Raw genomic sequence first — 55,727 nt, 5'->3', positions numbered from 1 at the left:
TGCGCCAGAAGGGCCGTCAGCGTGCGGACCTCCGAACGCTGCCGCCGCAGCGCCGGCACGGCGACGGCAGCGGTGTCCCCGGCGTCCGCCAGGGTCTCCTCCACCATGGAGGTGAGCGCGGCGTCGGCGCCCAGTTCGAGGAACACGCTCACGCCCTCGGCGGCGAGGGAGCGCACCACGTCGTGGAAACGGACCGGCTCCCGCACCTGCCGCGCCCAGTAGTCCGGCTCCGCCCAGTCGGCCGCTCCGAGGAGCGTGCCCGTCACACTGGAGACCACCGGCACGGCCGGCTCGCCGAACGACAGCCGCCCGGCGACCTGCCGCAGCTCCTCGACCACCGGATCCATCAGCGGGGAGTGGAACGCGTGGCTCACCGGCAGCCGCCGGGTCCTGCGTCCCAGCTCGGTGAAGTGCGCCGCGATCGAGGCGACCACCGTCTCGTCGCCCGACACCACCACCGATCCGGGGCCGTTGACCGCCGCGATGCCGGCCACCGCCTCATGACCGGCCAGCAGGGGCAGAACCTCCTCCCCGGTCGCCGCCACCGACACCATCGCGCCGCCCTCGGGCAGCTCCTGCATGAGCCGCCCTCGGGCGGTGACCAGTTCACAGGCGTCGGGCAGGGACAACATCCCCGACACGTGGACGGCGGTCAACTCGCCCACCGAGTGCCCGGACAGCAGCCGCGGACGCACGCCCCACTCCTGAAGCAGCCGGAACAGCGCCACCCCGAGCGCGAACGTCGCCGACTGGGTGTACAGCGTCCTGTCCAGCAGCCGCGCCTCGGCACTGTCCGGGGCGGCGAACAGCAGCGCCCGCAGCGGCCGGTCCAGCCTGGTGTCCAGCTCCTCGCACACCTCGTCCAGGGCCCGCGCGAACGCCGGGAACGCCTCGTACAACTCCCGTCCCATACCGGGCCGTTGCGCGCCCTGCCCGGTGAACAGCAAGGCGCTGCGCACCTCGTCGGCGACTCCGCTCACCAGCCCGGCCGGGCTGCCGCCCGCCGCCAGCTCGGCCAGCTGCTCCAGCAGGCCGGCGCGGTCCTCGGCCGGCAGCACCGCACGGTGCTCGAACGCGGTGCGTGTGGTCGCCAGCGCGCACGCCACCTCATCCAGCCGCAGTTCGGGCCGGTCCAGCAGATGCGCGGACAGCCGTGCCGCCTGCGCCGGCAGCGCCTCGGGGGTGGCCGCCGACAACAGCACCGGCACCACCGGCAGCGCGGCGGCCGCGGTGCCGTCCGTGTCCTCGTCCGGCGCCTGCTCCGGGGCGAGGCCGGCCGGTTCCGGTTCCGGTTCCTCCAGGATGACGTGCGCGTTGGTGCCGCTGATCCCGAACGAGGACACCCCGGCCCGCCGGGGGCGGTCGGCGCGTGGCCACGGGCGGTTCTCGGTCAGCAGCTCCACCGCGCCCGCGGACCAGTCCACCTCGGGCGTGGGACGGTCGACGTGCAGCGTCCGGGGCAGCTGCTCGTGCCGCATCGCCAGGATCATCTTGATGACACCGGCGGCACCGGCGGCGGCCTGCGTGTGGCCGATGTTGGACTTGACCGAGCCCAGCCGCAGCGGGCGGTCGGCGGGGCGGTCCTGGCCGTAGGTGGCCAGCAGGGCCTGCGCCTCGATCGGGTCGCCCAGGGTCGTGCCCGTGCCGTGCGCCTCCACCACGTCGACGTCCGCCGGACCGAGCCGGGCGGAGGCCAGGGCCTGCCGGATCACCCGCTGCTGCGAAGGGCCGTTGGGGGAGGTGAGACCGTTGGACGCGCCGTCCTGGTTCACCGCGCTGCCCCGCACCACGGCCAGGACCTGGTGACCCTTGCGGCGGGCGTCCGAGAGCCGTTCGACGACGAGCAGCGCGGAGCCCTCGCCCCAGCCGACGCCGTCGGCGGCGGCGGCGAACGACTTGCACCTGCCGTCGCGCGCGAGGCCACGCTGCCGGGAGTTCTCCACGAACGTGGCGGGAGTGGACATGATGGTCGCGCCGCCCGCCAGCGCCAGATCGCACTCCTCGTCGCGCAGCGCCTGTACCGCGAGGTGCAGGGCGACCAGCGACGACGAGCAGGCGGTGTCGAGGGTGACGGCAGGCCCCTCCAGGCCGAGGAAGTACGAGATCCGCCCCGAGGCCACGCTGGCGGCCGTGCCCGTGCTCAGATAGCCCTCGACCTCGTCGGGCAGCGTGCCCGAACCGGTGGCGTAGTCGTGGTACATCAGACCGGTGAACACGCCGGTGCGCGAGCCGGCCAGGGACCGGGGGTCCAGCCCGGAGTTCTCCAGAGCTTCCCACGCCGTCTCCAGCAGCAGCCGCTGCTGCGGATCCATGGCCAGGGCCTCGCGCGGAGAGACACCGAAGAACCCGGCGTCGAACTCGGTGGCCCCGGCGAGGAACCCGCCCTCGACGGCATAGGAGGTGCCGGAGTGGTCGGGATCGGGGTGGTAGAGCGTACTCAGGTCCCAGCCCCGGTCCGCCGGCATGCCGGAGATGGCGTCCTCGCCGCGCGCCAGGAGCCCCCAGAGCTCGTCGGGAGAGCCGACGTCACCGGGCAGTCGGCAGGCCATTCCGACGATGGCGATGGGCTCGGCGCCGTCTGCCTCAAGTTTCCTGATCCGCCGATGGGCCTGCCGCAGATCGGCTGCCATCTTCTTGAGGTAATCAACCAGCTGCGCTTCGTTCGTCACCTGAACCCGCCCGAGAGATTGGCATACCGCGCCCTTCGGCGCCGAAGGTATGCACTGGTCGCCCCTAGCCGCGTCCCCGTAGCCACCCCAGAAGCCGGGGCATGGTGAATGGGGAGACGGTAGGGGTTGGCGGTAGGGGGCACGCCATGCATAGCATGCAACGAATTCTCGTGTGCCATCCAGAATTGGAGCGTGTGCCGCAATGAGTGTTTCCGAGCAGGAATCCGCGCCGTCCGGAGAGCAGGAATTCGTCAAACCGCCGGCGCCGGAGAAGATGCGCGACCTGGATTTCCTGCTCGGTGACTTCCGGGCGGAGTGGACGAACTTCACCGCCGACCCGCCCACCAAGGGGATCGCTTCCTGGAACACGGCGTCGACCTTCAACGGGCACGCCTACGAGATGACGCAGCGGGTGACGGAGCATGACCTCACCGGCCGCTTCGTCGTTCAGTGGGTCGAGTCGGACTCGGCATTCTCCGGCTACTACTACGACGACTGGGGAAACCGCACGCTCCTCACCTCCGAGGGCTGGCAGGACGGCCATCTCACTTTCCTCGGTGAATGCATCGGCTTCGGGAAGTCCTTCCTGCTCAGGGAGCGCTACGAAATCGTCGACGAGAATCATTACGTCAAATGCGGTTTCGTCAAGTTCGAGGAGATCGGCGACTGGATTCCCGCCGACGAAGTGCACTGCTACCGCGACTAGGTTCTGACAATGCGGCGCACGGACCGGTGCTCGGGCTGTGCGAATCCCGGGAAAGGCGAACCATGACCTCTCTGTCGGAAGCGGTTCGGGCGGGCGCGCCCCCGCAGGAGCTCGAGCGCCTGGAACTGCCGGCGGAGTACACCGCCGCGTATCTGCGTGCCGAGGACGCGGAGATGTTCCAGGGCGTGGCCGACAAGGACATCCGCAAGTCACTGCGGGTGGGCCGGGTGCCGATGCCCGAACTGGCGCCGGACGAGGTGCTGGTGGCCGTGATGGCCAGCGCGGTCAACTACAACACCGTGTGGTCGGCGATGTTCGAGCCGCTGCCCACCTTCCGCTTCCTGAAGCAGTTCGCCGCTCAGGGGGGATGGGCCGCGCGGCACGACCTGCCCTACCACGTGCTCGGCTCCGACGGCGCCGGTGTGATCGTGCGCACCGGATCCGGGGTACGGCACTGGAAGACCGGCGACCACGTGGTGGTCAGCTGCGTCCAGGTCGACGACCAGGAAGCGGCCACCCAGGCCGACGGGATGCTCGGTGCCGAGCAGCGCATCTGGGGCTTCGAGACCAACTTCGGCGGCCTGGCCCACTACGCGGTGGTCCGGGCCAGCCAGCTGATACCCAAGGCCGGGCACCTCACCTGGGAGGAGGCGGCCGGCAATCCGCTGTGCGCGGGCACCGCGTACCGGATGCTGGTCAGCGACCGGGGCGCCCGGCTCAAGCAGGGCGACGTCGTACTGATCTGGGGCGCGGCCGGCGGCCTCGGCGCCTACGCCGTGCAACTGGTCAAGAACGGCGGCGGCATCCCGGTCGGTGTGGTGAGCTCGCCGGCCAAGGCCGAGGCGGCGCGGCGGCTCGGCTGTGACGTGGTGATCGACCGTCAGGAGATCGGCCTCGACGACCGGACGGCGGACGACCCCGCGGCGGTGATCGAGGCGGGCAAGCGGCTCGGCCGCATCATCCGCCGGGAGGTGGGGGAGGACCCGCACATCGTCTTCGAGCACGTGGGCCGCGCCACCTTCCCGATCTCCGTGTTCGTGGTCCGCCGCGGCGGCACGGTGGTGACCTGCGGCTCCAGCACCGGCTATCAGCACGGGTACGACAACCGGTACCTGTGGATGAAACTGAAGCGAATCATCGGCAGCCACGCCGCGAACCTTCAGGAGCAGTGCGAGCTGAATCGGCTGGTGTCCCTCGGCCGGATCGTGCCGACCCTCTCCGCGGTCTACCCCCTCACGGAGATCGCCGAGGCCGCCCGCTCCGTCCAGGCCAACCGTCACATCGGCAAGGTCGGCGTCCTCTGCCTGGCAGACGGTCCCGGCCAGGGCGTCACCGACCCCGAACTGCGCGCTCGCGTGGGCGAGGAGCGCCTCAACCTCCTGCGCGACCTCACCACCCCGACCCCCTGACACCGCCGACGGATCCCACCGCCGCCCGGTGACCTCCTGACAGGGAGCCACGGGGCGGCCCGTCGGCGACCCCGGCCCGCTCCACCCCGTACGGCCGGACTCCCGTCCCACCGGACCGGTCCCGCCGGCGCTGTAGCCCCGATTCCTGCCCCACCCCAACCAGCACGGCCGAGGCGGGTCACCGGTCGCTCGGCGACGGAGCCGAGTGCTGTCCCGGCCGCCGGCCGGGCTCGGTCCGAAGGAGATGTGAGATGAGCACTGCGACGGCTGCCTCCGTGACGTCAGGGACGCACGCGGAGCCCGACCCGGCGGCGGAGCCCGCCGTGACGGAAGAGACCACGGCGGCCCTGGCGATCCGGCGCGTAGGCGTCGTCGGATGCGGAGTGATGGGCGCCGGGCTGGCCGAGGTGTGCGCCCGCGCCGGGCGTGACGTGCTGGTCGCGGCGTCCGGAGCGGAGGGGCTCGCGCGCGGCCGCGACCGGCTGGAACGCTCCCTCGCCGCCGGCGTCCGCCGGGGCAAGGTCACCGAGGCGGACCGCGACGCGGCCTTGGCCCGGGTCTCCTTCACCACCGACCTCGCCGCCCTGCGCGACCGTCAGCTGGTTCTGGAGGCGGCCCCCGAGGACGAGCCCACCAAGCTGCGCCTCTTCCGTGCCCTGGACGACATCGTGGAGGACAGGGCGGCGATCCTCGCCTCCAACACCTCAGCCCTGTCGATCATGCGCCTGGCCCGTGCCACCAGCCGCCCCGGCCAGGTCCTGGGCCTGCACTTCTTCAACCCGGCCCCCGTGCTGCCCCTGGTGGAGGTCGTCGGTTCGCTGCTCACCCACGACCGCACCCGCCGCATCGCCGCGGAGTTCGCCGGCGCGGTGCTCGGCAAACAGGTCGTGCAGGCCGCCGACCGCTCCGGCTTCGTGGTGAACGCCCTGCTCATCCCCTACCTGCTGGCAGCCGTGAGGATGTACGAGTCGGGCTTCGCCGCCGCCGAGGACATCGACAAGGCCATGATGCTGGGGTGCTCCCACCCCATGGGCCCACTGGCGCTCGCGGACCTCATCGGCCTGGACACCGTCGCGGCCATCGGCACGGCCTTGTACGAGGAGTCCAAGGAGCCCACGCACGCCGTGCCGCCGCTGCTGTCCCGGATGGTCGACGGCGGCCTTCTCGGCCGCAAGTCCGGCCAGGGCTTCTACACGTACTGAGTCTGCTGATCCGCGATGTGGTCCCGGATTGACCTTGACCCGGGTCGGACGGCTATACCACTCTCGTCTCTGAATGTCACTTGCGCATGCCGTCCTGCGACCCGTCCGTGTGACGGTCGGCACCCTTCCGGGTAAAGACTGCATCAAATAGTTTGTGATACGGTTCACGAGTACCCCGGATTCATGCGGGTGGCCCGGTTCGCCCGGCCGCCCTGGTGAGGTGTGCCTCGTCGCTCGGGATACTGTCGTCCATCGACGACCCGCACCATTCCCGCCCAGACTTCGCCGGAGGAGCTGCCCTCATGCAGTCCAACGACGTCCGAACGCTCCTGTACTGCTCGCTGCCCACCGTTGCCGCGGGCGTGGTGGGAGTCGCAGTCAGTGCCGCCGTTGCCGGCGGCAAGGGTGCGCTCGGTGCCGCCTCCGGCGCTCTTCTCGTCGTGCTGTTCATGACCAGCGGCCTCGTGGTGCTGCAACGGACGGCACGTTCGCTCCCCCACCTTTTCCAGGTGATGGGGCTGCTGGTCTATACCACGCAGATCCTGCTGTTGATGGTCGTTCTGACCGCCCTGCGGAGTACGTCCGCCTTCAACCCGAAGTGCTTCGCCTTCACTCTGCTCGCCGCCACGTTGGTGTGGATCGCGGCGCAGGTGCGTTCGCACATGAAGGCCAAGGTTCTCTACGTGGAGCCGGACTCCGCCCGGACGCCGTCGTGACCCGTAGGGCTGGTGTAAAGAGGCTTCCGCTCATTTGCTATGGTCTCGCCACAACTGCGGCAGAGCTGGCGCGGGCGGCAGCCGTCCCTGTGACGCCTCACGGCTCAGAGCCCAGTCGCCGCCCCCAAATCCGCAAGTCCAGTCCAGTGCCGTCCCGCGGTCGCACACCGCGCCGACACATCGAGGTTGCCGTACCCATGCGCCACGCTGAAGGAGCTCGCGGTGAGTGACGCCAAGATGCTCGCCTTCGAGACTGATTGTCATATTTTCGAAGGGTGCGGTTTCCCGACCCCCGGCCTGCACTCCTTTCTCTTCGAGCCGCTGTTCACGGTAGGCGGGATCGAGATCAACAAGCCGATGCTGCTGACCGCGCTGAGCACGGTCATCGTCGTCGGATTCTTCTGGGCCGCGTTCCGCAACCCCAAGCTGGTCCCGGGCAAGCTCCAGATGATCGGCGAAGCCGGCTACGACTTCGTCCGCCGCGGCGTCGTCTACGAGACGATCGGCAAGCGCGAGGGCGAGAAGTACGTCCCGCTCATGGTCTCGCTGTTCTTCTTCATCTGGATCATGAACATCTGGTCGATCGTCCCGATCGCCCAGTTCCCGGCCACCGCGATCATCGCCTTCCCGGCCGGTCTCGCCGCCCTCGTCTACATCCTGTGGATGACTCTGACGTTCAAGCGGCACGGCTTCATCGGCGGATTCAAGAACCTCACCGCGTATGACCCGTCCATCGGGCCGGTCTTCCCGATGGTCATGCTGTTCGAGTTCCTGTCGAACGTGTTCATCCGGCCGTTCACGCACGCGGTGCGACTCTTCGCCAACATGTTCGCCGGGCACGTCCTGCTGTTGATCTTCACCATCGGTGCCTGGTATCTGCTGAACGGCATCGGCATCGCGTACTCGGCCGTGTCGTTCCTGATGGTGCTCGTGATGACGGTCTTCGAGATCTTCATCCAGGCGCTCCAGGCCTACGTCTTCATCCTCCTGTCCTGCAGCTACATCCAGGGCGCGCTCGCCGAGCACCACTGAGCGCCACGAACCACTTCCCCCCCGTACGTCCGGTGGCCAACCCCCACCGGCCTGTTGAACAAGAAGGAAGAAACGGCATGTCCGCTCTCCAGACCCTCGCCGCGACCAACATCCAGGGCAACTTCGCCGCGATCGGCTACGGCCTGGCCGCCATCGGCCCGGGCATCGGTGTGGGTGTCATCTTCGGTAACGGTACGCAGGCCCTCGCCCGGCAGCCCGAGGCCGCCGGTCTGATCCGCCAGAACCAGATCCTCGGCTTCGTGCTCTGTGAGGCTCTGGCCCTGATCGGTCTGGTCATGGGCTTCGTCTACCCGGTTCCTTCCTGATCCGGTCCTGCCCGACGCGAAACTTGGACGGAAGGAACTGATGTGATCTCGCCCCTGGTACAGCTGGCGGCCGAGGAAGAGGCCCAGAACCCTCTCATCCCGGAGATCCCCGAGCTCGTCATCGGCCTGATCGCCTTCGCGATCGTCTTTTTCATCCTGGGCAAGAAGCTCCTTCCGAACATCAACAAGGTTCTGGAGCAGCGTCGCGAGGCCATCGAGGGTGGAATCGAGAAGGCCGAGGCTGCGCGGACCGAGGCCCAGAGCGTGCTTGAGCAGTACAAGGCGCAGCTCGCCGAGGCCCGGCACGAGGCCGCGCGCCTGCGCCAGGAGGCGCAGGAGCAGGGTGCCACGCTCATCGCCGAGATGCGGGCCGAGGGCCAGCGTCAGCGCGAGGAGATCGTCGCCGCCGGTCACTCGCAGATCGAGGCCGACCGCAAGGCCGCCGCTTCGGCGCTGCGCCAGGACGTCGGCAAGCTCGCCACCGACCTGGCCGGCAAGCTCGTCGGGGAGTCCCTCGAGGACCACGCCCGCCAGAGCCGCGTGATCGACCGGTTCCTCGACGAGCTCGAGGAGAAGGCCGAGGCCGGGCGATGAACGGAGCGAGCCGCGAGGCCCTGGCAGCCGCACGTGAGCGTCTCGACGCGCTGACGGACTCGACGTCCGTGAACGCGGGGTCGCTCGCCGACGAGCTGGCCGCCGTCACCGCGCTGCTCGACCGCGAGGTGTCGCTGCGTCGGGTCCTCACCGACCCGGCGCAGGCCGCTGAGGCGAAGGCCGAGCTGGCCCAGCGCCTGCTCGGCACCCAGGTCAGCGGCACGGCCGCCGACCTGGTGGCCGGCATGGTGCGCTCCCGCTGGTCGCAGTCGCGCGACCTGGTGGACGCGCTGGAGGTGCTGGCCGACATCGCCGACCTGACGGCCGCCCAGCAGGCCGGCAAGCTCGACGACGTCGAGGACGAGCTGTTCCGGTTCGGCCGGATCGTCTCCGGCAGCATGGAGCTGCGGGCCGCGCTGACCGACCGCAAGGCCACCACCTCGGCCAAGAGCGAGCTGCTGCGCAGCCTGCTCGGCGGCCGGGCGCAGTCGGCCACCGAGCGTCTGGTCACGCGCCTTGTGACCGCGCCGCGGGGACGTAGCCTGGAGTCGGGACTCGAGTCCCTGTCCAAGCTCGCCGCCGAGCGCCGGGACCGCATGGTGGCCATCGTCACCTCGGCGGTGCCGCTGAGCGACTCGCAGAAGCAGCGCCTGGGCGCCGCCCTCGCGAAGCTCTACGGCCGCACGATGCACCTCAACCTGGACGTGGACCCCGAGGTCCTCGGCGGAATCCGGGTGCAGGTCGGCGACGAGGTCATCAACGGCTCCCTGGCGGACCGCATCGAGGACGCCAGCCGCCGGCTCGCCGGCTGAGCAGCAACTCAATAGGCACAACGTACTTACGACGGCCCTGGTTGGGCCGTGCAGAAGAATCCTGGGGGTCGCCCCCAGACCCCCAAAGTGAAACTTCGGGCCCAACAAGGAGAGCAGGGAACCCAGATGGCGGAGCTCACGATCCGGCCGGAGGAGATCCGGGACGCGCTGGAGAACTTCGTCCAGGCGTACAAGCCGGACGCGGCCTCGCGCGAGGAGGTCGGTACGGTCACCTTCGCCGGTGACGGTATCGCGAAGGTCGAGGGTCTGCCCTCGGTCATGGCCAACGAGCTGCTGAAGTTCGAGGACGGCAGCCTCGGTCTCGCCCTCAACCTCGAGGAGCGCGAGATCGGCTGCGTCGTCCTCGGCGAGTTCAGCGGCATCGAGGAGGGTCAGCCGGTCTCCCGTACCGGTGAGGTTCTCTCCGTCGCGGTGGGCGAGGGCTACCTCGGCCGCGTGGTGGACCCCCTCGGCAACCCGATCGACGGCCTCGGCGAGATCGAGACCGAAGACCGTCGCGCCCTGGAGCTGCAGGCCCCCGGCGTCATGGTCCGCAAGTCGGTGCACGAGCCGATGGAGACGGGCTACAAGGCCGTCGACGCGATGACCCCGATCGGCCGTGGCCAGCGTCAGCTGATCATCGGTGACCGCCAGACCGGCAAGACCGCCCTGGCTGTCGACACCATCATCAACCAGCGCGACAACTGGCGCTCGGGCGACCCGAACAAGCAGGTCCGCTGCATCTACGTCGCCATCGGTCAGAAGGGCTCCACGATCGCCGGTGTGCGCGGCGCTCTGGAGGAGGCCGGCGCGCTGGAGTACACGACCATCGTCGCCGCCCCGGCGTCCGACCCGGCCGGCTTCAAGTACCTGGCGCCGTACACCGGTTCGGCCATCGGCCAGCACTGGATGTACCAGGGCAAGCACGTCCTGATCATCTTCGACGACCTGTCGAAGCAGGCCGACGCCTACCGTGCCGTGTCGCTGCTGCTGCGCCGCCCGCCGGGCCGTGAGGCCTACCCGGGTGACGTCTTCTACCTGCACTCCCGTCTGCTGGAGCGCTGCGCCAAGCTCTCCGACGAGATGGGTGCCGGCTCGATGACCGGTCTGCCGATCGTCGAGACGAAGGCCAACGACGTCTCGGCGTTCATCCCGACCAACGTCATCTCCATCACCGACGGCCAGTGCTTCCTGGAGTCGGACCTGTTCAACGCCGGTCAGCGCCCCGCGCTGAACGTCGGTATCTCCGTCTCCCGCGTCGGTGGTTCCGCCCAGCACAAGGCGATGAAGCAGGTCTCCGGCCGTCTGCGCGTGGACCTCGCCCAGTTCCGTGAGCTGGAGGCATTCGCCGCCTTCGGTTCCGACCTGGACGCCGCGTCCAAGGCGCAGCTCGAGCGTGGTCAGCGCATGGTCGAGCTGCTGAAGCAGGCCCAGTACCAGCCGATGGCCACCGAGGACCAGGTCGTGTCCGTCTGGGCCGGCACCACCGGCAAGATGGACGACGTCCCCGTCGTCGACATCCGGCGCTTCGAGAAGGAGCTGCTGGAGTACCTGCACCGCAAGGAGCAGGGCCTGATGACCTCCATCCGCGAGGGCGGCAAGATGTCCGACGACACCCTTCAGGCTGTCGCCGACGCCATCGTGGAGTTCAAGAAGCAGTTCGAGACCGCCGACGGCAAGCTGCTCGGCGAGGACACCCCGGCTGCCGGTAAGTGACGACGGAAGGGACCTGACTCATGGGAGCCCAGCTCCGGGTCTACAAGCGTCGCATCCGATCCGTCACCGCGACCAAGAAGATCACCAAGGCGATGGAGATGATCGCCGCCTCGCGCGTCGTCAAGGCGCAGCGCAAGGTGGCGGCCTCCACCCCGTACGCGACCGAGCTCACCCGGGCGGTCACGGCGGTCGCCGGCGGATCCAACACCAAGCACCCGCTCACGAACGAGTCGGAGAACCCGACCCGCGCCGCGGTCCTGCTCCTCACGAGCGACCGCGGTCTGGCCGGTGCCTTCAACTCCAACGCCATCAAGGCCGCGGAGAAGCTCACGGCGCAGCTTGAGGCCGAGGGCAAGGAGGTCGTCACCTACATCGTCGGCCGCCGCGGTGTCGCCCACTACAACTTCCGCGAGCGCAAGATCGCGGAGTCGTTCACGGGCTTCACCGACGAGCCCTCGTACGCGGACGCCAAGAAGGTCGCGGCCCCGCTGATCGAAGCGATCGAGACGGAGACGGCCGAGGGCGGCGTGGACGAGCTTCACCTCGTCTACACCGAGTTCGTGTCGATGATGACGCAGACGGCGATCGAGGCGCGGCTGCTGCCGCTCAGCCTCGACGAGGTGGCTGCGGAGGCCAAGCCCAAGGGCGAGATCCTCCCGCTGTTCGACTTCGAGCCCTCGGCGGAGGACGTCCTCGACGCCCTGCTGCCGCGCTACGTCGAGAGCCGCATCTACAACGCGCTGCTCCAGTCGGCTGCCTCCAAGCACGCCGCCACGCGGCGCGCGATGAAGTCGGCCACCGACAACGCCGGAGAGCTCATCGAGACGCTCACCCGGCTTGCCAACCAGGCCCGCCAGGCCGAAATCACCCAGGAAATCAGCGAGATCGTCGGTGGCGCCAGTGCCCTGGCCGACGCGACCGCGGGGAGTGACCGATAAATGACCACCACTGTTGAGACGGCCACGGCGACGGGCCGCGTCGCGCGGGTCATCGGCCCGGTCGTCGACGTGGAGTTCCCCGTCGACGCGATGCCGGAGATCTACAACGCCCTGCACGTCGAGGTCGCCGACCCGGCGCTGGCGGGCGAGAAGAAGACGCTGACCCTGGAGGTCGCCCAGCACCTGGGTGACGGCCTGGTCCGCGCCATCTCCATGCAGCCCACCGACGGCCTGGTCCGCCAGGCCCCGGTGACCGACACGGGCGCGGGCATCACCGTCCCCGTCGGCGACTTCACCAAGGGCAAGGTGTTCAACACCCTCGGTGAGGTGCTGAACAGCGACGAGACCCACACGGGCGAGCGCTGGTCCATCCACCGCAAGGCCCCCGCGTTCGACCAGCTCGAGTCGAAGACCGAGATGTTCGAGACGGGCCTGAAGGTCGTCGACCTGCTCACCCCGTACGTCAAGGGCGGCAAGATCGGTCTGTTCGGTGGTGCCGGTGTCGGCAAGACCGTGCTGATCCAGGAAATGATCATGCGTGTCGCCAACCTCCACGAGGGCGTCTCCGTCTTCGCGGGCGTCGGCGAGCGCACCCGTGAGGGCAACGACCTCATCGCGGAGATGGAAGAGTCCGGCGTTCTGGACAAGACCGCCCTGGTCTTCGGCCAGATGGACGAGCCCCCGGGCACCCGTCTGCGCGTGGCCCTGGCCGGCCTGACGATGGCGGAGTACTTCCGTGACGTCCAGAAGCAGGACGTGCTGTTCTTCATCGACAACATCTTCCGCTTCACCCAGGCCGGTTCCGAGGTGTCGACCCTGCTCGGCCGTATGCCCTCCGCGGTGGGCTACCAGCCGAACCTGGCCGACGAGATGGGCACCCTCCAGGAGCGCATCACCTCGACCCGTGGTCACTCGATCACCTCGATGCAGGCGATCTACGTCCCCGCGGACGACCTGACCGACCCGGCCCCGGCCACCACCTTCGCCCACCTCGACGCGACGACGGTTCTGTCCCGTCCGATCTCCGAGAAGGGCATCTACCCGGCCGTGGACCCGCTGGACTCGACGTCCCGCATCCTCGACCCGCGGTACATCTCGGCGGACCACTACAACGCCGCGATGCGCGTGAAGAACATCCTGCAGAAGTACAAGGACCTGCAGGACATTATCGCGATCCTCGGTATCGACGAGCTCGGCGAGGAGGACAAGCTCGTCGTCCACCGTGCCCGTCGCGTGGAGCGCTTCCTGTCCCAGAACACCCACGCCGCCAAGCAGTTCACCGGTGTGGACGGTTCGGACGTGCCGCTGGACGAGTCGATCGCCGCGTTCAACGCGATCTGCGACGGCGAGTACGACCACTTCCCGGAGCAGGCGTTCTTCATGTGCGGTGGTCTTGAGGACCTGAAGAACAACGCCAAGGAGCTCGGCGTCTCCTGAGCCCCGTGCTCGTCGGAGGGGGCGGGGTTCGTCCCGCCCCCTCTGTCACGCCTACTAGACTTGTAACCAACACCCGGCACTCCCGCCGGGTGGTGACCCGAGGAGCCACCCTTGGCTGCTGAGCTGCACGTCGCGCTGGTCGCGGCCGACCGTGAGGTCTGGTCCGGCCAGGCCACCCTGGTCGTCGCGCGCACCACGTCCGGCGACATCGGCGTCATGCCCGGTCACCAGCCGCTGCTCGGTGTGCTGGAGTCGGGCCCGGTGATCATCCGTACGAGTGAGAGCGGGACGGTCGTCGCTGCTGTGCACGGCGGATTCATCTCGTTCGCGGACGACAAGCTCTCCCTGCTGGCGGAGGTCGCCGAGCTGTCGGACGAGATCGATGTCCAGCACGCGGAGCAGGAGCTGGAGCGTGCGAAGGCGGAGGACGACGCGGAGGCCCAGCGCCGCGCCGACGTCCGTCTGCGGGCTGCCACGGCGGCGCGCTGACCCCGTCCGCCGTGTGATGACGTCACTCAGCCGCGGCTGGGTACCGGAGAGATCCGGACCCAGCCGCGGCTGAGGCGGATGTGGGTGATTTTTACGTTCCGTTACCTAGGAGACGAGGAGGTCGGTGTCGATGGTCCTCGCTCTGACTGTGTGCGGAATCGTGGTGGCCCTCGTAGTGGTGGGCCTGTTCGTCTTCGGTCTGCGCCGCCGGCTGATCCAGCGGTCGGGCGGCACCTTCGACGCCAGTCTGCGCTGGGACACCCCTGCCGAGGGTGACACCAGCGGCAAGGGCTGGGCGTACGGGGTGGCCCGGTACAACGGCGACCGGGTCGAGTGGTACCGCGTCTTCTCGTACTCGCCGCGTCCGCGCCGCACTCTGGAGCGTTCCGCGATCGAGGTGGCCGGCCGCCGCGTCCCGGAGGGCGAGGAGGAGCTGGCGCTGCTCTCCGACCATGTGATCCTGGCCTGTCTGCACCGGGGCACGCGTCTCGAGCTCGCGATGAGCGAAGACGCGCTGACCGGTTTCCTCGCGTGGCTCGAGGCAGCCCCGCCCGGACAGCGAGTGAACGTGGCGTAGCCCCGTTCACTCGCTGGGTGGGGGTCTCCCCGGACGAAGTCCGGGGGGAGCGTCAATGTCGCCCAGGGTCTACGACCCTTCGAACTTCTCTGTGATGCGGCCTACTTCAGGCCGCTGTCGATGGCGGTCGCCAGTTCTCCGCTCGCGGTGTCTCCGCTGAACTCCCAGAAGAACGCGCCGCCCAGGCCCTGGTTCTTGGCCCAGCTCATCTTCCCGGCGATGGTGGCCGGGGTGTCGTACGACCACCAGTTGCCGCCGCAGTGCGCGTACGCCGTGCCCGCGATCGTGCCGGTGGCCGGGCAGGAGTTCTTCAGGACCTTGTAGTCCTCGATGCCCGCCTCGTACGTGCCCGGAGCCGCGCCGGTCGCCGATCCGCCCGGGGCGGACTGGGTGACGCCGGTCCAGCCGCGGCCGTAGAAGCCGATACCGAGCAGCAGCTTCTTCGCGGGGACGCCCTTCGCCTTCAGCTTGGCGATCGCGTCGGCCGAGTTGAAGCCCTCCTGCGGGATCCCCGGGTAGGACGTGAGCGGGGAGTGCGGGGCGGTCGGGCCGTCCTTGTCGAAGGCGCCGAAGTAGTCGTACGTCATCACGTTGTACCAGTCGAGGTGCTGGGCGGCGCCGCCGTAGTCGGCCGCGTCGATCTTGCCGCCGGCTGAGCCGTCGGCGGTGATGGCCGCGGTGACCAGGTAGTTCGGGCCGAACTCGGTGCGCAGCGCCGACATCAGGTTCCTGAAGGCGGCGGGGCCGGAGGTGTCGCAGCTCAGGCCGCAGGCGTTCGGGTACTCCCAGTCGATGTCGATGCCGTCGAAGACGTCCGCCCAGCGCGGGTCCTCCACGACGGCCTTGCAGGACTTGGCGAACGCGGCGGCGTTGGCCGCGGCCTGGCCGAAGCCGCCCGAGTAGGTCCAGCCACCGAAGGAGTACAGCACCTTGATGTGCGGGTACTTGGCCTTCAGCTGGCGCAGCTGGTTGAAGTTGCCGCGCAGCGGCTGGTCCCAGGTGTCGGCGGTGCCGCTGACGGACTGGTCGGCCGTGTAGGCCTTGTCGTAGGCGGCGTAGGTGTCGTCGACGGTGCACTGCCCGTTCTTGACGTTGCCGAAGGCGTAGTTGATGTGGGTGATCTTCGACGCCGTGCCCGAGGTCACCAGGTTCTTGACGTGGTAGTTGCGGCCGTAGACGCCCCACTCGGTGAAGTAGCCGAGCTTGACCTTGTCGCCGGTGGGCGGCTCGGTGGTGCCGCCCGTGGTGCGGACCCGGACGGCGCCGCTGACCGGGCCGGTCTGGTCGGCGGTGTCACGGGCCTGGACGGAGTAGGAGTAGTCGGTGCCGGCGGTGAGGCCGGTGCTGGTGTACGAGGTGCCCGTCACGGTGGCGACCTTGGAGCCGTCGCGCAGGACGTCGTAGTTCTTGACGCCCTTGTCGTCGGTGGCGGCGGACCAGGACAGCTTCACCGAGGTGTTGGTGATGTCCGAGGCGGTCGGGGTGCCCGGGGCGCTCGGCGCGCTGTCGCCGGGTTCCGTGGTGCCGCCGTCGCAGCTGCCGCCGTTGAGCTTGCAGTTGGCGGGGGAGCCGGTGCCGCTGCCGTTGAAGCCGAAGGAGACGGAGGCGCCGGGGGCGAGGGTGCCGTTCCAGGACTTGTTCTTCGCGGTCCAGTGGGTGCCGGAGGAGGTGACGTCGGCGTCCCAGGCGGAGGTGACGGAGGTGCCGGAGGGGAAGTCCCATTCGACGGTCCAGGAACTGAGGGCCGTGGTGCCGGTGTTCTTCACCGTCCACTTGCCCTCGAAGCCGGAGCCCCAGTCCTGGGTCTTGGCGTAGGAAGCGGTGGCGGACGTCGCGGCCTGGGCCGGGCTCGCCAGGCCGACGAGGCCGGCCAGCGGGAGCAACAGCGTCGCGAACCCTGCCGCGGCTCTGTGTCTGAAGCGCATGCTGCGCCTCCTTGATGGAGTTGTGGGGGCGTGACTGAGCCTCACGCCCACTCATGGTGCGGTGAGAATAGAAAGGTCTGGACCACCGGTCAATAGGTCTGGACCACCACGTCCCGGGATCGGTTCAGATCCCCAACTCCTGAGCCAGCACCGCCGCTTGCACGCGACTGCGCAGCTCCAGCTTCCCCAGCAGCCGGCTGACATGGGTCTTCACGGTCGCCTCGGCCATGTCCAGCCGCCCGGCGATGCCCGCGTTGGACAGGCCTTCGCCCAGGCAGGACAGCACCTCGCGTTCGCGCCGGGTGAGCCGGTCCAGCACGGCCGGATCGGCCGCCGGCCCGCGCGCCGGCTTCGCGGCGAACTCCGCGATCAGCCGCCGCGTGACCGCCGGGGCGATCATCCCCTCCCCGCGTGCGACCGTCCGCACCGCCTCCAGCAGCTCCCTCGCCTCGGTGTTCTTCAGCAGGAAGCCCGACGCGCCCGCCCGCAGCGCCCCGAAGACGTACTCGTCGAGGTCGAACGTGGTCAGCACCAGCACGTCTGCGAGCCCTTCCGCGACGACCTGCCGGGTCGCCGACACCCCGTCCAGGCGCGGCATCTGAACGTCCATCAGCACCAGGTCCGGCCGCAGCTCCCGGGCCAGCGCCACCGCCTGCTCACCGTCCGCGGCCTCACCGGCCACCTCGATGTCGGGCGCGCTGCCCAGGATGAGGACCAGGCCGGCGCGGACGGCGGACTGGTCCTCGGCGACCAGGACGCGGATCATGCGGTGTCTCCTTCGACGGTGTCGTGGACGGGGAGGGTGGCGCGTACGGCCCAGATCTTGCCGGCGGGCGAGTCCTCGGGGCCCGCCTCGAAGGTGCCGTCGAGCAGCGCGGCGCGCTCCCGCATGCCGACCAGACCCGCGCCGGAGCCGGGGGCGCGCGGGGCGTCCCGGTCCCCGTACGGACTGGTCACCCCGACGACGAGCGAGCCGTCCCGCCGAGCGAGGGAGACCGCGACCCGGCCCGGGGCGGCGTGCTTGAGGGCGTTGGTCAGCGACTCCTGCACGATGCGGTAGGCGGCGAGTTCGACGGGGGCGGGAACCTCGCTCCGTTCGGCGTCGAGAGTGACGTCGAGGCCGTTGGTGCGGGCACCGTCCACCAGCGCGGCCAGACCTTCGAGCGTGGGAGCGGCGGACGGTTCCACGTCGCCGCTGCTGTCGCGCAGGATGCCGATCAGCCGCCGCATCTCGGCGAGCCCCTCCACGCTGTTCTCGCGGATGACCACGAGCGCGTCCTGAGAGGTCTTGGGATCGTCGAGGGACAGGGCGGCGGTGGAGTGGATGGCGATCGCGGACAGGTGGTTGGCGACCATGTCGTGCAGCTCGCGGGCCATCCGGGCGCGTTCGGCGGTGACGGCCTGGGTGCGGTCCATCTCGGCGAGCAGCGCGGTCTGTTCGGCGCGCAGCCGGGCCGCGTCGGCGGCCTCGCGGTGGTTGCGCACGATCAGCCCGGTGGAGGCGGGCCCGAAGGCGACCAGGCCGGTGACCACGCCGATCAGCAGCGCCTCGGGCTCGCGCCAGACCGCGAACGGCACGACGGCGCCTGCCACGGTGAGCAGCCCGGTGATCCGCGGGATGCGGTGCGCCGAGGCGGGCGGGCCGTACAGGACGGCCGCGTACATCAGGTCCGTGTACATCAGGATCGTGACCAGGTTGCCCTGGGTGAGGAGGTCCAGGACGATCGCGGCGGTGCCCGTCAGCAGGGCGATGCGCGGAGCGGTGCGCCGCAGCAGCTCGCAGCCGGACATCACCGCCAGCGGCAGCAGCACCGGCCAGCGGCCCGGCAACAGCACGTACACCTCGGTGGCGGGGCGGGTGGCCAGCCCGAGCGCCCACAGCAGCAGCCCGCCCAGCAGACTGCCCAGAGCGACGTACACGTCGAAGCGGCGCGGGCGGGGGAGTCGTACGGCCATGCCACCATCCAACACGGCAGCCGTGTGCCGCGCGTGATCCCCGCGGAGGGTCCCAGGCTGCATCTTTCGATGTACCGCGGGTTCGTCAGTCGCGACGACGATTCCGGCCGCGCCGGCCGGGAGCCTGGAAGGGTGACCGAGAGGAGCGAACCGTGATCGTCGCCTTGATCGCCGCCTGCGAGATCGGCTTCTGGGTGCTGCTGGCCGCCGGACTGGCCACCCGCTACCTGCTGAAGATGCCGCGCACCGGCCTGGCGCTGCTGTTGTGCGAGCCGCTGCTGGAGGTCGTCCTGCTGGTCGCCACCGCGCTGGATCTGAAGAACGGCGCCGAGCCGAACTGGACGCACGGTCTGGCCGCGCTGTACATCGGCTACACCGTCGGACACGGCCACCGCACCGTGAAGTGGCTCGACGGCCACGCGGCCCACCGGCTGGGCGGCGCCCCGAAGCCGATCGGCCCGCCCCGCTACGGCATGGCCCGGGCGCGCCACGAGGGCAGGGTGTGGCTGGGCACGCTCACCGGCGCCGTCGTCGCGACCGTGCTGCTCCAGCTCGCCATCTGGTACGTCGACGACCCGAGCCGCGTCACCTCCCTGGAGAACTGGCGCTGGGTGGCCTGGCGCACGGCCGGTATCCACGGCCTGATCGCGCTGAGCTATGCGATCTGGCCGCGGAAGGCTCCCGCGGGGGAGCCGGAGGAGCGGCCGGCGAAAGAGAGGGTGGCACGCGGCAAGAACTGACTAACGCTCCCCGCCCGGTACCCACAGCACGTCTCCGACCTCCTTGTTCGCCGTCCTCGCGAGGATGAACAGGAGGTCGGACAAGCGGTTGAGGTAGGTCGCCGTCAGGGGATTCATCACCTCGGCGTGGACCTCCAGCGCTGCCCACGTCGAGCGTTCGGCCCGGCGTACGACCGTGCAGGCCTGGTGGAGCAGGGCCGCGCCGGGGGTGCCGCCGGGGAGGATGAAGGAGCGGAGCTTCTCGACCTCGGCCAGGAAGCGGTCGCAGTCCGCCTCCAGCTTGTCGATGTAGAACTGCTCGACCCGCAAGGGCGGGAACTCCGGGTTCTCCACCACCGGTGTCGACAGGTCCGCGCCCACGTCGAAGAGGTCGTTCTGGACGCGGGTGAGGACCGTGACGATCTCCTCGTCCAGGCCGCCCAGCGCGATGGCCGTGCCGATCGCCGCGTTCGCCTCGTTGGCGTCGGCGTACGCGGAGATCCGCAGGTCGGTCTTGGCGACCCGGCTCATGTCGCCGAGGGCGGTGGTGCCCTGGTCGCCGGTCCTGGTGTAGATGCGCGTCAGATTGACCATGTGGCCAGCGTAGTTTCGCTCAGGCGGTTCGGAACACGCGTGTGCCCACTGTCACGGACAGCGCCGTGAAACCGGCGGCCACCAGCGCGCCGTAGAGCATGTGGGACGTGGCGTAGCTGCCGACGTACGCGTCCCGTACCGCGTCCACCAGATAGCGGAACGGCATGAGGTGCGAGAGGGCGTCCAGCCAGGCCGGCCCCAGCGTCATCGGCAGCATCAGGCCGGACAGCAGCATGGACGGCATGGTCAGCGCGTTGACCGCGGGACCGAAGCTCTGCGGGGTGTCCATCCTCATCGCCAGTGCGTACGACAGGGCGGCCAGCGAGACCGTGAGCAGGGCGACGAAGGCGAAGCCGATCAGCACCCCGGCCAGGGGTGCCCGCAGGCCCATCGCCACCGCGGCCAGCACCAGCAGCACGGCCTGGAAGACGAACACCGTGGCGTCCCGCAGCACCCGGCCGAGCAGCAGCGCCAGCCGGCTGACCGGGGTGACGCGCATGCGCTCGACCACGCCGTGGCCCTTCTCGATGATGACCGAGAAGCCCGCGAAGGACGCCCCGAACAGGCCGAGTTGCAGCAGCAGTCCGGGAACGAGCACCTGCCAGGAGCTGCCTCCCGTGCCGAGCGGCAGGTCCGTGAGCAGCGGACCGAAGAACAGCAGGTACAGCAGGGGCATGAGCACGCCGAAGAGCAGGGCGAAGCGGGAGCGGAGCGATTGCCGGAGGTAGCGCCCGTAGACGAGGGCGGTGTCGTGCAGCAGCATCGTGGGTCCTCTGAGTCCTCTGAGTCCTCTGGGGTCGGCCGGGGTCCTAGACGGCGACGGGGGTCTGGTCGGCCGGCGCGGCGCTGCGGCCGGTGATGGCGAGAAAGGTGTCCTGGAGCGAGGCGTCGAGCGAGCCGCCGTGGCGCAGCTTCAGCGCGCTCGGGGTGCCCTCGGCGACGACCACGCCGTGGTCGACGACGACCAGCCGGTCGGAGAGGGCGTCGGCCTCGTCGAGGTAATGCGTGGTCAGGAACACCGTCGTGCCGTGCTCGTCGCGCAGCCGGCGCACCAGATCCCACAGGTCGGCGCGGCTGCCGGGGTCGAGACCGGTCGTCGGCTCGTCCAGGAACAGCACCTTGGGGCGGTGGGTGAGCGCCATCGCGATGTCCAGCCGCCGCCGCTGACCGCCGGAGAGCGCGCCGCACTTGCGGTCGAGGAGCCCGGTGAGATCCAGGTCGCGGGCGAGTTCCCCGGCGCGCTCGGCGGCCTGCGCCCTGGTCAGCCGGTACAGGCGCCCCTGGGTGACCAGTTCCTCCCGCACACTGATCTGCGGATCGACCCCGCCGGACTGCGCGACGTATCCGCAGGCCCGCCGCACCCCGGCCGGGTCGGTGGCCAGGTCGTGGCCCGCGACCGTGGCGGCGCCGCCGGTCGGTTCCAGCAGGGTCGTCAGCATCCGCAGGGTCGTCGTCTTGCCGGCCCCGTTCGGGCCGAGGAAGCCGAGGATCTCGCCCTCGCGGACGGTCAGGTCGATGGAGCGCACGGCCTCCACGAGGCCGTTCGTGGTCAGGAAGGTACGGGCCAGCCCGGCCGTACTGATGATTGCCATGACCCCAGAAAAACAGAGTCTCTTAAAGTTTGCAATGACTCCAAGTTTTCAGACCCTCCAGGGAAGCTAGGATTCGGACATGGCTGAGGGGCTCAGGGAACGGAAGAAGCGCGAGACCAGGCAGCGCATCTCGGACATCGCCACCGGACTCTTCCTGGAACACGGGTTCGTGACGGTGACGATCGCCGACGTGGCGGAAGCGGCCGACGTCTCGGTGAACACCGTCTACAACTACTTCCCGGCCAAGGAGGACCTCTTCTTCGACCGCTCCCAGGGCGTCGTCGACCGGCTCTCGCGCTGGGTGCGCGGCCGGGACACGGGGGAGTCGGCCACCCGGGCGGTGCTGCGCGAGCTGCGCGCCGAGATCGAGGCCGTCTCACCCCGGATCGGCCTCATCGAGGGCTACGACCGCTTCATGCGCTGCATCGAAGAGGCACCACCGCTGCGCTCCCGGCTGTGGAGCATGCAGCAGGAGGTCCAGGACCACCTGGAGGCGACCCTTCGCGAGGAGACCGGCGCCACCGCCGCAGATCCACTGCCCGGACTGATCGCCGGTCAGATCTGCTGGGTCCACGGCACCCTTTTCGTCGCGATCGGCCGCGAGATGGTCAAGGGACGCAACCCGGACGAAGTGTCACGAGAGATGCTCGTCGTTCTCGACGACATCGAGGAGCTGTTGAGTGACAAGGTGCTCAACTACGCCGTACGAGGCGCCGCATGAGCCGTGCCGGTGTGATGTCCGTCATGTGAGACGTGACGCGCATTACTTACTGGTCACACAGCCCCTCACGAGCGCTAGTGTCCGCCCGAGAAGCAGACATAAGCATCGCGTCAGGGGAGTCGCACAGTGGCACGGAAGCTCGCCGTCATCGGAGCCGGCCTCATGGGATCCGGCATCGCCCAGGTCTCCGCACAGGCGGGCTGGGAGGTGGTCCTGCGGGACGTCACCGACGAGGCGCTGACGCGGGGCACCGACGGCATCAAGGCGTCGTACGACAAGTTCGTCGCCAAGGGCAAGCTGGAGGCCCACGACGCCGACGCCGCCCTGGCCCGCATCACCGCGACCACCGACCTGGACGCCGCGGCCGACGCGGACGTCGTCGTCGAGGCCGTCTTCGAGAAGCTCGAGGTCAAGCACGAGATCTTCCGCGCGCTCGACAAGATCGTGAAGGACGACGCGGTCCTCGCCTCCAACACCTCCGCCATCCCGATCACCAAGATCGCGGCAGCGACGGAGCGCCCGGAGCGGGTCGTCGGCACGCACTTCTTCTCGCCGGTGCCGATGATGCAGCTGTGCGAACTCGTCCGCGGCTACAAGACCAGCGACGAAACCCTCGCCACGGCCCGGGAGTTCGCCGAGTCGGTCGGCAAGACCTGCATCGTCGTCAACCGCGACGTCGCCGGCTTCGTGACGACCCGTCTCATCTGCGCCCTGGTCGTCGAGGCCGCGAAGCTGCAGGAGTCGGGCGTGGCGAGCGCCGAGGACATCGACCTCGCCTGCAAGCTGGGCTTCGGTCACGCCATGGGCCCGCTGGCGACGGCGGACCTGACGGGTGTCGACATCCTGCTGCACGCCACGAACAACATCTACACCGAGTCCCAGGACGAGAAGTTCGCGGCTCCCGAGTCGATGCGCCGGATGGTTGACGCCGGTGACATCGGACGCAAGAGCGGGCAGGGCTTCTACAAGCACTGAAACCGCACATGCCCCGGTCCCATCACACGCCAGGGTGAATTCGGTATCGGTTCGCTTACAGGAAGCAACCTCTGACACCTCCACACAGTCAGAGGTTGCATCACCCACATCAGAACGCGGAGCACGATTCGCACGCACGGGGAGCGCATATGTACATCAGGGGCGACCACGCCGAGCTGGTCGTCGGGGGCCGCCTCGACGTCCGGAGCGCGGCGGACGCCCGTACGGTCCTGCACTCGGCCGTCGACGACGGTGTCGGAGACCTGGTGCTGGACCTGTCCGAACTGGACTCCTGGGACGCCACCGGACTGGGCGTGATCATGGGGGCCCACCGGCGGGCCGGCCGCTGCGGCCGGCGCCTGGTGCTGCGCGGAGTACCGCCGCAGATGCAGCGCCTGCTGGTGGCCACCCGCCTGCACCGGATCCTGGCGATCGAGGGCGGCATCGGGGTGGAGACCCTTCCCCGCGTGTGACGCCTCCCGTGGGTGTGAGCCGGGCGGCCGGGGAGACCCGGACGCACGTCGTCGAATCGTGCGACGCGCACAATCCTCACGAGACCGTGACGTTATGGACGGCGCGGTACCCCGGACTGTCGTAGATACTGTGCGAAGGTTTAGGGTTCGGCTGCCCGCTGCCTTGACACCCTTCGGCGGGACCGGACCAGAAGCGACAGCGCGGTGTGCAGCAAGGCCGGGAGGGGCTTTTCCGAGCACACACACGCTTTTGGGGGGCTTGACCTATGGATCCTGACAACCAGGGACCCGAGGAGTACGGCCACGACGGTGACGGCCCCGCGCCGCGCCAGCGCCCTCCCAGGGAATCCCTCACACCCGACTTCGCGCAGCACGCGCCGGCGCTCGCCCGCACCGTGCAGCTCGTCTCCGGCGACTTCCTGCTGACCGTCAACCCCGTCGACGGCAGCGAGATAGAGGCCTGCCCGCCCACCGAACGGCCCGCCCGGCCCGTGAAGCTCACCGCGGACGAACGCGCCGAGGCCGAGCGCGCGGCCCGCCCGCCCGTTCCGCCCGGCCCCGCGCAGCCCGCCCTGCCGCTGCTGGCCCGCCAGGACGAACGCGAGCGCCTGGTGCGCCTGCTCGCCCGCGGCCGCTCCACCCGCCTCACCGGCGCGCCCGGCTCCGGCCGCACCCGCCTGCTCGACCTCGTCGCCGAGGACTGCTCCGACCTCGCCCCCGACGGCGTCGTCCGCCTCAACGGCTTCGGACGCACCTCGAGCGACCTGCTGTACGACCTGTTCCACGCGGTGTACAGCGCCCCCCTGCACCGCCCGGACCGGGACGCGCTGCTCACCCACGTGCGGGAGATCGGCGCGGTCGTCGTCCTGGACGACCTGGAGTTCGGCGGCGCCGCGCTCGACGAGCTGCTGGAGGCGACCCCCGAGTGCGCCTTCCTGCTCGGCGCCACCCCGGACGTGCCGGCCCCCTCCGCCGGCGCCGGTGTCGAGGAGGTCCTCCTCGGCGGACTGGACCGCGCGGCCGGCCTCGACCTGCTGGAGCACGCCGTCGGCCGGACCCTCACCGAGGACGAGTCCAACTGGGCGGGCGACCTCTGGTTCGAGTCCGAGGGCCTGCCGCTGCGCTTCGTCCAGGCCGGTGCCCTGCTCCGGCAGCGCGACCGGCTGCGCGCCGGCACCGGCGCCGTCGACGAGTTCGGCGTCTTCGAGGACGTGCCCCCGGCCGACCCCGCCGACGCCTACGACCTCGGTGACGACGTGCCGCTGCCCGCGCTCGGCGAGGCCGCCGCGCCCGCGCCGCTGCTCGCCTCCCGGCTGAGCGCCTCCGCCCGCGCCACCCTGCGGTTCGCCGTCGCCCTCGGCGGCGAGGTCCCGCACCAGGCGCATCTGCCCGCCCTGGTCGGCGACACCCACGCGGACGCCGCCCTCGGTGAACTGGCCGCCTGCGGCCTGGTCTCCCCGGTCGGCTCCCGCTACCGCCTCGCGGCCGGCGTGCCGGCCCAGCTGGAGGCCGCCGGATACGCCGACGAGGCCGAGGCCGGCGCCCGCAGCGCCGCCCAGCACTACTCCTGGTGGGCCGGGCACCCCTCGGTCACCCCCGAGCGGGTGTGCGCCGAGGCCGACGCGGTCCTCGCCGCCCTGGCCCTCCTCGGCCCCGCCACCCGGCCGCCCGCCGAGGGCGAGGAGAGCGCGGCCGTGCACCTGGCCCGCACCGCCGCCCCCGCGTTCGCCGCCGGACTGCACTGGAGCGCCTGGGAGCGGGCCCTGCGCTCCGGAGCCGAGGCCGCCCGGCTCGCCGGAGACGTCGGCGAAGAGGCCTACTTCCATCACGAGCTCGGCGTCCTCGCCCTGTGCGGGGGCCGGCTCGACCGGGCCCGCGCCGAACTGGAGGCCTCCATCGGCCTGCGCGGCGCCCTCGCCGACAAGCGCGGCACCGTCGCCGGCCGCCGTGCCCTCGCCCTGGTCGCCGACCGCTCGGGCACACCGATCGGGCTCGGGCCGACCGCGGGGGAGGAGGTGCCCGGCACCCGTGACGAGGAGTCGGCGTCCCCGCCCGGCGGTGTTCCGGCGGCCTTCCCCACGCTCCAGAAGCCGCCCTCCCCGACCCTGGTCACCCACCGCAGCTCGCCCGCGCCCTCGCGCAAGGCCCGCGGTGGCCTCAAGGGGCTCGCCCGGCGCAACCTCGTGGCCGCCGGTGCCGGTGCCCTGCTCGTCGCCGTCCTGGGCACGGTGGTGACGCTCGGCGCCACCTCCGACAACGAGCCCAACCCGCCGTCCGACCAGGTCGGTGTCAACCCCTCCGCCAGCCAGGGCGTCAACGACGGCAGCCTCGGCGCCGACCGGCCGGCGAACGACCGCGACGGTGACAACGGCGAGCCGGACCCCCGCCCGACGGACCCGGGCCCCGACGGCACGCTCGGCACGTCGGACGACCCGACGCCGACGGACTTGCCGAGCGGTTCGCAGGACCCGAGCGGTTCGGCGTCGCCGTCGAAGCCGCCGTCCTCCTCGAAGCCGCCCACGTCCGAGCCGCCGACGACGTCCAAGCCCCCCACGACGTCGAAGCCGCCGACGTCGAAGCCGCCGACGTCCGAGCCGCCGACCTCGGAGCCGCCGACCTCGCAACCGCCCACCTCCGAGCCGCCGACGACCAGCCCGTCCACCTCCGACTCGGCCAGCGGCCCGGCGCCGAGTGCTCCCACGAGCACCACGGCGAGCGCCCCGCAGAGCAGCACGGGCACGCCGGGCAGCCCGGAGACGGTGATCTGACACCTCCGCACACGGCAGGGCCGGGTCCGTTCCGCGGACCCGGCCCTGTTCGTCGTAGGGGCTGTCAGAACAGCCGCAGCTTGTCGTCCTCGATGCCCCGCAGCGCGTCGTAGTCGAGGACCTGGCAGCCGATGCCGCGGTCGGTCGCGAGGACGCGGGCCTGGGGCTTGATCTCCTGCGCCGCGAAGACACCGCGCACCGGGGCGAGATGGGGATCGCGGTTCAGCAGTTCCAGATAGCGCGTGAGCTGCTCCACGCCGTCGATCTCACCGCGCCGCTTGATCTCCACCGCGACGGTCTTGCCGTCGGCGTCCCGGCACAGGATGTCGACCGGCCCGATGGCCGTCGGGTACTCGCGGCGGATCAGCGTGTAGCCGTCGCCGAGTGTCTCGATGCGGTCGGCGAGCAGCTCCTGGAGGTGCGCTTCCACGCCGTCCTTGATCAGGCCGGGATCGACGCCCAGTTCGTGCGAGGAGTCGTGGAGGACTTCCTCCATCGTGATGATGAGCTTCTCGCCCGCCTTGTTGACGACGGTCCAGACGCCCTCCTCCTCGCCGGTGCCCTCCTTCAGCGTGCAGGGCGGCGACATCCAGTTCAGGGGCTTGTAGGCCCGGTCGTCGGCGTGGATCGAGACGCTGCCGTCCGCCTTCACCAGGATCAGGCGCGGGGCCGAGGGAAGGTGGGCGGTGAGCCGCCCGGCGTAGTCCACGGAGCAGCGGGCAATGACGAGACGCATGGTCGGCAACGCTACTCGACGGGCGCCTGTCCACGCGATTCGCCCTGGAAAACACGTGTTCGGTAATGGCCGATTGTGTGCACGGTGTGCTCAGCGGGAGTGTCTCATCTGCGCATTTTCCTGGTGCGGTCACCGTACGGTGCTTACCGTATGAACGGGAGGTCGCGGTGCGTGTACGCAGCGTGTCCGGTGTCGCGAACTCCCTTATCTGTCCGGCAACCCCTGCTCGTCGGGGGTGCGAGAGGAGAACTCATGTCGCTCGACGTCTCACCGGCCCTACTCGAACAGGCCGAGCGAGGCGAGGTCGACGAAGCGGAATTCGTCGACTGCGTCCGGACCTCCCTGCCCTATGCGTGGGAGATGATCAGCTCACTGGTGGCCCAGCTGAAGGTGGACGGCGGCGCGTTCGCCGACAACCAGACGCCCCCGCCGGACGAGCAGGCACGCGGTCAGCTGCTGCGTGCGCTTGCGAGTGACGCGATACGCGGCGCGCTGCAACGGCACTTCGGTGTACGACTTGCCTTCCAGAACTGCCACCGGGTGGCCGTGTTCCCGCTCGACTCCTCGGTGGACGAGAAACTGGGCCGCTTCACCTCGGTCCGCAGCCAGGTGCTGAACCAGTCACCCGAGTTCCGGGACTGCTGACGCGGCGCCACTTGCTTGCCGCTCCGTACGCGGGAGGTGCAGTTCTGTACCGGAGCGGCAAGCCCCAGGGATTCACCGCGCTCTCAGACGAGTTGGGGGAGCACCTCGGCGCCCAGCCGCCGCACGTTCTCCTCGGTCGCCGCCAGGTCCCCGGAGCCCTCGACGAGCAGCGCGAAGCGCGAGATGCCCGTCCGCTCGCTGGTCGCCGCCAGCCGGTCCGCGCACAGCCGCGCAGTGCCCACCGGGTGCAGCCCGCAGAGCAGTTCGGTGTACGCCAGCGGGTCGCGCATCCGGCGCGTGCGCCCGTCGACCGTGACATGCGCCTCCAGGCCCTGCTTCAGCCAGCCCGGCATCGCCTTCATCAGCGTCTCCGCCGCGTCGACCCGCCGGTCCGCGATCTGGCAGACGCCGGCCGACACATGGGACGCGCCCAGGATCTCCTCCGGCGACCGGCCGCAGGCCCGCGCGTGCCGTCGCCACAGCGCGACCATCTCGGCCTTCTCCTCGTCCCCCGCGTGCATCCCGAGCAGCATCGACAGACCCCGCTCGGCGGCGAGCCGCACGCTCGCCGGCGAGGTGCAGGCCACCACGACCTCAGGGCCCTCGGTCTCCGTCAGGGCCTCCGACGGCCGCGGCACCACCGGGACTTCACGGAATTGGAAGCGCTCCCCGTCGGCCGCCACGGACGACTCGCGCAGCCACCGCACCAGAAGCTCCAGGGACTCCGGGAACCCCTTCTCGTACGCCTCCAGACCGGCGCCGAACACCTCCAGGTCGACCCAGGGGCCGCCGCGACCGACGCCGAGCGTGAAGCGTCCGCCGCTCGTGTGGTGCAGCAGCGCGGCCTGTTCGCCGAGGGCCACGGGGTGGACGGTGGGCAGCACACTGACCGCCGTGCCGACCCGGATGCGGCGGGTGCGGCCCAGCAGCAAGGCGGCCAGGGTGACGGCCGACGGGCACGTGCCGTACGGCACGAAGTGGTGCTCGGCCAGCCAGACCGTGTCGAGCCCGGCCTCCTCGGCCACCTCGGCCGAGCGGACCGCGCGGTGCAGCGCCTCTCCCTCGCCCTGACCGGGGAACTGGGCCGCCAACACAAAACTTCCAACGCGCATTGCTTTCCTGCTTCCTTGGCTCCGACACGGAGCTCCCCCACAGGGCATAACCGTCCGACACGTGCCGAGGACACGGCCGGGCGGACTGTTTTGCGGATTGTCTGCAGAATGGGGCGTTCCGCCGGGAGTCCGGGGGAGGGCATCCGGGGTGAGCCGGCCGGGCCCGTGAGGGACATATGGCGATTGGTGCCGTACGCCTACCCCTGTGCGCGCCGCGTAGGCTGGACGCCGCCCGTGCTTCCTGTATAGCCCCGAGAGGTGTCCCTTGTCCCCGCGTCGCAACCGACCCAAGGGCGCCGCTTCGTCCGGCCGGAGCGTCGAGGACGACCGCCCCGGCCGCTACGGCGGCTGGCAGTCCTCGGAGCACTGGCAGGGCGAGAACTGGAGCGTGCGGCACGTGGCCGGCGCGAGCGCGCAGGGCAAGGCGTACCGCTGCCCCGGCTGCGACCAGCTGATCCCGGACGGGGTGCCGCACGTGGTGGCCTGGTCGGAGCACACGGGCGTCGACGACCGCAGACACTGGCACAAGGCCTGCTGGAACGCGCGGGACCGCCGCACCCCGGGGGTGCAGCGGTCCCGTAACGCGCCGAGGTTCTGACCAGGCCCTAGACGTCCCGCTTCTCCAGCAGCGCGAAGGCGCCGGCGAACGCGACGGCCGTGGCGCCGAGAATGATCCACAGCGGGTCCCAGCCGGACGGGCCGGACTGGCTCGCCGTGTTGAGGGAGTTGGCGTAGAAGACGCTCAGCTGGCTCGGGATCGAGTACTCGAACAGGGCGTCGCGCACGCCCTGCAGCGACTCCGAGAACATGAACAGCGCGATCACCAGCGGGGCCAGCACGGTGCCGATCATGATGGTGATGGCCCCGGCCGAGTGCCGGATGATCGAGCCGATGAGGAGCGAGAGCAGGCCGAGCAGCGCGATGTAGAGCGAGATGCCGACCGTGGCCTTCATCCACTCACCGCCGGAGGGGTCCTTCGCGCCGTTGCCCTCGAGCATCGCCACGTGCAGGAACGCGACGAGGGAGGCGGCCACCAGCGTCACCACGAACGCGACCAGGAAGAACACGACGGCCTTCGCCGCCAGCACGCGTCCGCGGCTCGGGCACGCGACCGTCGTGGTGCGGATCATGCCCGTGCCGTACTCCGAGGCCGTGGTCAGCACGCCGAGCGTGATGATGCACATGCTGCCGAGCAGCAGGCCGAAGAAGCCGAGGGACAGCGCGTTCTCGCCGGACAGGTCCGAGGAGGAGCTCGACACCACGATGCCGGTCAGCAGACCGATGCCGACGACGAGCAGGACGAACACACCGAGCGTCCACATCGTGGAGCGCACCGACCTGATCTTCGTCCACTCCGAGGCGATGGCGTTCCCGAGGTGCGTGCGCACGACCGGGATCGGCGAGGTGTAGCCGGGGCCGCCGGAGTACGGGGCGGAACCGGGAGCCGCCTGCCAGGCGGGCGCGGCCTGCGGCATCTGGGGCTGGGGGCTGCTCATCGGGCGTCCTCGGGCTTGGTCAGGTCGGAGGTCGGGGCGGCGGGGGCCGCGGGCGCCTGCGGTACGGGCTGGGGGGTGCCCTGAGGCGCCTGAGGCGCGTGCTGGGCGTACGGGTTGGGCGTACCCGCGCCAGGGGCGCTCGGAGCGGCGCTGGGTGCCCCCGGGGCGCCGTACGGACCCGCCGGAGCCTGGCCCGGTGCGCCGCCGGGTGCGCCCTGCTGGGGCGGCGGCGGGGCGTACCAGCCCGGCTGGCCCTGTCCGGGCACCGGCATCGGCGGCTGCGCGCCGGGCGGCAGCGGCTGCTGGAGCCCTTCCTTCTGGTCGATCGTCGAGCGGTAGTCGACGGCGCCCTGCGTCATCCGCATGTACGCCTCCTCCAGGGAGGCCTGGTGCGGCGACAGCTCCCACAGCCGTACGCCGTGGTCGTGCGCGATGTCGCTGATGCGCGGCAGGGGCAGGCCCGTCACGCGCAGCCCGCCGTCCTGCTCGGGCAGCACGTGCCCGCCCGACTCGGTGAGCGCGGCCGACAGCTTCTCGCGCTGCTGAGGCTCGGTGTCGGGGGTGCGTACGCGTGCGAAGTCGGCGGAGTTCGCCGAGATGAAGTCGGTGACACTCATGTCGGAGAGCAGCTGACCGCGCCCGATGACGATGAGGTGGTCGGCGGTCAGCGCCATCTCGCTCATCAGGTGGGAGGAGACGAAGACCGTACGGCCCTCCGCCGCCAGCGCCTTCATCAGATTGCGGACCCAGAGGATGCCCTCGGGGTCGAGGCCGTTGACCGGCTCGTCGAACAGCAGCACCTGCGGGTCGCCGAGCAGCGCCGCGGCGATACCGAGCCGCTGCCCCATGCCGAGGGAGAAGCCCTTGGACCGCTTCTTGGCCACGTCCTGCAGACCGACGACCCCGAGCACCTCGTCCACCCGCCGGGCCGGGATGCCCGACAGCTGGGCCAGGGACAGCAGGTGGTTGCGGGCGGACCGGCCGCCGTGCACCGCCTTGGCGTCCAGCAGGGCACCGACCTGACGGGCGGCGTTGGGCAGCCTGCGGTACGGATAGCCGCCGATCGTCACATGCCCGGCCGTCGGGTTGTCCAGGCCGAGGATCATCCGCATCGTCGTCGACTTGCCCGATCCGTTCGGCCCGAGGAAGCCGGTGACGGCTCCGGGCCGCACCTGGAAGGAAAGGTTGTACACAGCGGTCTTGTCGCCGTAGCGCTTCGTCAGGCCGACTGCTTCGATCATGCTCCGCACCCATCGCAAGGTTCAGGACAGCGGGGCACACGCCCCCGTAAGGGTTAGGAGGATATCGAGGCGCTGACGGTTCCACCCAAGAGGAGGTAAAAGGTCAGCCGAGCCCGTCCCCCTAGGCGTCGCGCTTCTTCAGCAGCACATAGCCGCCTACGAGCACCGCGAGCACCCACAGTCCCATGATCCCGAGGCCGCCCCACGGCCCGTACGGGGTGTCGTCGTCGATCGGCGTGACCACCTGCATGATCTTGCTGCCGGCCTGGTCGGGAAGGAACCGGCCGACCTTCTTCGTCGCGTCGACGTTGCCCAGGATGTTGGAGATCAGGAAGAAGAACGGCATCAGGATGCCCAGCGACAGCATCGGCGAGCGCAGCATCGCGGCGACGCCCATGGAGAACATCGCGATCAGCGCCATGTAGAGGCCACCGCCGAGCACGGCCCGCAGCACCCCCGGGTCGCCGATCTCCGCCCGGTGCGAGCCCAGCATCGCCTGCCCCAGGAAGAAGGCGGCGAAGCTGGTGACGAGGCCGACCAGCAGGGCGAGCCCGCCGGCGACCGCGATCTTGCTGAACAGGAAGGAGCCGCGCTGCGGCACCGCGGCCAGCGAGGTGCGGATCATGCCGGTGCTGTACTCGTTCGACACGACCAGCACACCGAAGACGATCATCGCGAGCTGACCGAGACTCATCCCCGCGAAGCTGATGAACGTCGGGTCGAACTCGGCCCGGTTCTGCGCGTTCATCGAGTCGAACTCGTTCTTCGAGAGCGCCGAGATCAGCATGCCGAGGGCGACCGTCACGACCACCACCAGCGAGAGTGTCCACACCGTGGACGCCACCGACCGGATCTTGGTCCACTCCGACCGTACGACCTGTGTCACCGCCATGCTCAGCCCCTCTTCCAGCCGTCGCCCCATTGCTGCCGCGGTGGCTCGGGGCTCGCCGGGCTCGTTCCGCTGTGTGCGTGGTACTCCACCGACTCCGCCGTCAGCTGCATGAACGCCTCTTCCAGCGAGGCCTGTTGCGGGCTCAGTTCATGCAGCGTGATCCGGTGCTGCGCCGCCAGCTCACCGATGTGCTCGGCCTTGCCGCCGTCCACCTCCAGCACCCCGTCACCGCTCTCCACGGCCACGATCCCCGCCTGGTGCAGCACATCGAGCAGCCGCTCCCGCTGCGGACTGCGAACCCGGACGTACGAACGTGAGTTGCGGTCGATGAAGTCCGCCATGGAGGTGTCCGCGAGCAGCCGGCCCTGCCCGATGACGACGAGGTGTTCGGCCGTCAGGGCCATCTCGCTCATCAGGTGGGAGGAGACGAACACGGTCCGGCCCTGCGAGGCGAGCGACTTCATCAAGGTGCGGATCCAGTGGATGCCCTCGGGGTCGAGGCCGTTGACCGGCTCGTCGAACATCAGGATCCGCGGATCGCCGAGCAGCGCGGCCGCGATGCCGAGCCGCTGCCCCATGCCCATCGAGAAACCCTTGGTCTTCTTCTTCGCGACCGCCGTCAGCCCGACCGTCTCCAGCACCTCCCGCACCCGGCTGCGCGGAATGCCGTTGCTCTGCGCGAGGCACAGCAGGTGGTTGTAGGCGGTGCGCCCGCCGTGCCAGGCTTTGGCCTCCAGCAGGGCGCCGATGTAGGTCAGCGGCTCTTTGAGCTGCTGGTAGTGCTTGCCGTCGATCCGGACGTCGCCGGCGGTCGGATGGTCGAGCCCCAGGATCATCCGCATGGTCGTGGACTTGCCGGCGCCGTTGGGCCCGAGGAAGCCGGTGACGATGCCCGGTCTGACGGTGAAGGACAGGTTGTTGACCGCCACCTTCTCGCCGTACCGCTTGGTCAGCCCCTCGAGCTCAATCATGCCGCCACGCTAGAACGTGGCAAAGCCCTCTGCCACCCGAGCGGCAGAGGGCTTTGCGGAGACTCAGACTCCGTATGCCAGGCCGTTAGCGGGACTGCTGCGCCGGGACCCCACGGGAGATCGGCTCGTCCTCGGCCGGCGTACCGGCGGCGGCCACCGCGGCGCCCGTGAGCGTCGCGAGCATCTCGCGGACGTTCGTCAGCTGGGCGTTGATGCTGTCGCGGCGGTTGGTGAGGGCCGCGAGCTCCCGCTCGGATTCCGAACGGATGCGGTCGGCCTTGGCGTTGGCGTCGGCCACGATGTCCTCGGCCTGGCGCTGGGCCGTCTCCACCGTCTGGCGGGCGCGGCGCTCGGCGTCCGTGCGCAGCTTCTCGGCCTCCAGGCGCAGCTGCTCGGCGCGGTGCTCGATCTCGGCGAGGCGCTTCTCGGCCTTGGCCTGACGCGAGGCCAGGTCGCGCTCGGACTGCTCGCGGCGCTTGGCGAGGTTCGTCTCGAAGTCGGCGGCGGCCTGGGCGGCCTTCGCGCGGGTCTCCTCGAAGAGGGCGTCCGCCTCCTCGCGCTTGGACTGCGCGTCCTTCTGCGCCTCGGAACGCAGCTGGGCGGCGTCACTCTTGGCCTTCTCGACGATCCGCAGGCCCTCGTCCTCGGCCTTCGCCTTGCGCTCCGCCGAGTACGACTCGGCGTCGTTGCGCACCTGCTGGGCCGCCGACTCGGCGAGCTCGCGGTGCTGCTCGGCCGCGCGCCGGGCCTCCTCGCGCAGGTCCTTCGCCTCTTCCTCGGCGAGGCGGAGGATCTTCTCCACGCGCGCACCGAGACCCGCGTACGACGGCTCGGCGTCGGTGATCTGGGCCTGGGCGTTCTGCGTCTCGAGGTGGAGCTCTTCGATGCGCTTTTCCAGAGCGGTGATGCGGGCGAGAGCGCTGTCACGGTCGGAGACGAGCTTGGAGATACGTTCGTCCACCTGAGCGCGGTCGTACCCACGCCGCACAAGCTCGAAGCCGTAGGGGGAAGTGTCGCTCATGGGGTTCCTGTCGAATGAGACCGGTGAGGTGATAGGTGGAATCCTAGGGGCCGAAACGGTGTGTCATCGAGCGGATGCGCGTTTGATCTGGAAAATGACACCCCTTTTGAGTGGCTATCCCCGGGACCGCTTGCCAAAGACTTGGCCAAAGGCCCCAGCACACACCGGATTCGTCCCTTTTCGCTAGCTATCCGAGGACTTGCCACCCGAACGGGGTGCACCGACCGTCGCGCCGGCCTTGACTCCGTTGTCCTTGCCCGAGGAGGGGGCCTCGAAGGACTCCAACGCCTCCAGGACGTCCTGGACACGGGAGATCTCGGCGTTGATGTCCTCGCGGCGCCGGACCAGCACCTCCAGCTCGCGCTTGCCCTCCTCGACCGTGCGCTTGGCCTCGCGGATCGCCTCGGCCTTGAGCTCCTCGGCCTCCCGGACCAGCGTGGACTTCTTCTGCTCGGCCTCCTTGAGCAGCCCCTCCGCCTTCTTCACCGCGGCGATACGGACCTTGCCCGCCTCGGAGTTGGCCTCCGACACGATCTCCTTGGCCTTGGCCTGCGCCTTCGCCAGCTGCTCCTCGGCCGCCTTGACGAGCGCGTCGCAGCGGTCGCCCGCGGACTTCATCGTCTCGGCCGACTCACGGCGGGCCCGCTCGTGCAGCTCCTCGATCTCCGAGGTGATGCGGTCGCGCAGCTCCTCGGCACGCTCCCTTATCTGCGTGGCGTCCCGGCGCGCGCCGACCAGCAGCTCGTCCGCGTCCGTACGGGCCTTCTCCACCAGGGAGTTGCCCTCGACCGTCGCCTCGGACACCAGCCGGTCGGCCTCGGTGCGGGCCGCGCCGACCATCGTGTCGGCCCGCGACTCGGCCTCCGCGGTGGTCTTGTGCGCCTGCTGCTGCGCCTCGGTCAGCAGCTTGTCCGCCTCTGCCGTGGTCTCCGTGATGAGCTTGTCGACCTGCTCGGCCGCCTCGGAGCGTCGCTTGTTGGCGTCCTTGCGGGCCTCGTCCAGCGTGCGGTCGGCCTCCTCGCGCGCACTGCTGACGAGCCGCTCCGCCTCCGCCTCCGCGTCGGTCTTCACACGCGCGGCCTCGGCGCGGACCCGCTCGGCGTGCTGCTGCGCCGAACCGACCGTCTCGGCGGCCTCGGCCCGCAGCCGCTCGGCCTCGCCGGTGGCGTCCCCGACCAGCTGCTCGGCCTTCGCGACCGACTCCGCGCGCACCCGCTCGGCCTCCGTGGCCGCCTCGGCGCGGACCCGCTCGGCCTCGGAGACCGCCTCCGTACGGACCCGCTCGGCCTCGGCGACCGTGTCCATACGCAGCCGGTCGGTCTCCTGGACCGTCTCCGTCGTGAGCCGCTCCGCCTCGTTGCGCGCCTCGGTGATGAGGGTGTCCGCCTGCGTCGCCGCGTCCGACCGGATGCGGTTGGCGTCCTCCCGGGCGTCCGCCCGGGTGCGCGAGGCGGCCTGCTCGGCCTCGGCGATCGCGTCCGACGCCTCCGTGCGCACCCGCTGGGCGTGCTCGGCGACGTCCGTGCGGATCCGCTCCGCCTCCGAGATCGCCTCGGACATCGTCCGCTCGGCGAGCGCCTTGGCGGCCTCGGACTCCTCGTGCGCCTCGCGCCGCAGCCGGCCCGCGTCCTCGCTCGCCCGCTCCCGCTCGGCGTAGGCGTCGGAGCGGACCCGGTCCGCCTCCTCCTGGGCCTCCCGGCGCGTACGGTCCGCCACGTGCTCGGCGGCCGAACGCAGCCCGGCGATCTCGTCCTGGGCCTGCTCGTGCAGCCCCGCGACGGAGTCCCGGACCTGCTGGGCGTGCTGCTCGGCCGCCGACACCATCTCCGTGGCACGGCGGTCGGCCTCCTCGACCAGCCGTACGGCCTCGGTCTGTGCCTCCTCCACGCGCTTGCGCGCCGAGGCCAGCAGCTCCTCGCTCTGCTCGCGGGCCCGCTCGCGCTCCTGATCGGCCTCCTGCCGGGCGCTGCCGAGAAGCTCCTCCGCCTCGCGGCGGCGCCGGTTGGCCTCCTCCTGGGCGGCGGCCAGCGTCTCCGAGGCCTCCGTGCCGAGCCGCTCGGCGGCGGCCTGCGCCTCCGCGCGCATCCGGTCGGCGCTCTCCTGCGCCTCCGACTTCAGCCGCTCGGCCTCGTTCGCCGCCTCCGAGCGCAGCCGTACGGCGACGGCCTCGCCCTCGGCACGCGACGCGGACGCGTCCGCCGCGGCCTCGTCGCGCAGTCGCTCGGCCTCCGCCTCGGCCTGCTGCTGGAGCGCACGGATCCGCTCGGCGGCCTCGGTGCGCAGCCGCTCGTTCTCCTCGGCGGCCTCGCGGCGGATCCGCGCGGCCTCCTCCCGGGCGTCCGACAGCGCCTGCTCGGCGGCCGCCAGCCGCTCCTCGGCCTCACTCTGGAGCCGCGTCAGCTCCTCGGCGGCCTCCGCCCGACGGGCCTCTATGGCTCGCTCGGTCTCCTCGTGCAGCTCCCGCGCCGCGCGCTCGGCGTCCTCCCTGAGCGCCTCGGCCTGCTCGACGACCTCCTCGCGGTGCCGCTCGGCCTCCTGCCGGGTGCGCTGAAGGGTCTCCTCCGCCTGTCGGCGCAGGGTCGTCGCCCGCTCGATGGCCTCCGTGCGGACCTTCTCGCTGTCCGCCTGGGCCGTCGTGCGCAGCTCGTCCGCGTCCGCCTTGGCCTTGGCGAGCAGCTCCTCGGCGGACTTCGCCGCCTCCTCGATCTGCGCCACGGCCTCCTTGCGGGCCTCGGCGCGGATCTTCTCGCCCTCGTCGACCGCGTCCGCCCGCAGCTGCTCGGCCTCGCCGCGCAACCGGCGGGCCTCCTCCTGCAGCTCGACCGTCTTGGCGCGGTACTCCTTGGTGTCGTCCTTCGCCGCGCCCTTGAGCTGCTCGGCGATGTCGTGCGCCTCGGCCCGCAGCCGGTCCGCCTCGGCCTCGGCCTCCGAGCGGATCCGCTCGGCCTCCTCGGCCGCCGCCTTCGTCGTCTTCTTGGCGTCCTCCGACGCCTTGTTCAGGACCTCCTCGGCGGTCCTGGCCGCCTTGGACAGCTGGGTCGCGGTCTCCTCGGCGGTCAGCGTGCGGGCCTTCTCGGAGGCCTCCGCGACGATCTTCTCCGCCTCGGCACGGGCGTCGGCGACCAGCTGCTCGGCCTCGGACTTGGTGTTCTCGGCCTCCTTGGTGGCCTCCTCGACCAGCCGGGCGACCTGCTCCTTGGCGGTGCGCGTACGCGTCTCGTTCGCGGACTCGGCGCTCGCCAGGGCCTTGGCGGCGGCCTCCTTGGCCTCCGTGACCAGCTTCTCCGACTCGGTCTGCGCCTTGCGCAGCGCCTCCTCGGCCTCGGCCATCCGCTGTTCGGCGGCCTTGCTCAGCTCCTGGGCCTCGCGGCGGGCGGACTCCGACTCCGTGGCGGTGGACGTGCGCAGCTGCTCGGCGTGGTCGGTGGCCTCCTGGGCCTGGTTGGAGGCGGCGTTGAGCAGGCGCTCGGCGTCCGTGCGGGCGCGGCGCAGGATCTGCTCGGCCTCGGCCCGGGCCTCCTCGGCCGCGCCCGTCAGCCGCTGCCGGGCCTCCGTCGTCAGCCGCTCGGCCTCCGCGCGGGCGGTGGCCAGGGCCTGCTCGGCCTCGGCCCGGGACTCCTCCAGCAGCCGGCGGGCCTGCTGCTCGGTGCGGGCCCGCAGCTGCTCGGCCCACGCCACGTTCTCGTTGACGTGCGACTCGACCGTCTGGCGGCGCTCGGACAGCTCCTGGTCCAGCTGCTGGCGGCGGGTCACCGCCTCCTGGTGCAGCTCGGCCTGGAGCCGGGCCGCCTGTTCGGCGTGCTCCTGGAGGATCCGCTGGGTCTGGGCCCGGGCCTCGCTCAGCTCCCGGTCGGCGTCCGCGCGGATCTGGTCGGCCTGCATCTGCGCGTTGCGCAGCAACTGCTCGGCCTGCCAGCCGATGTCGCCCCCCTCGAAGGAGGGCCGGGACATGATGGTGCGCCGCGCCTCGTGCAACTTGGCGCGCAGCACCTCGACCTGGTAGCCGAGGTCCTCGGCGTGCTGGATCGCCTTTTCCCGCTCGGTCTTCAGCCGCTTCATCTCGGCTTCGAACCGAGAGAGGTGGTCGACGTCAGCCGCCGGCTCTCGCTCCTGGCTCTCGTAGCCCCGCACTGCGCGGTCCCATCCGTCCCCTGGTCGCAACTCTTTCCGAACGAGCTCCGTCCATCCGCCGAACGGGGCCCCCGGGGAATGGTGTCAGATCATCGGCGGAGCAGAGGCTGCTGCCCCGACGCTCGTCCCCCGAAACCCGGACCCCGGTGGTCCTGCCGTCGCACGGCGGGACCGCGGTCACCCTGGCGTGAGCGGCGACCGCCCCCAACCCTACCGGCCCCTATGTACGAGGGTCAGTGCTCAGGTGACTCAACAGGCGCCGAAGTGACCAGTTCTGTCAGTACGCCATGGCAGTCCTTGGGGTGCAGGAAGGTGATCCGTGACCCCATGGAACCGACTCGCGGCTCTTCGTACAGCACGCGTACGCCCTTGCCCTTGATCTCCTCGGCGTCACCGTCCACATCTGCCGTACCGAAAGCGATGTGGTGGACGCCCTCGCCGTTCTTCGCGAGCCACTTCGCGACGGTGGAGTCCTCCCGGGTCGGCTCCAGGAGCTGCAGGTACGAGGCGCCGCCGTCCGACGTGTCGTTGATCTTGAGCATGGCCTCGCGCACGCCCTGCTCCTCGTTGACCTCGGAGTGGAACACCTCGAAGCCGTAGGTGGCACGGTAGAACTCGACGGTCTTGTCGAGGTCGAAACAGGCGATTCCGATGTGGTCGATTCGCGTCAGCATGGATTCAGTGCAGCGCCCCGGAGGTGGTTACGCAACGTGCGCGCGATCACACCGACAGCCCGATGACGGCACGGAGTGCCACTCAGTACATTCGAAGTAAACCCTCGTTCACTCCTCGGCTGTGCAGCCGGTAAGGGGATCGCAGCTCATGTCTTCTGGAACTTCCGAAGCGAACAGCTCGGTGATCGTCGCGGGAGCGCGTACGCCCATGGGGCGGTTGCTCGGATCGCTGAAGTCCTTCTCCGGAGCCGACCTCGGCGGCTTCGCGATCAAGGCCGCCCTCGACCGTGCGGGGATCGGTGGCGACCAGGTGCAGTACGTGATCATGGGCCAGGTGCTCCAGGCCGGGGCGGGGCAGATCCCGGCCCGTCAGGCCGCGGTCAAGGCCGGCATCCCGATGAACGTGCCCGCGCTGACCATCAACAAGGTGTGTCTGTCGGGCCTCGACGCCATCGCGCTCGCCGACCAGCTCATCCGCGCGGGTGAGTTCGACATCGTCGTCGCCGGTGGCCAGGAGTCCATGACCAACGCACCGCACCTGCTGCCGAAGTCCCGTGACGGCTTCAAGTACGGCGCCGTCCAGATGCTCGACTCCATGGCCCACGACGGTCTGACCGACTCCTTCGAGGGCGTCGCCATGGGCGAGTCCACGGAGAAGCACAACACCCGCCTGGGCATCGCGCGGCCCGAGCAGGACGAGATCGCCGCGCTGTCGCACCAGCGGGCCGCGGCCGCGCAGAAGAACGGCCTGTTCGAGGCGGAGATCACGCCCGTCGAGATCCCGCAGCGCAAGGGCGACCCGGTGCTGTTCAGCAAGGACGAGGGGATCCGCGGTGACACGACCGTGGAGTCGCTCGGGAAGCTGCGTCCGGCGTTCTCCAAGGACGGCACGATCACGGCCGGTTCCGCCTCGCAGATCTCCGACGGTGCCGCCGCCGTCGTCGTGATGAGCAAGGCCAAGGCGCAGGAGCTGGGCCTGGAGTGGATCGCCGAGATCGGAGCGCACGGCAACGTGGCCGGGCCGGACAACTCGCTCCAGTCGCAGCCGTCCAACGCGATCCTGCACGCGCTGAAGAAGGAGGGCCTGGAGGTCTCGGACCTCGACCTCATCGAGATCAACGAGGCCTTCGCGGCCGTGGCCGTGCAGTCCATGAAGGACCTCGGGGTGTCCACCGAAAAGGTGAATGTCAACGGTGGGGCCATTGCCCTGGGTCACCCGATCGGGATGTCCGGTGCGCGTCTCGTGCTGCACCTCGCGCTGGAGTTGAAGCGGCGCGGCGGTGGCGTGGGCGCGGCCGCGCTGTGCGGTGGCGGCGGGCAGGGTGACGCGCTGATCGTGCGCGTGCCCAAGGCCTGAGTTCCGGTACGTCCCTTCCCGGTACGTCCCCCTGATCTGAACGGAGCTGTGATGCAGGACGTCTCCACCCTGGTGGCCCAGGCCAGGGAAGGCCGGCCACGGGCCGTGGCCCGGCTGATCTCCCTGGTGGAGGGGGCGTCCCCGCAGCTGCGGGAGGTCATGGCGGCGCTCGCGCCGCTGACGGGCGGGGCGTACGTGGTGGGACTGACCGGGTCGCCCGGGGTCGGCAAGTCCACGTCGACCTCGGCGCTGGTCTCCGCGTACCGCAAGCAGGGCAAGCGGGTCGGCGTGCTCGCCGTCGACCCGTCGTCCCCGTTCTCGGGCGGTGCGCTGCTCGGGGACCGGGTGCGTATGTCGGAGCACGCGTCCGACCCGGGCGTGTACATCCGTTCGATGGCCACGCGCGGGCACCTGGGCGGGCTGGCCTGGTCGGCTCCCCAGGCGATCCGGGTGCTCGACGCCGCCGGCTGCGACGTGATCCTGGTCGAGACGGTGGGCGTGGGGCAGTCGGAGGTGGAGATCGCCTCCCAGGCCGACACGTCCGTGGTGCTGCTCGCGCCGGGGATGGGCGACGGGATCCAGGCGGCCAAGGCCGGGATCCTGGAGATCGGCGACGTGTACGTCGTGAACAAGGCGGACCGGGACGGGGCGGACGCGACGGCTCGCGAGCTGAACCACATGCTGGGGCTGGGGGAGGCCCGGGGGCCGGGTGACTGGCGTCCGCCGATCGTGAAGACGGTCGCCGCGCGGGGGGAGGGCGTGGACGAGGTCGTCGAGGCCCTGGAGAAGCACCGGGCCTGGATGGAGGAGCGGGGCGTGCTGGCGGAGCGGCGGCTGTCGCGGGCGTCGCGGGAGGTCGAGACGATCGCGGTGACGGCGCTGCGGGAGCGGATCGGGGACCTGCACGGCGACCGCCGCCTCGGGGCACTCGCGGAGCGGATCATCGCGGGCGAACTTGATCCCTACCGGGCGGCTGACGAGCTGGTGGCCGGGTTGACGGAGGGCTGAGGCTGTCGGCGCGTCGTGCGGCAGCGGGGCGTGCCCGGCGCCGGGCGACCGTTCCTTCCACGACGGTGGACTCAGCGCCAGTCGTCGATCACGTAGGCGTCCGGGTGGCTGTAGCCGGGTTCGTTGGGCTTGTGCATGGTCACGCCCTGCAGCCAGGTACGGAAACCGCGGTCCACCATGAGCCGGTAGGCATCCTGGCGGGCCAGGCTCACTCCGGCGTCCAGTTGCCCCAGACCCTTCTCGGAGGCCAGCTGCTCGCACGCGTTCAGCAGCCGTTCGAACCGGTCCGCGGCGCCCGGGCCAGGGCGTACGGCGCCGAATTTGACGAAGCACACGTCCTCACCGGCCTCCGTCCCGCCTCCGCAGTGGCAGACAGCCAGACCGTCGAGGCCGGAGTCGGCGCCCTCGAGGAGGACGGTGTCGCCGAGTCCCCGTGCCTGTGTGGCCGTGATCTCGCGCTCCAGGCTCAGGCCCTCGTACACGGCCGCCGTCAGTGCGCGGCCGAGGCGCAGTGCCTCGGGCCGCTCGGCGGCGGTCAGCTCGCCGTACAGCACTCGGCCGGGGACCGCGGCAGTGACGGCGACCTGCTTCTTCATGATGGCCGTGAGGAATCGGGGCCAGAAGCCGTACCGGCGGTAGAGCTCGAGGTGCTTGGGACTGTGCGAGAAGGTGAACAGGCCGAGGTGGCGGTTCTCCCAGGTGTCGAAGCAGGTCATGACCGGTTCCATGAGGTGCCTGCCGATGCCCCGGTCCCACAGATCGGGCCGTACGGTCAGCGGGCCGAAGAAGCCGACGCTGCCCCAGTCGGCGGCGAAGTTCGATCCGACGACCTCGCCCTCGACGGTCGCCGCGAAGGCCGCGTGCGGATCTGCCGCCCAGCGGGTGCGGACGTAGTCGGCGGTCCCGAAGAACGACTCCGGCTCAGGGGCCCCGAGGAAGGTCCCGAACGCGACCCTGAAGATCTCGTCGGCCCGAGCCAGGTCCGGCTCGGCCAGCGGGCGGACCGACACCGGGGCGGCGGCGCTCGTTCGCTTCGCTGCGGGCATGACCGCTCTCCTCTCACCCCCGGTTCCATCGCACCACGGACGCGCGCCGAGGGCGAAGCGTCAGGTCCGGCGGCACCTCGAGGATCGAGCGGCCGCGTCCCCCGACGACCGTGCGGCACCCCGTTGTGCCGGGCGGTGGACCCACCCGGACCGGTCACCCCACGCGCGACACCCCGGCGTCCGCACGGACGCCGGGGCGAATGAAGACGGACGGCTGCTGATCAGTCCTGGTCGTCGGCGTCGTCCGCGTCGTCGTCCTGCGCGTCGGAGCGGTCCGCCGTGACCTTGCCCGACGTGAGGTCGACCTTCCAGTCCTGCTCGGCGCCGCCGGACGTGCGCGTCTCGGCCTCCCAGGACTTGTCCTTGCCGTCCTCGTCGAGGCCGACGGACGTCACCACGCCCTTGCCGGCGGCAGCCTTCGCGGCCTCCTCGGCCGTCACCGACGAGCCCTTCAGGGCCGCCCGGACCTGCGTCGTGTCGTCCTCGTCGTCGGTGTGCGCACCGAGGACCTTGCCGCCGGCCGGGTCGACGCTCACGCTGTGCCAGGTGTTGTCGCCGGACAGGACGTCGACCTTCCAGACCACCTTGGCGCTGTCGTCCTCGTCGTCCAGCTCGGCGGAGACCGCCGTGCCCGACGTGTGCTTCAGTGCGGAGGCGATCGCCTCGGACGCCGTCACGTCCGCCGAAACCGTCTTCTCGGCGTCGTCCCGGTCGTCCCGGCCGCCGTCGTCGTCCTGATCGTCCCGGACGTCGTCGTTCGACAGCTGGGTGGTGGCCGCCTGCCGCGCCGAGCCCTGGTCGTCTCCCGTGGTCGCGAGGGCCGTGGCCGTCCCGCCTCCGATCAGAGCGGCGGCGGTCACAGCGGCGATCACGATGTTGCGCTTCATGCGGATTCCTCCCGAGTCGTTTTGTTTTCGACGTCTTCGACTCTGGCTGACGGAGGCTGAGTGGAACCTGAAGCCCCCTGAAGGGATCTTCAGGTTCCCTTTGCGACTCTTTACGCATGCGCCTGTTGATCGTGGAGGACGAGAAGCGGCTGGCCCTGTCGCTCGCCAGGGGCCTGACGGCCGAGGGGTACGCCGTGGACGTCGTCCACGACGGACGGGAGGGGCTCTACCAGGCCTCGGAGGGCACGTACGACCTGGTCATCCTCGACATCATGCTGCCCGGCCTCAACGGCTACCGGGTCTGCGCCGCCCTGCGTGCCGCCGGGCACGAGGTGCCGATCCTGATGCTGACGGCCAAGGACGGCGAGTACGACGAGGCCGAGGGGCTCGACACGGGCGCGGACGACTATCTGACCAAGCCGTTCTCGTACGTCGTGCTCGTCGCCCGGGTCAAGGCGCTGCTGCGGCGGCGCGGGCAGGGCGCGGGTGCCTCACCCGTGCATGTGCACGGGGATCTGAAGGTGGACACCGCGGCCCGGCGGGTGTTCCTGGGTGAGGACGAGGTGACCCTCACCGCCAAGGAGTTCTCCGTGCTGGAGCAGCTCGTGCTGCGGGCGGGCGAGGTGGTGTCCAAGTCCGAGATTCTGGAGCACGTCTGGGACTTCGCGTACGAGGGCGATCCGAACATCGTCGAGGTGTACGTCAGCACGCTGCGGCGGAAGCTGCGGGCGGGGCTGATCCGGACCGTGCGGGGGGCCGGATACCGGCTGGAGACGTCGTCGTGAGCCGGCTGTTCGGGTCCGTCCGGGCGCGGGCCACGCTGGGGGCGACCCTGGTGGTCGCGGTGGCGCTCGTCGCGGCCGGGGCCGCCGTGCTGCTGTCCCTGCGGTCCAACCTCATCGGCGAGGCCGGTACCCAGGCGGAGCGTTCCGCGCGGGCGGTCGCCTCCGAGCTGGCGGCCGGTACGCCGTACGACAAGCTCTCGGGTCTCGACGGCGACGACGGGCCCGTGCAGGTCCTGGACGAGCACGGCCGACTGGTCGCGGCCAGTGAGGATCTGGAGCGGATCAGCGGGACCGACACCGACCGGGTGAAGCCGCAGCCTGCGGTGAAGCCTTCCGGGGACGACGACGATGACGACGACGCGGCCGAGCCCCTCGAAGCCGGTGAGATCTCCGGGGAGAGCGTCTTCAGCAACGGGTCCGCGACCATCGACGGCGACGCGGAGGACTACCGGTTCGCCGCCGTCGAGGTGGAGACCCACGACCGGGGGCACCTCACGGTCTACGCCGGTTCCCCGCTGGCCGCCGAGCACGGGGCCGTGCGCACCGCGCTGACGGTGATGCTGATCGGGTTCCCGCTGCTGCTCGGTGTCGTCGCGGCCGTGACCTGGCTGGTCACCCGCAGGGCCCTGCGGCCGGTGGAGGGGATCCGGCGCGAGATGGCCGCGATCACCCGGTCCGAGGACCTCGCGCGGCGCGTTCCGGAGCCGGACACGCACGACGAGATCGCCCGGCTCGCCAGCACCACCAACGAGACGCTCGCGGCGCTGGAGACGTCCGTGGAGCGGCAGCGGCGGTTCGTCGCCGACGCCTCCCACGAGCTGCGCAGCCCGATCGCCTCGCTGCGGACCCAGCTGGAGGTGGCCGCCGCGCACCCCGAACTGCTGGACCTGGACGGGGCCGTGGAGGACACCGTCCGGCTGCAACGGCTGGCGGCCGACCTGCTGCTGCTCGCCCGGCTGGACGCGGGGGAGCGGCTGGGCGACGCGCGGGTCGACCTCGCCGGGCTGGCCCGGGAGGCGGCCGAGGGGCGGACGGGTGTCACCGTGGACGCGGAGTCGGCGGAGGTGGCCGGCTCGCGGGGGCAGTTGGGGAGGGTGCTCGCCAATCTGCTCGACAATGCCCAGCGGCATGCCCGGTCGGCCGTGACCGTGAGCGTGCGGCGGGAGGGCGAGCGGGCCGTGGTCGGGGTGGCCGACGACGGTGACGGGGTGCCCGAGGACGACCGGGAGCGGATCTTCGAACGGTTCGTCCGGCTGGACGCGGCCCGCAGCCGCGACGACGGCGGGGCCGGACTGGGGCTCGCCATCGCCCGGGACGTCGCAGTCCGGCACGGCGGTACGCTCACGGCCGGACGGGGACCCGCAGGCGGAGCCCTGTTCGAACTCCGCCTGCCGCTCGTCTAGCGGGTCTGCGGTGGCGGGCGCTGTGGTTACGGGCGCCCGCGCTGGCCGCGCAGGTGCTCCGCGATGGGCTTGAGGGCCTTGTCGAGCTCGGTCAGGGCCTCGGGGGACAGCAGGTCGATGAAGTGCCTGCGCACGGACGCCACATGGTGGGGCGCGACCTTCTGCATCGTCGTCATCCCGTGGTCGGTCAGGACCGCGTAGAGGCCCCGGCGGTCCGACTCGCAGTTCTCCCGCCGGACGAGGTTCGCGTTCTCCATGCGCGTGATCTGGTGCGAGAGGCGGCTCTTGGACTGGAGGGTGGCGGAGGCGAGGTCGCTCATCCGCATCCTCTGGCCCTCGGACTCGGAGAGATTCACCAGGATCTCGTAGTCGTTCATTGTCAAGCCGAACGGCTGCAGGTCCTTCTCGAGCTGGTACGTCAACAGCCTGTTGACCTCCAGGTGGGTGCGCCAAGCGCACTGCTCCGCATCGGTCAGCCAGCGGGTGGCCGTCTCGGTCTCCATGAATGAAGTCTACCTAAAATGTTGAAAGGCGAACTAGTGAGGGGTGGCGTGTGACCGCGCACGCCTGGCGAACAGCAGTGCGCAGACGTTCGATGTCACACTCCGCAGACTACCGCTCACAGCCCGAAGCGACGCTGGAGGTCCCCCAGCTGTCCGGGAAGGCGCGGTACGCCGGCCTGCCCGGCCTGGGGGCCGTGCGCCCCGCCGCCGGGCACGCCGGCCTGGTGCGGAACGGTCCCCGTGGCCTGCTCCGCCATCAGGGTCTCGGACGACTGGAGCAGCACCGTCCCGGCGCCGACGAACTCGAACTGGTGCTCCTCGCCGGAGGCCCCGCCCAGGCCTGTCAGTGCACGTAGACCGCCCATCACGCCGGTCATGTACCCATGGTCGTAGTGGTGGCACGGGGAGGGGCAGTCGGCCCAGCCGACCAGGGCCTGTGGGTCGACCCTGATCGGGGGTTCCATGAACACCACCGGTCCGTTCGACGCGGCCACGAACTTTCCGGTTCCGATGAGGGTCAGAAAACCCGGCACGATTGATTGCTTCAGCGACAGAGTTGGCTGAAAAGCAAGCAGGTTGCCGGAGCGAATGGTCAGGTTGCCGTCCTCGAGGTCGTACGAATTGACGTCGAACGCCCGGTCGGCGAGGAGCATCTTGCCCGAGCCCTCCGCCACGACCCAGTCGCTCGCGTGCAGTGGCGAATGGAAGGATGTGCGCACGAGACGGTCCAGCCGACCGTGCCCGACGCCGTTGAAGTCGATCGCCCCGTAGTAGGCGATCATCTTCCCCTTCTGCAGGAACCACTGGCTCCCCTTCAGCTCCACGCAGAAGGTGTACGCGTTGACGTTGTCGTCGGCCGGCAGCGTCGCCGGGTCGAGGACCACGGGGCCGGCGCCGGGGCTTCCGTACGTGCTCACAGCTTCTCCTCCGACGCCTGGACGTACACCGCACCGCTGCCGGTGAGCTCCAGCTGGAACGCCTCGCCCGAGCCGCGGCCCACCATGTCCCGCCAGCCGAGCGCCGTGGACAGTTTGTTGCGGACGTCGCCGTGGTGGGCGACGTAGGCCTGCGGGTCCACATGGACCGGCCGCTGCGGGCTGATCGGGATCTCGATGACGCCGCCGTGCGCCATGACCGCGACGGCCCCGTGGCCCTTCAGCGTCGTCGTGAACAGCCCCTGGCCGCTCACCTGGCCCCGCACCATGCCCATGACGCCGCCCTGCGAGCCGAGGAACATCGTGCCCTGCTGGAGCGTGCCCTCGAAGGCCAGGAGGCGGTCCGCCTCCACACAGAGGGTGTCGCCGGAGAGCCGGATCACCTGGATGTGATGCCCGCCGTGCCCGAAGAGGACCGTGCCGCTGCCCTCGACGGTCATCAGGGGGGTGTCCTCGTTGGCGACCCGGCGGCCGATCATCGACATGATCCCGCCCTGGCCGCCCGCCGTGTTGGGCGTGAAGGACACCTCGCCCTTGTACGCGAGCATCGCGCCGCGCTGACTGAACAGCCGCTGCCCCGGCGCGACCGTCGCCTCGACCATCTTTCCGTTGATCTCCCGGAAGGCCATCACACGTCTCCCGCGATCGTGTTCCGCTCGCTCGGCTGCACGTACACCAGGCCGTCCCCCTCGAACCGCATCTGGAAGGCCTCGCCGCCGCCCTCCCCGAGCAGCGTGCGGAACGTCACACCGGACTGGAAGGACTGCCGCAGATTCCCCTGGTGCGCCACGTACGCGCCCGGGTCGACGGTCAGTGGGTACTGCGCGCTCACCCGCAGCACCACCGCCGGGCCGTCCGACATGATCGCCGCCTGGCCGTGGCCCTCGACGGTCGTCGTGAAGAGCCCGTTGCCCTGCGAGGCGCCGCGCAGCCCCGTGAACTCCGTACCCGTGCGCAGCCCGCCGTCGGTCGCGAGCAGGTTGCTCGACTCGACGTAGAGCCGGTCGCCCTGGACGCTGACCAGGTTGATCTCGGAGGCGCGGTCCGCGAACCAGCACGTCCCGCGCCCCTTCACCTCCATCAACGTCATCTGCTCACCGGTCAGCCGCCGGGTCACCATGCCCCGGATGCCCTCGCCGCCACCGCTGAGCTTCTTGAAGGCCATCTCCCCGTCGTACGCGACCATCGAGCCGTTCTTCGCCTTCACGGCATCCCCGGTCATGTCGACGGCGAGCACCTTGCTGCTCTGAAGTCGGAACATCGCCACGTACGGGAAGGTATCCGCAGGCCGGGCCCCGCGGACAGGGCCCGTGGGTGGAGAACGTCCCTGAGCGCACCCCTAGGGGCCGGGGGTGCCGACGGTTTGCCACAATGGGCGGACGCTTGTGCGTGCGTTCACAAACCGTTTCTCTCCCACCGAAGGTGACCCGTGGACCTCAAGACCGCCACCGCCCTCCGCCGCCTCCGCCTGGTCTCGGCCCCCGAGGCGATCTCCTTCCTCCTCCTGCTGGTCTGCTCGGTGCTGAAGCGGACCACGGACTTCAACGCCGTGCCGGTGATGGGGGCGGTGCACGGTGCGCTCTTCGTCCTCTACGTCATCTTCTGGGCCGACGCCTGGAACCGGGCCAAGTGGTCGCTGAAGACCGCCGCGCTGTACTTCGTGCTCTCGGTGCTCCCGGCCGGCGGCTTCTACGCGGAGCGCAAGCTGCGGCGCGAGGCCGAGGACGCCGTCATCGCGACCCGCGCGCGCAAGGAAGGCGTGGTGGGCGCGTGATCGTCGCCTTTTCCGTGACGCCGCTCGGCGTCGGTGAGGACGTGGGGGAGTACGTCGCCGACGCCGTGCGGGTGGTGCGCGAGTCGGGGCTGCCGAACCGTACCGACGCGATGTTCACGTCCGTGGAGGGAGAGTGGGACGAGGTCATGGACGTCGTCCGGCGCGCGGTCGCCGCGGTCGAGCGACGGGCGCCCCGGGTCTCCCTCGTCCTCAAGGCGGACATCCGTCCCGGCGTGACGGACGGCCTCACCTCCAAGGTGGAGACGGTGGAGCGGCACCTCGCCCCGTAGGTGCCGCGAACGCGGTGATGCGCCGGCTCCCGTGACGGCCCGCCCGAAGGGCGAGACAGGGCTGACCGCCATGTGACCGGCCGGTAAGGTCGGGTTCGTGCCGAAGCCGCTCAGTCTCTCCTTCGATCCGATCGCGCGCGCCGACGAACGCTGGAAGCAGCGCTGGGGAAACGTGCCGTCCATGGCCGCGATCACCTCGATCATGCGCGCCCAGCAGATCCTCCTCGCCGAGGTCGACGCGGTGGTCAGGCCGTACGGGCTGACGTTCGCGCGCTACGAGGCGCTGGTGCTGCTCACCTTCTCCAAGTCCGGCGAGCTGCCGATGTCCAAGATCGGCGAGCGGCTCATGGTGCACCCCACGTCCGTGACGAACACCGTGGACCGGCTGGTGAAGTCGGGTCTGGTCGCCAAGCGTCCCAACCCGAACGACGGCCGCGGCACCCTCGCCAGCATCACCGACAAGGGCCGCGAGGTCGTCGAGTCGGCCACCCGCGACCTGATGGCGATGGACTTCGGGCTCGGGACGTACGACGCCGAGGAGTGCGCGGAGATCTTCGCGATGCTGCGGCCGCTGCGCGTCTCGGCGGGCGACTTCCAGGAGGAGTGACCCGGGGCAAGATCTCCCGGAACGGGTCGTTACGCTCGACGGCATGAAGAAGAGCGTGCTGACCCGCTATCGGGTCATGGCCTACGTCACCGGTGTGCTGCTCGTCGCGCTGACCCTCGGCATGGTCGGCAAGTACGTCCTGGATCTGGGCGGCGCCGCTGATTTCACCCAGGTGGTCAGCATCGCGCACGGCTGGTTGTACGTCGTGTACCTGATCTTCGCCTTCGACCTCGGCTCCAAGGCGAAGTGGCCGGTCAAGAAGCAGCTGTGGGTGCTGCTGGCCGGCACGATCCCCACGGCCGCGTTCTTCGTCGAGCGCAGGATCAGCCGCGAGCTGGAGGGCAGGCTCGCCGAGGACGCGCCCGCGCCGGTCAAGGCTTAGAGTCGCCGGGCCGCCGCCCGCGCGCGTGCGGCGGCCGTTCTCACCCGTTCGCCAGGTCACTCCCGTCAGCCATCGACATTTACTAGGACGTCCAAGTAAATTCAGGGGTATGGACGCTGACGCCATCGAGGAGGGCCGCCGCCGCTGGCAGGCCCGGTACGACGCCGCACGCAAGCGCGAGGCCGACTTCACCACGCTCTCCGGCGACCCCGTGGAGCCGGTGTACGGGCCGCGGCCCGGTGACACCTACGAGGGATTCGACCGGATCGGCTGGCCGGGGGAGTACCCCTTCACCCGCGGTCTGTACGCGACCGGGTACCGAGGGCGCACGTGGACCATCCGGCAGTTCGCCGGGTTCGGCAACGCCGAGCAGACCAACGAGCGCTACAAGATGATCCTCCGCAACGGCGGAGGCGGGCTCTCCGTCGCCTTCGACATGCCGACCCTCATGGGCCGCGACTCCGACGACCCGCGCTCACTGGGCGAGGTCGGGCACTGCGGGGTCGCCATCGACTCGGCGGCCGACATGGAGGTCCTGTTCAAGGACATCCCGCTCGGTGACGTCACGACGTCGATGACCATCAGCGGCCCGGCCGTCCCCGTCTTCTGCATGTACCTGGTCGCCGCCGAACGGCAGGGCGTCGACCCGTCCGTCCTCAACGGCACGCTCCAGACGGACATCTTCAAGGAGTACATCGCTCAGAAGGAGTGGCTCTTCCAGCCCGAGCCGCACCTGCGGCTCATCGGCGACCTCATGGAGCACTGCGCGGCCGGCATCCCCGCGTACAAGCCGCTGTCCGTCTCCGGCTACCACATCCGCGAGGCCGGCTCGACGGCCGCGCAGGAGCTGGCGTACACGCTGGCGGACGGCTTCGGATACGTCGAACTGGGCCTGTCGCGCGGGCTGGACGTGGACGTCTTCGCCCCCGGCCTGTCCTTCTTCTTCGACGCGCACGTCGACTTCTTCGAGGAGATCGCCAAGTTCCGCGCGGCCCGGCGGATCTGGGCCCGCTGGATGCGTGACGTCTACGGCGCGCAGTCCGAGAAGGCCCAGTGGCTCCGCTTCCACACCCAGACCGCGGGGGTCTCCCTCACCGCGCAGCAGCCGTACAACAACGTCGTACGGACGGCTGTGGAGGCGCTGGCGGCCGTGCTCGGCGGGACCAACTCGCTGCACACCAACGCGCTCGACGAGACCCTCGCCCTGCCGAGCGAGCAGGCGGCGGAGATCGCGCTGCGCACGCAGCAGGTGCTGATGGAGGAGACCGGCGTCGCCAACGTGGCCGACCCGCTGGGCGGTTCCTGGTACGTCGAGCAGCTGACCGACCGCATCGAGGCGGACGCGGAGAAGATCTTCGAGCAGATCAAGGAGCGCGGGCTGCGGGCGCACCCCGACGGGCGGCACCCCATCGGCCCGATCACCTCCGGCATCCTGCGCGGGATCGAGGACGGCTGGTTCACCGGGGAGATCGCCGAATCGGCGTTCCGGTACCAGCAGGCCCTGGAGAAGGGCGACAAGAGGGTCGTCGGCGTGAACTGTCACGACGGGTCGGTGACCGGGGACCTGGAGATCCTGCGGGTCAGCCACGAGGTGGAGCGCGAGCAGGTCCGGGTCCTCGGCGGGCGCAAGGCGGCCCGCGACGACGCCGCGGTGCGCACCGCGCTCGACGCCATGCTGGCCGCCGCCCGCAGCGGCGCCAACATGATCGAGCCGATGCTGGACGCGGTACGGGCGGAGGCCACGCTCGGTGAGATCTGCGGCGTGCTGCGGGACGAGTGGGGGGTGTACACGGAGCCGGCCGGGTTCTGACCCGCGGCCTGCCGTGCGAACGGCAGACCCTAGCCGCCCAGCCCGTGCAGCAGCACCCTGGTGAAGCTGCGGACCCATTCCTCGTCCGCCGGTTCCGCGCTCACCAGGGTCCGGTGCACCACCGCACCCGCCACCATGTCGAAGATCAGGTCCACCGTGCGGTCGGCCGAGGCGGAATCCGGCTCCGGGGGGAGTTCGCCCCGGTCCTGGGCCCGCGCGCGACCCTCCAGGACCAGGCGCTTCTGGCGGTCGACGACCGAGGCCCGGATGCGTTCGCGCAGCGCCTCGTCGCGGGTGGCCTCCGCCACCACCGCCATCAGGCCGCTCCTCGCCTCCGGCAGAGCCAGGATCGCGGCGAACTGCAGGACCACACCCTCGATGTCGGCGGCCAGTGAGCCGCGGTCGGGGAGTTCCAGCTCGTCGAAGAGTTCCGCCACCGCGTCGACGACCAGTTCGTTCTTGCCCGCCCAGCGGCGGTAGAGCGTGGTTTTCGCAACCCCGGCGCGCGTCGCGACGTCTCCCAGGGTGAGTTTGGACCAGCCCAGTTCCACGAGCGCCTCGCGCGTCGCGGCCAGGATCGCGGCGTCCGCCGTGGCGCTGCGCGGGCGCCCGGTGCGGCTGGCTGGGCTGCGGCTCTGCATCTTCCGACCATAAACCGGCCATTCCCGCGGGACGCCGTGAGGGAGATCACCGGGGGGTGGTGTCCCGGCGGTACGGTGTGGCATTACGCTACGACTCGTAGCGAAAGCCCGTGAGGGACGTACACGGGCCTTGGCACACCCGGCGTGGGGTGGGGACCCGGCGCCGAAGGGGACGGACCGGCCCGGCTTCCACACCGTTTTTCACACGCGCGCGCAGGACGGGGGAGGATAGGCGCATGCAGCCACGGAACATGTCCATGAGCGGAGTCGTCGACCTCGCCGCGGTGAAGGCGGCCCAGGAGGCCAAGGCGAAGGCGGAGCAGGCGCGCGCGCAAGCAGCCCGCGAGGGCGGGACGGGGGCGATCTCCCCGGCCGATCTCGTCATCGACGTCGACGAGGCGGGGTTCGAGCAGGACGTCCTGCAGCGTTCCGCCGAAGTGCCCGTCGTCATCGACTTCTGGGCCGAGTGGTGTGAGCCCTGCAAGCAGCTCAGCCCGGTCCTGGAGCGGCTGGCCGTCGAGTACAACGGCCGCTTCCTGCTCGCCAAGGTCGACGTCGACGCCAACCAGATGCTGATGCAGCAGTTCGGCATCCAGGGAATCCCCGCGGTCTTCGCGGTCGTCGCGGGGCAGGCGCTGCCCCTCTTCCAGGGGGCGGCGGGCGAGGCGCAGATCCGCCAGACCCTCGACCAGCTGGTGCAGGTCGGAGAGCAGCGCTTCGGTCTGACCGGTCTCACCGTCGACCCCGAGGCCGAGCCGGGCGGCGCCCAGGCGGCGGCTCCCGAGCGGCCGGCCGGCCCGCACGACGGGCTCCTCGAGGCCGCCGTGCAGGCGCTCGACTCGGGTGATCTGTCCGGTGCCGTCCAGGCGTACAAGAACGTGCTGAACGAGGACCCGGGCAACGAGGAGGCCAAACTGGGTCTCGCGCAGGCCGAGTTGCTTCAGCGGGTACAGGGCGTCGACCCGCAGCAGGTGCGCCGGGACGCGGCCGACAAGCCGGCCGACGTGCAGGCGCAGATCGCCGCCGCCGACCTGGATCTGGTGGGCGGCCATGTCGAGGACGCCTTCGGCCGGCTCATCGAGACGGTGTCGCGCACGGTGGGTGACGACCGGGACACCGTGCGGATGCGGCTGGTGGAGCTGTTCGAGGTCGTCGGGCCCGACGATCCCCGCGTGATCGCGGCGCGCAGGGCCCTGGCGCGCGCCCTGTTCTGACCAGTCGTTAAACGCGCGGGCTTGTGGTGCCCGCGTGAAAAGTTTGCCCACGGAGGGTCACTGCGGCCGCGCTTTACCAAAACTTGGTAATCGCGGCCGCTGTTACTGCGAGTAAGTCATGGGCGTTGATCTGTCGGATTCTGTCCATCGATCAACAGCTTTGTGCCGCCCCCCGACAGCACCCTGTGTGGCCGACCGAGACCGATGGGTCGTTGTTCGGTTATCCGGCCGTTACTAGCCAGTAACGAACCCCCTTGTGCGGGCGGCGAGAATGCACCACGATCGGCCACGCTCGGTCCATTCCCGTACCCCGGCAGCCGGTTGGGTCGCGGGACAACCTGGGTCCCCACCGAGCAGAGCCGGCGGCAGTGGCGCCGGCTCTTGGACAGGGGGGTCTTCGCCCTTCCGGCGAAGCCTGTCCAGCAGGGTTGTGCGTGATGCGTGTCAGGCGCGACCAGTGGTTGTCGCTCGGGGGTGATCGCCGGTGATTCGGGCGCAGTTGCGCCGCCGAGCGCAGGCGCTCTCCTTCCCGAGGACGTAGCACTTCTCCCATCCCTGCCCGGCTGAGCGCCAATCGGGGCGAGTCAGGACAGGCGATGTACGTCCGAGAAGGAGGAAATATGGAGTCCCAGGTGCGTGGCGGGACCAGATGGAAGCGGTTCGCTGTGGTGATGGTGCCCAGCGTCGCCGCTGCGGCATGTGTGGGTGTAGGACTCGCGCAGGGCGCGCTGGCCGCGTCGTTCAGCGTCTCCGGCCAGCAGTTCAAGGTGTCGGCCAGTCACCTGCACGGTGAGGGTTTCGCTCAGTACGGCGGAATCGACAGCGTCTACACCTCGACCGACGGTGAGAAGAAGACGCAGGTTCCCGTCGCGATCTCGTCGTTCGACGACGCGACGATCAGCAAGATGTGCCAGTCGGTCGCGACGCCGATCCCCCTCATAGGCAAGACGGTCTACCTCCGTCTTGAGGCGGGGAACGACGCCAAGAAGCCGGTCAAGGCAGAGAACCTCTACATCGACGTCGCCCAGCTCGACGCCGATGCGGAGTTCAAGAACATCGACATCGGTGTCGCGGTCAAGGACAAGACCCGTGGTCCTGCGGTCAAGGACACGAAGACCACGCTGCCGGGCGGCTTCGCCCAGCAGGCCGAGTCGGCCGACCTCTACGGCGTCAAGCAGACGGCGTGGGCGACGACGGCGGGCACGTTCAAGCTCAGCGGCCTGTCGATGAAGCTCGGCATGGACAAGGGCATGGAGTGCTACTGACAGCCTCCGTCCCACGGGTGTCCGGGGGCGGCTGACCCGTCCCCTTCGAGGGGCGGGGAGGCCGTCGCTTCCCCGCCCCTCGGGCCCGGCCCTGTGCCGGGCCGCTACACAGACTTAGACTTTCCGGCTTCTCCACACGCCTACGGCCGAGCCGGTACGTACCTCCATCGGACCGAGGGAGCTGTTTTCCATGAGTGCCGAGACTCCGGTCCAGAGCGCCGGGACTTTCGCCCGGTTGCGTCTGCGATTCCGTGACTGGCGGGGCACCCGGCCGTTCTGGGCAGGCCTGTTCACCATCCTCGGCGGGGTGCCGATCGCCTACTTCCCCTACGCCACCCTCAAGTTGGGCACCATGTCGCTCACCATGGCGACCACCGCGGGTGCCGGCTCCCTCATCATCGGGGTCCTGCTGATCACACTGGGTCTGACCATGTGGTTCCAGCAGGCGACGCGTGTCTTCGCCGGTGTCGCGGCGATCATCCTGGCCCTGGTGTCGCTGGTGGTCTCCAACATCGGAGGCTTCCTCATCGGTTTCCTGCTGTCCATGCTCGGCGG

55 protein-coding genes (2 of these 55 running past the window's edge) are annotated in these 55,727 nt (G+C 70.4%); 32 read left to right on the top strand and 23 right to left on the bottom strand.

Annotated features, from left to right (window positions below):
* Positions 1-2,669 carry the beginning of a type I polyketide synthase gene (locus tag BJ965_RS12130; protein ID WP_184908667.1) on the bottom strand. Its footprint begins 9,112 nt before the window's first position, so the window shows 2,669 of its 11,781 coding nt (coding positions 1-2,669); its start codon is at positions 2,667-2,669; the stop codon falls past the left edge of the window.
* A gap of 202 nt (positions 2,670-2,871) precedes the next feature.
* Between BJ965_RS12130 and BJ965_RS12125 the strand changes: the two genes are divergently transcribed.
* The 13 genes from BJ965_RS12125 (at position 2,872) to BJ965_RS12065 (ending at position 14,623) form a co-directional block, all read left to right on the top strand.
* Positions 2,872-3,375, top strand: a complete 504-nt coding sequence (locus BJ965_RS12125) for an NlmOI (RefSeq protein ID WP_184908666.1) — start codon at positions 2,872-2,874, stop codon at positions 3,373-3,375.
* 62 nt (positions 3,376-3,437) lie between these two features.
* Complete coding sequence (ccrA, locus tag BJ965_RS12120) at positions 3,438-4,784, top strand: crotonyl-CoA carboxylase/reductase (protein ID WP_184908665.1); 1,347 nt, start codon at positions 3,438-3,440, stop codon at positions 4,782-4,784.
* A 251-nt stretch (positions 4,785-5,035) separates the two neighbouring features.
* The gene (locus tag BJ965_RS12115) at positions 5,036-5,986 is read left to right on the top strand and encodes a 3-hydroxybutyryl-CoA dehydrogenase (RefSeq protein ID WP_184908664.1); all 951 of its coding nucleotides are present in this window, start codon (positions 5,036-5,038) and stop codon (positions 5,984-5,986) included.
* 302 nt (positions 5,987-6,288) lie between these two features.
* Positions 6,289-6,702 (top strand): hypothetical protein, encoded by a 414-nt coding sequence (locus BJ965_RS12110; protein WP_030854208.1) that lies wholly within the window; start codon positions 6,289-6,291, stop codon positions 6,700-6,702.
* A gap of 237 nt (positions 6,703-6,939) precedes the next feature.
* Complete coding sequence (atpB, locus tag BJ965_RS12105; protein ID WP_037833412.1) at positions 6,940-7,734, top strand: F0F1 ATP synthase subunit A; 795 nt, start codon at positions 6,940-6,942, stop codon at positions 7,732-7,734.
* 77 nt (positions 7,735-7,811) lie between these two features.
* A complete protein-coding gene (locus tag BJ965_RS12100; RefSeq protein ID WP_029382919.1) occupies positions 7,812-8,060 on the top strand; it encodes an ATP synthase subunit c family protein in 249 nt (82 codons plus the stop codon).
* Between the two features lie 42 nt (positions 8,061-8,102).
* Positions 8,103-8,654, top strand: coding sequence for a F0F1 ATP synthase subunit B (locus tag BJ965_RS12095; RefSeq protein WP_184908663.1), 552 nt, complete (start codon positions 8,103-8,105; stop codon positions 8,652-8,654).
* Complete coding sequence (locus BJ965_RS12090; RefSeq protein WP_184908662.1) at positions 8,651-9,466, top strand: F0F1 ATP synthase subunit delta; 816 nt, start codon at positions 8,651-8,653, stop codon at positions 9,464-9,466. The genes BJ965_RS12095 and BJ965_RS12090 overlap by 4 nt, the downstream gene beginning before the upstream one ends.
* Positions 9,467-9,592: 126 nt before the next feature.
* A complete protein-coding gene (gene atpA / locus BJ965_RS12085; RefSeq protein ID WP_031104202.1) occupies positions 9,593-11,182 on the top strand; it encodes a F0F1 ATP synthase subunit alpha in 1,590 nt (529 codons plus the stop codon).
* Between the two features lie 20 nt (positions 11,183-11,202).
* Positions 11,203-12,120, top strand: a complete 918-nt coding sequence (locus BJ965_RS12080) for a F0F1 ATP synthase subunit gamma (protein WP_184908661.1) — start codon at positions 11,203-11,205, stop codon at positions 12,118-12,120.
* Positions 12,121-13,557 carry a F0F1 ATP synthase subunit beta gene (gene atpD, locus BJ965_RS12075; RefSeq protein WP_184908660.1) on the top strand — a complete coding sequence of 479 codons (1,437 nt, stop codon included), beginning with the start codon at positions 12,121-12,123 and terminating at the stop codon, positions 13,555-13,557.
* 111 nt (positions 13,558-13,668) lie between these two features.
* Positions 13,669-14,046: a F0F1 ATP synthase subunit epsilon gene (locus BJ965_RS12070; protein WP_184908659.1), complete on the top strand. Its 378-nt coding sequence runs from the start codon at positions 13,669-13,671 to the stop codon at positions 14,044-14,046.
* Between the two features lie 130 nt (positions 14,047-14,176).
* Entirely contained in the window at positions 14,177-14,623 is a 447-nt protein-coding gene (locus tag BJ965_RS12065; RefSeq protein ID WP_184908658.1) for a DUF2550 domain-containing protein, read from the top strand.
* A 101-nt stretch (positions 14,624-14,724) separates the two neighbouring features.
* Here BJ965_RS12065 and BJ965_RS12060 read toward each other — a convergent pair whose 3' ends face one another.
* The 3 genes from BJ965_RS12060 to BJ965_RS12050 all read right to left on the bottom strand — a co-directional run bounded on the left by BJ965_RS12060 (position 14,725) and on the right by BJ965_RS12050 (position 18,504).
* Complete coding sequence (locus BJ965_RS12060) at positions 14,725-16,548, bottom strand: glycoside hydrolase family 18 chitinase (RefSeq protein WP_184908657.1); 1,824 nt, start codon at positions 16,546-16,548, stop codon at positions 14,725-14,727.
* Positions 16,549-16,672: 124 nt separating this feature from the next.
* Entirely contained in the window at positions 16,673-17,314 is a 642-nt protein-coding gene (locus tag BJ965_RS12055) for a response regulator (RefSeq protein WP_184908656.1), read from the bottom strand.
* Positions 17,311-18,504, bottom strand: coding sequence for a sensor histidine kinase (locus BJ965_RS12050; RefSeq protein WP_184908655.1), 1,194 nt, complete (start codon positions 18,502-18,504; stop codon positions 17,311-17,313). Before BJ965_RS12050 ends, BJ965_RS12055 begins: the two co-directional genes overlap by 4 nt.
* 152 nt (positions 18,505-18,656) lie before the next feature.
* On the opposite strand from BJ965_RS12050, the gene BJ965_RS12045 reads away from it, so the two are divergent.
* Positions 18,657-19,244, top strand: a complete 588-nt coding sequence (locus BJ965_RS12045) for a hypothetical protein (RefSeq protein WP_184908654.1) — start codon at positions 18,657-18,659, stop codon at positions 19,242-19,244.
* Here the strand turns inward: BJ965_RS12045 and BJ965_RS12040 are convergent, their stop codons facing one another.
* Genes BJ965_RS12040 through BJ965_RS12030 form a run of 3 tightly spaced genes read right to left on the bottom strand, consistent with a single transcriptional unit; the run spans position 19,245 to position 21,409 of the window.
* Complete coding sequence (locus tag BJ965_RS12040; protein WP_184908653.1) at positions 19,245-19,817, bottom strand: cob(I)yrinic acid a,c-diamide adenosyltransferase; 573 nt, start codon at positions 19,815-19,817, stop codon at positions 19,245-19,247.
* Between the two features lie 19 nt (positions 19,818-19,836).
* Positions 19,837-20,580 carry an ABC transporter permease gene (locus BJ965_RS12035; RefSeq protein ID WP_184908652.1) on the bottom strand — a complete coding sequence of 248 codons (744 nt, stop codon included), beginning with the start codon at positions 20,578-20,580 and terminating at the stop codon, positions 19,837-19,839.
* A gap of 46 nt (positions 20,581-20,626) precedes the next feature.
* Positions 20,627-21,409, bottom strand: a complete 783-nt coding sequence (locus tag BJ965_RS12030) for an ABC transporter ATP-binding protein (protein WP_184908651.1) — start codon at positions 21,407-21,409, stop codon at positions 20,627-20,629.
* A 79-nt stretch (positions 21,410-21,488) separates the two neighbouring features.
* Between BJ965_RS12030 and BJ965_RS12025 the strand changes: the two genes are divergently transcribed.
* The 4 genes from BJ965_RS12025 to BJ965_RS12010 all read left to right on the top strand — a co-directional run bounded on the left by BJ965_RS12025 (position 21,489) and on the right by BJ965_RS12010 (position 26,346).
* Entirely contained in the window at positions 21,489-22,130 is a 642-nt protein-coding gene (locus BJ965_RS12025; protein WP_184908650.1) for a TetR/AcrR family transcriptional regulator, read from the top strand.
* A 126-nt stretch (positions 22,131-22,256) separates the two neighbouring features.
* Complete coding sequence (locus BJ965_RS12020) at positions 22,257-23,105, top strand: 3-hydroxyacyl-CoA dehydrogenase family protein (RefSeq protein ID WP_184908649.1); 849 nt, start codon at positions 22,257-22,259, stop codon at positions 23,103-23,105.
* Positions 23,106-23,254: 149 nt separating this feature from the next.
* Positions 23,255-23,578, top strand: a complete 324-nt coding sequence (locus tag BJ965_RS12015) for an STAS domain-containing protein (RefSeq protein ID WP_030246483.1) — start codon at positions 23,255-23,257, stop codon at positions 23,576-23,578.
* Between the two features lie 266 nt (positions 23,579-23,844).
* A complete protein-coding gene (locus tag BJ965_RS12010; RefSeq protein WP_184908648.1) occupies positions 23,845-26,346 on the top strand; it encodes an ATP-binding protein in 2,502 nt (833 codons plus the stop codon).
* 64 nt (positions 26,347-26,410) lie between these two features.
* Here BJ965_RS12010 and nucS read toward each other — a convergent pair whose 3' ends face one another.
* On the bottom strand, positions 26,411-27,082 hold the full coding sequence (gene nucS / locus BJ965_RS12005; RefSeq protein ID WP_030854272.1) for an endonuclease NucS: 672 nt from the start codon (positions 27,080-27,082) through the stop codon (positions 26,411-26,413).
* 252 nt (positions 27,083-27,334) lie between these two features.
* Here nucS and BJ965_RS12000 point away from each other — a divergent pair, with 252 nt between their 5' ends.
* On the top strand, positions 27,335-27,727 hold the full coding sequence (locus BJ965_RS12000; protein WP_030246492.1) for an SCO5389 family protein: 393 nt from the start codon (positions 27,335-27,337) through the stop codon (positions 27,725-27,727).
* Between the two features lie 83 nt (positions 27,728-27,810).
* On the opposite strand, the gene BJ965_RS11995 is transcribed toward BJ965_RS12000, so the two are convergent.
* On the bottom strand, positions 27,811-28,839 hold the full coding sequence (locus tag BJ965_RS11995; RefSeq protein WP_184908647.1) for an LLM class flavin-dependent oxidoreductase: 1,029 nt from the start codon (positions 28,837-28,839) through the stop codon (positions 27,811-27,813).
* A 265-nt stretch (positions 28,840-29,104) separates the two neighbouring features.
* Between BJ965_RS11995 and BJ965_RS11990 the strand changes: the two genes are divergently transcribed.
* On the top strand, positions 29,105-29,437 hold the full coding sequence (locus BJ965_RS11990) for an ATP/GTP-binding protein (protein WP_184908646.1): 333 nt from the start codon (positions 29,105-29,107) through the stop codon (positions 29,435-29,437).
* A gap of 7 nt (positions 29,438-29,444) precedes the next feature.
* On the opposite strand, the gene BJ965_RS11985 is transcribed toward BJ965_RS11990, so the two are convergent.
* The 7 genes from BJ965_RS11985 to mce form a co-directional block, all read right to left on the bottom strand.
* Positions 29,445-30,335 (bottom strand): ABC transporter permease, encoded by an 891-nt coding sequence (locus tag BJ965_RS11985; protein ID WP_184908645.1) that lies wholly within the window; start codon positions 30,333-30,335, stop codon positions 29,445-29,447.
* The gene (locus tag BJ965_RS11980) at positions 30,332-31,576 is read right to left on the bottom strand and encodes an ABC transporter ATP-binding protein (protein WP_184908644.1); all 1,245 of its coding nucleotides are present in this window, start codon (positions 31,574-31,576) and stop codon (positions 30,332-30,334) included. The genes BJ965_RS11985 and BJ965_RS11980 overlap by 4 nt, the downstream gene beginning before the upstream one ends.
* A 121-nt stretch (positions 31,577-31,697) precedes the next feature.
* On the bottom strand, positions 31,698-32,468 hold the full coding sequence (locus BJ965_RS11975) for an ABC transporter permease (RefSeq protein ID WP_184908643.1): 771 nt from the start codon (positions 32,466-32,468) through the stop codon (positions 31,698-31,700).
* 2 nt (positions 32,469-32,470) lie between these two features.
* Positions 32,471-33,439 (bottom strand): ABC transporter ATP-binding protein, encoded by a 969-nt coding sequence (locus tag BJ965_RS11970; protein ID WP_030854291.1) that lies wholly within the window; start codon positions 33,437-33,439, stop codon positions 32,471-32,473.
* 85 nt (positions 33,440-33,524) lie between these two features.
* A complete protein-coding gene (locus tag BJ965_RS11965; protein WP_184850054.1) occupies positions 33,525-34,460 on the bottom strand; it encodes a cellulose-binding protein in 936 nt (311 codons plus the stop codon).
* Between the two features lie 183 nt (positions 34,461-34,643).
* Positions 34,644-38,591: a polarized growth protein Scy gene (scy, locus tag BJ965_RS11960; protein ID WP_184908642.1), complete on the bottom strand. Its 3,948-nt coding sequence runs from the start codon at positions 38,589-38,591 to the stop codon at positions 34,644-34,646.
* 233 nt (positions 38,592-38,824) lie between these two features.
* On the bottom strand, positions 38,825-39,265 hold the full coding sequence (gene mce / locus BJ965_RS11955) for a methylmalonyl-CoA epimerase (RefSeq protein WP_030854295.1): 441 nt from the start codon (positions 39,263-39,265) through the stop codon (positions 38,825-38,827).
* 148 nt (positions 39,266-39,413) lie between these two features.
* Here mce and BJ965_RS11950 point away from each other — a divergent pair, with 148 nt between their 5' ends.
* Together BJ965_RS11950 and meaB are read left to right on the top strand one after the other, a co-directional pair.
* Positions 39,414-40,622: an acetyl-CoA C-acetyltransferase gene (locus tag BJ965_RS11950; RefSeq protein ID WP_184908641.1), complete on the top strand. Its 1,209-nt coding sequence runs from the start codon at positions 39,414-39,416 to the stop codon at positions 40,620-40,622.
* A 51-nt stretch (positions 40,623-40,673) separates the two neighbouring features.
* On the top strand, positions 40,674-41,630 hold the full coding sequence (meaB, locus tag BJ965_RS11945) for a methylmalonyl Co-A mutase-associated GTPase MeaB (protein ID WP_184908640.1): 957 nt from the start codon (positions 40,674-40,676) through the stop codon (positions 41,628-41,630).
* 71 nt (positions 41,631-41,701) lie between these two features.
* Here meaB and BJ965_RS11940 read toward each other — a convergent pair whose 3' ends face one another.
* On the bottom strand, positions 41,702-42,676 hold the full coding sequence (locus tag BJ965_RS11940) for a GNAT family N-acetyltransferase (RefSeq protein ID WP_184908639.1): 975 nt from the start codon (positions 42,674-42,676) through the stop codon (positions 41,702-41,704).
* 221 nt (positions 42,677-42,897) lie between these two features.
* A complete protein-coding gene (locus tag BJ965_RS11935) occupies positions 42,898-43,563 on the bottom strand; it encodes a PepSY domain-containing protein (protein WP_184908638.1) in 666 nt (221 codons plus the stop codon).
* A gap of 116 nt (positions 43,564-43,679) precedes the next feature.
* On the opposite strand from BJ965_RS11935, the gene BJ965_RS11930 reads away from it, so the two are divergent.
* Entirely contained in the window at positions 43,680-44,348 is a 669-nt protein-coding gene (locus tag BJ965_RS11930; protein WP_030854302.1) for a response regulator transcription factor, read from the top strand.
* Positions 44,345-45,751, top strand: a complete 1,407-nt coding sequence (locus BJ965_RS11925; protein WP_184908637.1) for a sensor histidine kinase — start codon at positions 44,345-44,347, stop codon at positions 45,749-45,751. Before BJ965_RS11930 ends, BJ965_RS11925 begins: the two co-directional genes overlap by 4 nt.
* Positions 45,752-45,777: 26 nt before the next feature.
* On the opposite strand, the gene BJ965_RS11920 is transcribed toward BJ965_RS11925, so the two are convergent.
* From BJ965_RS11920 to BJ965_RS11905, 4 genes are all read right to left on the bottom strand, one after another.
* Positions 45,778-46,254 (bottom strand): MarR family winged helix-turn-helix transcriptional regulator, encoded by a 477-nt coding sequence (locus tag BJ965_RS11920; protein WP_030854309.1) that lies wholly within the window; start codon positions 46,252-46,254, stop codon positions 45,778-45,780.
* A 116-nt stretch (positions 46,255-46,370) separates the two neighbouring features.
* A complete protein-coding gene (locus tag BJ965_RS11915; RefSeq protein ID WP_184908636.1) occupies positions 46,371-47,171 on the bottom strand; it encodes an AIM24 family protein in 801 nt (266 codons plus the stop codon).
* Entirely contained in the window at positions 47,168-47,818 is a 651-nt protein-coding gene (locus BJ965_RS11910) for an AIM24 family protein (RefSeq protein WP_184908635.1), read from the bottom strand. The genes BJ965_RS11915 and BJ965_RS11910 overlap by 4 nt, the downstream gene beginning before the upstream one ends.
* Positions 47,818-48,450 carry an AIM24 family protein gene (locus BJ965_RS11905; protein ID WP_184917079.1) on the bottom strand — a complete coding sequence of 211 codons (633 nt, stop codon included), beginning with the start codon at positions 48,448-48,450 and terminating at the stop codon, positions 47,818-47,820. Before BJ965_RS11905 ends, BJ965_RS11910 begins: the two co-directional genes overlap by 1 nt.
* A gap of 168 nt (positions 48,451-48,618) precedes the next feature.
* Here BJ965_RS11905 and BJ965_RS11900 point away from each other — a divergent pair, with 168 nt between their 5' ends.
* From BJ965_RS11900 to BJ965_RS11880, 5 genes are all read left to right on the top strand, one after another.
* On the top strand, positions 48,619-48,963 hold the full coding sequence (locus tag BJ965_RS11900; protein WP_184908634.1) for a DUF3817 domain-containing protein: 345 nt from the start codon (positions 48,619-48,621) through the stop codon (positions 48,961-48,963).
* Positions 48,960-49,253: an MTH1187 family thiamine-binding protein gene (locus BJ965_RS11895; protein WP_184908633.1), complete on the top strand. Its 294-nt coding sequence runs from the start codon at positions 48,960-48,962 to the stop codon at positions 49,251-49,253. The genes BJ965_RS11900 and BJ965_RS11895 overlap by 4 nt, the downstream gene beginning before the upstream one ends.
* 97 nt (positions 49,254-49,350) lie before the next feature.
* On the top strand, positions 49,351-49,860 hold the full coding sequence (locus tag BJ965_RS11890) for a MarR family winged helix-turn-helix transcriptional regulator (RefSeq protein WP_030854326.1): 510 nt from the start codon (positions 49,351-49,353) through the stop codon (positions 49,858-49,860).
* Positions 49,861-49,903: 43 nt separating this feature from the next.
* Positions 49,904-50,242 (top strand): DUF3817 domain-containing protein, encoded by a 339-nt coding sequence (locus tag BJ965_RS11885; protein ID WP_184908632.1) that lies wholly within the window; start codon positions 49,904-49,906, stop codon positions 50,240-50,242.
* A gap of 109 nt (positions 50,243-50,351) precedes the next feature.
* On the top strand, positions 50,352-52,052 hold the full coding sequence (locus BJ965_RS11880; protein WP_030854332.1) for an acyl-CoA mutase large subunit family protein: 1,701 nt from the start codon (positions 50,352-50,354) through the stop codon (positions 52,050-52,052).
* A 29-nt stretch (positions 52,053-52,081) separates the two neighbouring features.
* Here the strand turns inward: BJ965_RS11880 and BJ965_RS11875 are convergent, their stop codons facing one another.
* Positions 52,082-52,693, bottom strand: coding sequence for a TetR/AcrR family transcriptional regulator (locus tag BJ965_RS11875; RefSeq protein ID WP_184908631.1), 612 nt, complete (start codon positions 52,691-52,693; stop codon positions 52,082-52,084).
* 236 nt (positions 52,694-52,929) lie between these two features.
* On the opposite strand from BJ965_RS11875, the gene BJ965_RS11870 reads away from it, so the two are divergent.
* The 3 genes from BJ965_RS11870 to BJ965_RS11860 form a co-directional block, all read left to right on the top strand.
* The gene (locus tag BJ965_RS11870) at positions 52,930-53,907 is read left to right on the top strand and encodes a tetratricopeptide repeat protein (protein WP_184908630.1); all 978 of its coding nucleotides are present in this window, start codon (positions 52,930-52,932) and stop codon (positions 53,905-53,907) included.
* A 620-nt stretch (positions 53,908-54,527) separates the two neighbouring features.
* On the top strand, positions 54,528-55,172 hold the full coding sequence (locus BJ965_RS11865; RefSeq protein WP_184908629.1) for a DUF6230 family protein: 645 nt from the start codon (positions 54,528-54,530) through the stop codon (positions 55,170-55,172).
* A 190-nt stretch (positions 55,173-55,362) separates the two neighbouring features.
* Positions 55,363-55,727, top strand: the 5' portion of a protein-coding gene (locus BJ965_RS11860) for a DUF6114 domain-containing protein (protein ID WP_184908628.1). The gene runs 220 nt beyond the window's last position; 365 of the gene's 585 nt are visible here — the first part of the coding sequence; the start codon lies at positions 55,363-55,365; its stop codon lies beyond the right edge, outside the window.

This window comes from Streptomyces luteogriseus (genome assembly GCF_014205055.1).
Lineage (GTDB): Bacteria > Actinomycetota > Actinomycetes > Streptomycetales > Streptomycetaceae > Streptomyces > Streptomyces luteogriseus.
This window is presented reverse-complemented; position numbering and strand designations above follow the sequence as displayed.

Bases quoted from the DNA above. Each gene is read 5' to 3' on its own strand.
- BJ965_RS12125 (WP_184908666.1), top strand. From the start codon at position 2,872: ATGAGTGTTTCCGAGCAGGAATCCGCGCCGTCCGGAGAGCAGGAATTC.
- ccrA (WP_184908665.1), top strand. From the start codon at position 3,438: ATGACCTCTCTGTCGGAAGCGGTTCGGGCGGGCGCGCCCCCGCAGGAG.
- BJ965_RS12115 (WP_184908664.1), top strand. From the start codon at position 5,036: ATGAGCACTGCGACGGCTGCCTCCGTGACGTCAGGGACGCACGCGGAG.
- BJ965_RS12110 (WP_030854208.1), top strand. From the start codon at position 6,289: ATGCAGTCCAACGACGTCCGAACGCTCCTGTACTGCTCGCTGCCCACC.
- atpB (WP_037833412.1), top strand. From the start codon at position 6,940: ATGCTCGCCTTCGAGACTGATTGTCATATTTTCGAAGGGTGCGGTTTC.
- BJ965_RS12100 (WP_029382919.1), top strand. From the start codon at position 7,812: ATGTCCGCTCTCCAGACCCTCGCCGCGACCAACATCCAGGGCAACTTC.
- BJ965_RS12090 (WP_184908662.1), top strand. From the start codon at position 8,651: ATGAACGGAGCGAGCCGCGAGGCCCTGGCAGCCGCACGTGAGCGTCTC.
- atpA (WP_031104202.1), top strand. From the start codon at position 9,593: ATGGCGGAGCTCACGATCCGGCCGGAGGAGATCCGGGACGCGCTGGAG.
- BJ965_RS12080 (WP_184908661.1), top strand. From the start codon at position 11,203: ATGGGAGCCCAGCTCCGGGTCTACAAGCGTCGCATCCGATCCGTCACC.
- atpD (WP_184908660.1), top strand. From the start codon at position 12,121: ATGACCACCACTGTTGAGACGGCCACGGCGACGGGCCGCGTCGCGCGG.
- BJ965_RS12065 (WP_184908658.1), top strand. From the start codon at position 14,177: ATGGTCCTCGCTCTGACTGTGTGCGGAATCGTGGTGGCCCTCGTAGTG.
- BJ965_RS12060 (WP_184908657.1), bottom strand. From the start codon at position 16,548: ATGCGCTTCAGACACAGAGCCGCGGCAGGGTTCGCGACGCTGTTGCTC.
- BJ965_RS12055 (WP_184908656.1), bottom strand. From the start codon at position 17,314: ATGATCCGCGTCCTGGTCGCCGAGGACCAGTCCGCCGTCCGCGCCGGC.
- BJ965_RS12050 (WP_184908655.1), bottom strand. From the start codon at position 18,504: ATGGCCGTACGACTCCCCCGCCCGCGCCGCTTCGACGTGTACGTCGCT.
- BJ965_RS12040 (WP_184908653.1), bottom strand. From the start codon at position 19,817: ATGGTCAATCTGACGCGCATCTACACCAGGACCGGCGACCAGGGCACC.
- BJ965_RS12035 (WP_184908652.1), bottom strand. From the start codon at position 20,580: ATGCTGCTGCACGACACCGCCCTCGTCTACGGGCGCTACCTCCGGCAA.
- BJ965_RS12030 (WP_184908651.1), bottom strand. From the start codon at position 21,409: ATGGCAATCATCAGTACGGCCGGGCTGGCCCGTACCTTCCTGACCACG.
- BJ965_RS12025 (WP_184908650.1), top strand. From the start codon at position 21,489: ATGGCTGAGGGGCTCAGGGAACGGAAGAAGCGCGAGACCAGGCAGCGC.
- BJ965_RS12015 (WP_030246483.1), top strand. From the start codon at position 23,255: ATGTACATCAGGGGCGACCACGCCGAGCTGGTCGTCGGGGGCCGCCTC.
- BJ965_RS12010 (WP_184908648.1), top strand. From the start codon at position 23,845: ATGGATCCTGACAACCAGGGACCCGAGGAGTACGGCCACGACGGTGAC.
- nucS (WP_030854272.1), bottom strand. From the start codon at position 27,082: ATGCGTCTCGTCATTGCCCGCTGCTCCGTGGACTACGCCGGGCGGCTC.
- BJ965_RS12000 (WP_030246492.1), top strand. From the start codon at position 27,335: ATGTCGCTCGACGTCTCACCGGCCCTACTCGAACAGGCCGAGCGAGGC.
- BJ965_RS11995 (WP_184908647.1), bottom strand. From the start codon at position 28,839: ATGCGCGTTGGAAGTTTTGTGTTGGCGGCCCAGTTCCCCGGTCAGGGC.
- BJ965_RS11985 (WP_184908645.1), bottom strand. From the start codon at position 30,335: ATGAGCAGCCCCCAGCCCCAGATGCCGCAGGCCGCGCCCGCCTGGCAG.
- BJ965_RS11980 (WP_184908644.1), bottom strand. From the start codon at position 31,576: ATGATCGAAGCAGTCGGCCTGACGAAGCGCTACGGCGACAAGACCGCT.
- BJ965_RS11975 (WP_184908643.1), bottom strand. From the start codon at position 32,468: ATGGCGGTGACACAGGTCGTACGGTCGGAGTGGACCAAGATCCGGTCG.
- BJ965_RS11970 (WP_030854291.1), bottom strand. From the start codon at position 33,439: ATGATTGAGCTCGAGGGGCTGACCAAGCGGTACGGCGAGAAGGTGGCG.
- BJ965_RS11965 (WP_184850054.1), bottom strand. From the start codon at position 34,460: ATGAGCGACACTTCCCCCTACGGCTTCGAGCTTGTGCGGCGTGGGTAC.
- mce (WP_030854295.1), bottom strand. From the start codon at position 39,265: ATGCTGACGCGAATCGACCACATCGGAATCGCCTGTTTCGACCTCGAC.
- BJ965_RS11950 (WP_184908641.1), top strand. From the start codon at position 39,414: ATGTCTTCTGGAACTTCCGAAGCGAACAGCTCGGTGATCGTCGCGGGA.
- meaB (WP_184908640.1), top strand. From the start codon at position 40,674: ATGCAGGACGTCTCCACCCTGGTGGCCCAGGCCAGGGAAGGCCGGCCA.
- BJ965_RS11940 (WP_184908639.1), bottom strand. From the start codon at position 42,676: ATGCCCGCAGCGAAGCGAACGAGCGCCGCCGCCCCGGTGTCGGTCCGC.
- BJ965_RS11935 (WP_184908638.1), bottom strand. From the start codon at position 43,563: ATGAAGCGCAACATCGTGATCGCCGCTGTGACCGCCGCCGCTCTGATC.
- BJ965_RS11930 (WP_030854302.1), top strand. From the start codon at position 43,680: ATGCGCCTGTTGATCGTGGAGGACGAGAAGCGGCTGGCCCTGTCGCTC.
- BJ965_RS11920 (WP_030854309.1), bottom strand. From the start codon at position 46,254: ATGGAGACCGAGACGGCCACCCGCTGGCTGACCGATGCGGAGCAGTGC.
- BJ965_RS11910 (WP_184908635.1), bottom strand. From the start codon at position 47,818: ATGGCCTTCCGGGAGATCAACGGAAAGATGGTCGAGGCGACGGTCGCG.
- BJ965_RS11905 (WP_184917079.1), bottom strand. From the start codon at position 48,450: ATGTTCCGACTTCAGAGCAGCAAGGTGCTCGCCGTCGACATGACCGGG.
- BJ965_RS11885 (WP_184908632.1), top strand. From the start codon at position 49,904: ATGAAGAAGAGCGTGCTGACCCGCTATCGGGTCATGGCCTACGTCACC.
- BJ965_RS11880 (WP_030854332.1), top strand. From the start codon at position 50,352: ATGGACGCTGACGCCATCGAGGAGGGCCGCCGCCGCTGGCAGGCCCGG.
- BJ965_RS11875 (WP_184908631.1), bottom strand. From the start codon at position 52,693: ATGCAGAGCCGCAGCCCAGCCAGCCGCACCGGGCGCCCGCGCAGCGCC.
- BJ965_RS11870 (WP_184908630.1), top strand. From the start codon at position 52,930: ATGCAGCCACGGAACATGTCCATGAGCGGAGTCGTCGACCTCGCCGCG.
- BJ965_RS11865 (WP_184908629.1), top strand. From the start codon at position 54,528: ATGGAGTCCCAGGTGCGTGGCGGGACCAGATGGAAGCGGTTCGCTGTG.